Here is a 57,671-nt window from a genome sequence, read left to right on the forward strand (position 1 = left end):
AATGGACAGCAAGCCCATGCTAAGGCAAGCACTTTTCCTGCCCGCTTTTCCACATCCGACAACAACAGCAGTAAAATATCAAGAAAAAATTCTACTTTTGAAGTGTACTGAAAATGGGGAGCTTACATAATAACTAAAATAACGACATAAAAAAAAGACTAATATTGCTATTAGTCTTTGGGTTTTTATTTAATGAAAATTAATGATCAAAGCTTTTATCCATCACAAAATCTTCCATAAATTTTGTGGTGTAATTTCCGGCAAGATAATCTTCATTTTCCATCAATTGTCTGTGGAAAGGAATGGTCGTTTTCACACCTTCGATGTAAAATTCCTCCAAAGCACGTTTCATTTTGGCGATTGCTTCTTCACGAGTTTGTGCAGTAGTAATCAATTTTGCAATCATCGAATCGTAGTTGGACGGGATAGAATATCCTGAATAAACATGTGTATCAACACGAATCCCATGTCCTCCCGGAATGTTCAGACCTGTGATTTTCCCTGGTGATGGACGGAAATCGTTATATGGATCTTCCGCATTAATTCTACACTCAATTGAATGAAGTTTTGGATAGTAATTAATTCCTGAAATTGGGGTTCCGGAAGCCAAAAGAATCTGTTCTCTGATCAAATCATAATCTACAACTTGCTCAGTAATAGGATGTTCTACTTGAATTCTGGTATTCATTTCCATGAAATAGAAATTTCTGTCTTTATCTACCAAAAATTCGATAGTACCAACGCCTTCATAGCCGATATATTCAGCAGCTTTCACGGCAGCTTGTCCCATTTTTTCACGAAGTTCATCCGTCATGAAAGGCGAAGGAGTTTCTTCAGTAAGTTTTTGGTTTCTTCTTTGAACAGAGCAATCTCTTTCAGACAAGTGGCAAGCTTTTCCGTATTGGTCACCTGCAATTTGAATTTCGATATGGCGCGGTTCCACGATGAGTTTTTCCATATACATACCACCGTTTCCGAAAGCTGCGGTAGCTTCTTGTACGGCAGAATCCCAATGCTCTTGAAGATCTTCGGCTTTCCAAACAGCTCTCATTCCCTTTCCACCACCGCCTGCAGTTGCCTTAATCATTACCGGATATCCGATTTCTTCGGCAAGTTTTGCAGCAGTTTCATAACCATCGATCAAACCTTCAGAACCAGGAACACAAGGTACACCGGCTTCTTTCATCGTTGCCTTTGCATTGGCCTTATCACCCATTCTGTCAATCTGTTCCGGGGTTGCTCCAATGAACTTGATTCCGTTTTCCTGACAGATTCTGGAAAAATTAGAATTTTCTGATAAAAATCCATATCCGGGGTGAATTGCATCAGCATTGGTAATTTCCGCTGCTGCGATGATATTTGAGATTTTCAGATAAGAATCTTTGCTCATCGGCGGACCAATACACACGGCTTCATCAGCGAATCTTACGTGAAGACTGTCTTTATCGGCTGTGGAATAAACCGCCACCGTTTTGATTCCCATCTCTTTACAAGTACGCAGAATACGCATTGCGATTTCGCCTCGGTTGGCTATTAATATTTTTTTGAACATCTTTTTCTGTAATTTTAAATTTTAAATTCTGAATTTTAAATTATTTTAAATGAAAAATATTCATTTAAAACCAATAATCTATCATTTAAAATTCCTAAGATGGATCAACTAAGAACAAAGGTTGGTCATATTCAACCGGAGTAGCGTCATCCACTAAGATTTTCACGATTTTTCCGGAAATTTCAGACTCAATTTGGTTGAAAAGTTTCATTGCTTCGATTACGCATACTACTTTTCCGTTGGATACTTCGTCTCCTACATTGACGAAAACGTCTTTGTCCGGAGAAGGTTTTCTGTAGAAAGTACCGATCATTGGAGATTTAATGGTAACGAATTTGCTGTCGTCTGTCGCAGAAGATTCTGCAGAAACTGGAGCTGCTGGAGCTTGTGGTGCAGATGCTACCGGAGCTGGTTGAGGTGCAGAATGATACACTGCTGGTTGAGATACATAACTCATTTCGCTACCCGCGAGTGGAGTTTTGATGGTAATTTCAAAATCTTTTGTTTTGTATTTTACTTCAGAAACCTCTGCTTTAGACACAAATTTGATGAGATTTTGTATGTCTTTAATGTCCATTATATGTGGTATTTGTTATTATGCCAAAGATACTAAAAAACAACAAAAAACAACAAAAAACCACTCAAAATTGAAAAAATCGAGTGGTTTTGTTATAAAATTGAATGTTTTCTAAGATTATTTCTTAGTTTTCTTCTGTAGTTTCTACTGTTTTTTCCATTACTACTTTTCCTCTGTAGTAAAGTTTTCCTTCATGCCAATGCGCTCTGTGATAAAGGTGCATTTCACCTGAAGTTGCATCTTTTGCTAATTGAGGAACTACCGCTTTGTAGTGGGTTCTTCTCTTATCTCTTCTTGTTGACGATTGTCTTCTCTTTGGATGTGCCATTTCTTATAATTTTGTTTGATGAGCGATGAGGTTTGATTGCTCAATTCTCATCATTTAAACTATTTAATTTTTATCTTTTAATTTTTTCAATGCTTCCCATCTCGGGTCGATACTTGGTTCTTCTTCAACTTCTTCTTTCGGACTGAATTTTTCCAATATCAACAAATCTTCTTCCGAAACATTTGGTGAAATTTTCTTCATCGGTATCGACAGCATTACGATTTCATAAATCAGCTGTGCTACGTTAAAAGCGTGGTCTGTCATCGGAATAGTGATTACATCTTCTTCGCTGTCATCATATTCCGTCCCGAATTTTACCAAAATTTTAATCTCATTTTCAATATCGTGATCAAAATTTTCTGTGGTAATATCACAAACCAGATTTACAGTTCCTGAAATTTTAATTTCGAATTCTAAAAAAGTGCTATGTTTTATCATTAAAACATCTGCTACAATTTTAGGCTCTGTAAACTCTTGTTCAGTATCGAAAAGTTGAAAGAACGCTTTATCTATCTCAAATTGGAATTCGTGTTGACCGTTTTTTTGTCCCGAAAACACGATGTCGTAGTTTCTAAACTTGTCCATAAAATGAGTGTGCAAAAATATGCATTTTTTTTAATATTACAAATAATTTTTAAAACAAATCATCAAGAAATAATATTTTCTAATTTCGATGATTAATTTTCTACGGGTAGATCCTCATCAACACCATTGTTTACGGCATTTCTACGAGGTCTCATTCGGTTGGTCATTAAATCATTATATTCTTGCCGATTATTGAAAATTTTCACTGCCATAAACAATGCTTCGCTAAAACTTTGTTCATCGGCAAGATTTTTTCCTGCGATATCATAAGCAACTCCATGATCCGGCGATGTACGAATGAAAGGCAATCCAGCGGTGTAATTCACTCCTTCTTCGTAAGCAATGGTTTTGAAAGGAGCCAAACCTTGATCGTGATACATGGCTAAAACTGCATCGTAATTTTTATATTTATTCGGCTGGAAAAAGCTGTCCGCAGGAAATGGTCCAAAAGCTAAAACTCCATTGTCAAAAAGCTCTTTGATCGCCGGTTCGATGATTTCAATTTCTTCTTTACCGATCACTCCACCGTCGCCCGAATGCGGATTCAGTCCTAAAACTGCAATTTTCGGTCTTGGAATTTCGAAATCTTCTACCAAACATTGGTTCAGCATTTTGATTTGCTTCTTTATTTTTTCTTTTGAAATGCTTTCAGCAACCTGAGAAATGGGAATATGATGTGTAGAAACTGCCACTTTCAATCCATCTGTGACCAAAAACATCAATCCTTTTTTCTCGAATTTTTCTTCCAAATATCCCGTATGACCTGCGTGTGCAAAGCCATGTTTCATCATTTCATCTTTATTAATAGGTGCGGTTACCAAAACATCGATATCGCCTTTCATCAAAGCATTGGTTGCTGCTTCCAAAGAATCTATTGCCATTCGTGTCGATTCTTCTGTTGGTGTACCCAAATCCACATTTACATTTTCTTTGGTAAGGTTCAACATATTAATTTTATCTCCTTGCGCTTGTGTAGCGTCGGTGATATAATTAAAATTGAGTTGTTGTAGCTTAAAAATATTTTTCTGGTAGGTAAATAATTTTCCGGAGCCAAAAATAATTGGAGTAAAAAAATCGGTAATCGCTTTATCTTTTAGAGCTTTCATAATGATCTCTGGCCCGATACCATTGAAATCACCTATCGAAATTCCTACTCTTACTTTGTGCTGTTTAGAACTCATTTTTAATTATCTTTGAAGATTAATAGAATTTCACAAATTTAGGAAATTAGAAATAACTATTCGGAAATTATTTGAAACTTGACTTTTCCCCACAAATTTTACCCTATGTTTACAGGAATTATTGAAGCTACAGCCATCATCGAAAACATCGAAGGCAGTGGCGAAAACATTAATTTTACATTAAGTTGCCCTTTCACTCAGGAACTAAAAATTGACCAAAGTTTGGCGCACAACGGATGTTGCCTTACTGTAGTTGAAATTACTGACCAAAACTACCGAGTAACCGCAATCGCCGAAACTCTAGAAAAAACAAATCTTAGCCAATGGAAATTGGGAACTGAAGTGAATTTGGAACGGTGTTTGAAGTTTGACGGAAGACTGGATGGGCACATCGTTCAGGGACATGTCGATAAAACCGGCACCGTAAAAAGCATTGAAGATAAAGATGGAAGCTACTTCATCACCATTAATTATGACGAAACGGATGATTTTGTTACCGTTCCACAAGGCTCGATTACGGTGAATGGTATTAGTTTAACTGTCGCGGAAAGTGGTTTCGGACAATTTTCTGTGGCTATTATTCCTTACACATGGGAATTTACCAATATGAAAAACATCAAAACCGGTGACTTGGTCAATCTTGAATTCGACATTATAGGAAAATATGTAACGAAACTGATGAAAAAAAATGTCATTCATTAAATACAAAGGTTATAGTTTAAGAAATAAAGTTTTCTGGGGATTCCTATTAATCTGTTTGCTGAGCATTGTAAGCTCATCAATTCTTTCTTATTTTATATTAAGAAATAATGCAACAGAACAAAGCCGCACCGATTTGCAAAAAAAATCGGAGTCGCTAATCTCCGCGCTTGATTATGCGGTAAGTCATACCCAAGTGCAAACCGCTGATTTGCCCAAAGTTTTATCCAATGATATTTTCGAAATTGCTGACATCAACAATCAGGATATTATCATCTATGATCTAGCCGGCAATTATCTTATTTCCAATAAAGATATTAACCTCATTGCCGAAAAAAAAGTTCCCATTAATATTGTAAACAGTGTACTGAAAACCGATAAAAGAATCGACTTTCAAAAATATGATGACAAAACAGGTTCTAATCTCACCTCATCATATATGATTCTGAAAAACAACATGCTGGAGCCCATTGCTATAGTTTATTTCCCTTATTATCACAACGATGGAGCGTATTTTAGCGTTTTTAATAAATATGTAAATTACATCATCTTTGTTAATGTTTTCATCATCGCAATTGGAATTTGGCTGAGCTGGATCATTTCGAATAATCTTACCAAAGCAGTGACTAAATTTTCAAATTTAATCACCAAAATTACCTTATTGGATAATGATCCGCAGCCCATTAAGTATTATCAGAATGACGAACTCAACCAGCTTGTAAAAGCTTATAATAGGATGATTCTTCAAATTAAGGATCAAAAAGAACGACTCAGTTTTAAAGAAAAAGAAGTTGCATGGCGAGAAATGGCAAAACAAGTCGCACACGAAGTAAAAAACCCGCTCACTCCGATGAAACTCACAATTCAGAATTTTGAAAGAAAATTTGACCCTGCAGATCCCAACGTCCGCGATAAAGTGAAACATCTAAGCAAAACAATTGTGGATCAAATCGACCTGATTGCAACGGTTGCCAGTGCTTTTTCACAATTTGCTCAACTCCCAGAAAAACATAATGAAGTCTTCGATCTTAATGAAGAAATAAGAAATATCATCAATGTTTTCAGCGACGAAAGCATTTATTTCCATTCAAATAAAATTGTGATCATGATTGAAATGGATAAAATTTACCTTTCAAGAATCATCACCAATTTGGTGGCCAATGCCCGACAAGCCCGAAACACCGATAAAGAAAGTATCATCAATGTCAATGTGGAGCAACGCCACAAAAGAATCATCATTAATATAGAAGACAACGGCGTAGGAATTCCTGAAGAAATGTATGACCGGATTTTCGAACCCAATTTCACCTCAAAAACTAGCGGCACAGGTTTGGGACTCACCATGGTAAGAAAAATGGTAGAAGATTACAAAGGCGAAATTTCAGTGAAATCTGAATTGGACAAAGGATCTACTTTTACCATTTCTCTTCCTTCCAATCTTCCTTCATGAAGCCTTTTCAGTTTAAAGAATTTGAAATCCGTCAATCAAAAAACGTCTTTCGGGTAGGAACCGACGGTGTTTTGTTGGGTGCAATTTGTTCAGTTTCTGAAGCCAAAAAAGCATTGGAAATCGGAACCGGAACTGGATTGATTTCATTAATGATCGCGCAACGAAATCTAAACGCAACAATTTTAGCTATTGATATCGATCCGGAAGCGGTAAAATTAGCCAATGAAAATTTCGCCAACTCCCCTTTTCTGGAAAGAATCAACGCGATCAATCAGGATTTAAACTCATGGGAAACCAATGAGAAATTCGATTTTATATTCTCGAATCCTCCTTATTTTGAAGAAAATCCTTCACAAAAAGATATTTTGGCGAGGCAACAAACAGCTTTATCATTCCGGAATCTCATCGAAAAATCCAGCAAACTGCTAACTGAAAACGGTCTGCTTTCCGTCATTATTCCTTATGATTCTGTGAATGATTTCATGAAAATTTGTTTAGAAAACCAGCTTCATTTACACCGGAAAATCAATATTTCGGGGATTAAAAATGCTGCAGCAAAACGTTGCGTTCTGGAATTTGGTTTTAATGAAATAAATCCCGACGAATACGATTTTTATATCGAAAAATCACCAAGAAAATATTCTGATGAATATTTAGAACTCACCAAATATTTTCATGTTTTCCCAAAAAAAACTGACTGATTATTTCGGCGCATTCAGGGTTACGACAATATCTTTAGAAATATTTTTGTTTGAACTATATTTAGCATCGCATACCATGGTCGTTAAAGTATAATTTCCTTTATCGACTAAAATAAAATTTTGGTTTTTGGCAGGAACATCTAGATTATAAAATCTTTTACCACTGATTTTCACGATCAAATTGCATTTCGAACGGTTCACAATCTGTATATAAGCCGTTTTGCTGTTCGGATCGTTGCTGAAAAGATGCGTAAGCAAATCGGCGGTACGTTTGTGTTTATCGTTTACACCATCTTTTGCGACGTCTTTTTTAATTTCATTTTTCAATTTGGTGGTGCTTATTGGCTTTACAGTAGGTTTCGCAACCACCGCTTTTTGAGCCGCAGGCTTATTATTATTTATAACAGCCACCAATTTTCGTTTAAATTCCGGAGTTTTCGGATGGTTCGGATTGTATTTGATAAAATTGGCAATCACCTGCGGATCGGTACTATTTTCCACTTGTGCAACAGTGTACTGAGATTGCGCATAAGAAAAAGCCGAAGCCAACAAAAACAGAATGTAAAAATATTTTTTCATTAAAGTAATGATTTTTAAAGACTTAAATTTTAGTAATAACGAAGAAATCTTCTTTTTAGTTTGTGCGAAATTTATTATCTTTGCAACGCTTAATTTTAAGCTAAATAAACAAATTTTAATCATAAAAAAAAATTCTATGTATACACCGGTTGCTGCAGACGTAGCTAAATTAAGAAACACAACAGGAGCAGGAATGATGGACTGCAAAAAAGCATTGGTAGAAGCGGAAGGAGACTTCGAAAAAGCGATCGAAATCCTTAGAAAAAAAGGACAAAAAGTAGCTGCAAACAGAGCTGACAGAGAATCTACTGAAGGTGCTGTAATTGCTAAAGTAAACGAAGACAACACAATGGGAGCGATTATCGCTTTGAATTGCGAAACTGATTTCGTTGCGAAAAATGACGCTTTCGTTGAATTAGCTCACGAACTTGCTGAACAAGCAGTTTTCTATGCAAACAAAGAAGAATTCTTAGCATCTGACTTCCACGGAACTACTGTTGCTGAAAAATTGGTAGAACAAACAGGAGTAATTGGTGAGAAAATCGAGATCGGTTCTTTCGAAAGAATTGAAGGTCCTTTCTTAGGAGCTTACATCCACGCTGGAAACAAAATTGCTGCAATCACTTCTCTTTCTGCAAACGTAGAAGGTGCTTCTGAAGCTGCAAAAGCGGTTTCTATGCAAGTTGCTGCAATGAATCCACTAGCTCTTGATGAAACACAAGTTTCTCAAGAAACTATCGATAAAGAATTAGAAATTGAAAGAGATATCTTAACAAAAGAAGGTAAACCTGCAAACATTATCGATAACATCCTTAAAGGAAAAATGCAGCGTTTCTACAAAGACAACACTTTGGTACACCAAGCTTTCATCAAAGATGGTAGCCAATCTGTTGCTGATTATGTAAAATCTGTAAACGGAGATTTAAAAGTAGTAGGTTTTGTAAGAGTGAGTCTTGCTTAATCAGCTTTTCTAGACCATATTATCATCTCCTGCGAATTGTTTTCGCAGGAGATTTTTTTTACAAAAATTAGAAGTAATTTTGTTGGTCATTTTCATTAGAAAAATATGAATAGAATTTTCAACTAGTGCCTGATATTTCTTTTCAGTTCCGTGCTGTTTCCTAGGCAATATATAAGTATGGATACATCAACTCACAAATCACAGTTGATGAAAGATGCTTTATAGAGATATACAATACGGGGTTGTATTTCCCATTTTTGAATTAGATAGAGCCGGGTACGCAATTACCGGTTTCCTACAAGGGTTGGATTTTACTAAAAGACAGAAATTAATTCCTTGAAAATCTTATCTCGAAATCGAATCGAAATGCTGAAAACCATTAAGAAAAGCTTTCACATTCATCCTTTTTTTTCCTTCCAGTTGTAGTTCTTCAGGGAAATAAACACCATCTTTCGTGTAAATTTTGAATTGATTTTTGTCGATTTCTAAACTTCCTGGAGCTTTTTCATGAGCAGAAATTTCAAATTTTCCTTCAAAAATTTTCAAAGATTTTTCCTCTTTTCCGATTTTAATAGTCGTAAAAGCGCACGGATATGGCGACATTCCTCGGATGAAATTGTGAACATTTTCGGAATTCATTTCCCAATTAATTCTCGTGTCTTCCTTGAAAATTTTGAATGCGTTTTTTGGATTTTCCACAGCAAGTTGAGGCTTTTCCTGAATTGAATTTTCAGCCAATCCGTCTAAAGTTTTCACCACCAATTTTGCGCCCATTTCCATCAAACGATCGTGCAACATTCCTGCATTTTCGTCCGCAGAAATTTCGATTTCATCTTGTAAAAGAATATTTCCCTCGTCGATTTTTTCATTAATAAAAAAAGTCGTTGCACCGGTTTTCGTTTCCCCATTAATTACTGCGTAATTGATCGGCGCAGCTCCGCGGTAATCGGGCAACAGCGACGCATGAAGATTGAAAGTTCCTATTTCGGGCATTTCAAATAAAATTTTCGGCATCATTCTGAAAGCTACAACAACAAAAACATCGGCGTTTAAGCTTCTAATTTCATTCAAAAATTCAGGATTTCTCAATTTTTCCGGCTGAAAAACATGAAGATTATTTTCCACCGCATAAGTTTTCACAGGTGATTCGTGGATTTTTTGTCCGCGTCCGCTAGCTTTGTCGGCAACCGTCACCACTCCAACAACTTCGTGATGTGATTCGTGGATAGCTTTCAATGAGTTTTTAGCAAATTCTGGTGTTCCGAAGAATATAACTTTTAATGATTTCATTTAATAATATTTTTTTGAAGGAAAATCTGTGATTTTAATACTCATCTTTATAAGCATAGGTACGAAAATCGAGCATTTTCACTTCACCGGAATCTAAAAGATGAATCAAATTTTCCAAGATATTTTCCTTTTTGTAATAATTTAATTTAATAGCGATTTCTTCAACATTTGAAGGTTTCTGTTTCAAGATTTCGATAATTTCTCGAGAAATATTTCTTCCAAAAACGCTTTCTTTTTGACTTTCACAAACCGAACATTGTCCGCAGTTTTTCACATTTTTTTCTCCGAAATACGACAAAATCAATTTCATTTTACAATAATCGGAATCTTGAAGAAAAAACTTCATTTCTTCCCATTTTTTCAATTTATTCTTTTGAATTTGTTCAAAAAGATTCCAATATTTTCCGCTGATTGCCCGATCGTCACGATGTTTCAGGAATTTGATACTCGCCAAAGCTCCATCAATATATTCCAGATAATTTTTTTGATGAAGTTCTCTGATCCTTTCTTTGATTAAAGGAACTTCTACATCTATCTTCTGGCTCATCGTCATCTCACTGAACAAGATTTTGTGAGTGGTAAGTCCGGAATAATTTCTGAGCAAAAGTTCAATAAAATAAGCATCTTTTTTTGAAAGCAAATCGATTTCGTCAGGCGTAATTTTCAATTCCAAAGAAGAACGGGACTTATTATTGTTAAAAAAGACAATTTCCTGAACGTGTAAAAAATTGAGAACATTTTTAATTTTAGCCATCGAAGTCTTGGTAAAATTCTGAATTCGCTGAACGTGAAGCTGAAACACATTTTCTGGCAAATCGTTTTCGGCAATTTGAAAACTGGAATACAGATAAGAAACGATATCGTAAAATTCCTTTTTCGAAGGAATTTGGTTGCGAAGAATGCTATCGAAATCCAAAAGTTCTTGTTCATTCCAAAGGAGAAAAGCGTGCGATTCAAGCCCATCTCGACCAACTCTTCCGATTTCCTGATAATAATTTTCAATCGATTGCGAAGGCGAAAAATGAATTACAAAACGTACATTATCTTTGTCAATTCCCATCCCGAAAGCGTTGGTAGAAACCAAAACATGGTTGTTGCTATTGATCCAATACGCTTGTTTCTGGTTTTTCTCTTTAACAGGCAATCCTGCGTGAAAAAAATCGACATTGGAAATCAGATTTCTTTGTAAAAAACGAGTGAGTTCCTCTGCTTCTTTTCGGCTTCTTACATAGATGATTCCCGAAGAATTGTTGTATTTAAGCAGGTTTAAAACTCTTTGATATTTATCTGAAATTTTATCTGAAACAATTTTAATATTGGTTCTTCTAAAACTTTTTTGAAATAATACCGGATTATTGAGATTCAGTTTGGTTTGAATTTCTTTCAAAACTTGTGGCGTCGCAGTTGCGGTAAGTGCCAAACAAGGAATATTGTTGAAATTCTGTCGAAAAGCTTTGATATTCTGATAACTCGGACGAAAATCTTGTCCCCATTCGGAGATACAATGCGCTTCATCCACTGCAATAAATGAGATTTGAATTTCCTCAAGATTTTGCAGAAAAACCCGATTGGTAAGGCGTTCCGGAGAAACATATAAAATTTTGGTCAAACCATCTTTGCATCTATTGAAAATAACTTCCGCATCGAATTCTTCCAATTCAGACGATAAATATTCAGCTTCTATTCCACTATTTTTCAGTTGGTAAACCTGATCTTTCATCAACGCTAAAAGTGGCGAAATAACGAGACATGTTCCTTCCAACAAAAGTGCGGGCAACTGATAACATAAAGATTTTCCGCCACCGGTAGGCAAAAGCGCCAATGTGTCTTTTAGATTGATCACCGAATTTATGATTTCTTCCTGAGAATCTCTAAAATTATCATATCCCCAAAAATGTTTTAGGGTTTGAAATTTGAGTTGCTGAAAATCTTGGTGAGAAATCATGAGGTAAAAATACTGAATCTAAGTTCATAAAACAAAAAAAGCCGCGCAATGCGCAGCTTTAATTATAATAAGGGAAAAATTATTTTGCTTCGAAGTAAACTCTTCTGTTTGCTCTGTTTTTCCATTCAGGGCATTTAGTTGCTGGTTCACATTCTGGGTATTTAAGGTCTTTTTCACCTCTACCGATTGCGTTTAATTTACCTGATTCTACTCCGTTTTGGGTTAAATAATTCTTAACGGTGTTAGCTCTTCTTTCAGAAAGATTTTGATTATAAGCATCAGAAGCTCTCGTATCAGTAGCACCAATCACGTTAAAAGAACCATTTGAAGAATTAATGTAATTTACAGCACTGTTCAAAATTGGAGTGTTTGATGGAAGAATTTTATCAGAATTCAAGTCGAATTCAATCCCTTCTAAAGTTCTTGTATTATCAGAAACTGTAGAATTGGTAGGACAACCGTTATTTTCTACAGGTCCAGGAACAGTAACACATTTGTCATAAAGGTCGATAACTCCGTCTAAATCCGTGTCTAAAGCAACACCTGCTCCGTCAACTCTTGCACCTGCAGGAGTATCAAGTTGGCGATCCCAATCATCGCAAACACCGTCGTTATCAGCATCTCCTTTTTTGCAAACTTCAACATCTTGGTTTTTATCAGCCAAAACATCTAATTTGTAATAAATTTCCTGCAATGGATCGTGCCACATCAAGTGAGATTCGTGTTTTCCTAATTTTAAAGAAAGTCCTAATGTTGCGTTGAAGAAGTTATCAGAAGTATTATCTGATATTTTGTTGATATCACTGTATTGTGCACCACCACCATCAAATTGATCGTCACCGGTTACCACATACATTACTCTACCTTCCAAATCTATTCTTCTATTAACTTTATATTTTAATCCTGCACCAGCCTGACCAAACAATGAGTTAAGTTTAAATGGCTTCACCTCTGTCATTAGTCTTTGTCCAGAAGCACCTTCTGAATAAGCTCTATATGCCAAAGTTCCTATACCTGCATAACCATGCAAAGCCCATCTATAAGGAGAATTATTATCAACTCTTCTCAATAAATTAGAAAAGTTAATATCACCTAAAAGCGATATTGCATCATACTGAGTTCTTGCACCAACATTCCTAATACCAGCACCCGTTGCATTATCAGTTTTGGTATTAAATGCTCCCTGTCTGGTTTCTCCTCTGTCATACTGTAAGTTTAATCCAAACGCATGTGTAATTGCCTTATCAACACTTAGATAAGCTGAATAACCAAACACATTTTTTCCATTTCCCGATTTCAGTGAAGTTAAATCTGCGTGCTGTAGTAAAGGAACCCCTACACCAGCTGAAATAGCCCAATCATTGAATCTTTTCGATTGTTGGGTAAATGGGGATACGTTTGCTGATCCTGAAGAGAAAGTATTAGGATACTCTACAGTTGAAACAGCAACAGAGTCTTGTGCGAACATAGCAGTGGGAATAACCAATGCCAACGCGAAGCTTGCTAAATTTAGTTTCATAAGTTTAATGTTATAGTGATGTTTAATATTTACTATTTTAAAGATATAATACTTTCAATGCTTTCAAGTAATTTTCTTGAAAACTCGCGTTGATACAAATGCCGAATATGAGGAATTTGTAGCTTACTGCAATCAAAAATAAGTTGTCCGTATTGCACTATATCAATATCAATAATTCTATCTGTATAGTACTTAGTTACTGACGAATCTTCTATTCTTCCCATTTCATTCTCTATTCTTTTAATTATATTCAAGAGTTTAATGGGTGAAAATTGGGTATTAAGAATCAATGCAATATTACAAAAATTATTATTACTAACAAATTCCACTGGTTCTGAATGTATAATTTCACTCAAAGCTAAAACCGTGCCAATTTTTTCTTCAATAAGTTTTATTGCAACTTTTAGATTTATTTCAGAATCTCCGAGATTACTTCCGAGTAACAAAGTGACCTTATGTTGCGACATATTGTTAAATATTATTTTTTATGAGAAGTTTCTTTAAAAATGTCTTAGCAAATATAGTGGCAATTATGATTATTGTTGCAATTTTTTTCATGTTTTTAATCATTCTGGTTGCGGCGAGTGCTTTCAGTGACAGCGACAAAGCCACTGTAAAAGAAAATTCGGTCCTCACTTTAGATTTTAAAACCAATATCATCGATAGTCCTACCGAAGACAACAGCGAACTTTTTAATTTCAACGAGAAAGAAAAAAAGGTTCTTATTTACGATATGCTGGAAGCTATAAAAAAAGCAAAAACTGATGACAAAATCAAAGGAATCAGCATAGAAACCGACGGAATGATGGCTGGAATGACTCAACTTGACGATATCCGTAAAGCATTAGAGGATTTCAAAAAAAGTGGAAAATTTGTGTACGCTTATGGAAATTCGGTTTCGCAATCTGCTTATTATTTGGGTTCGGTTGCTGATCAATATTTCCTGAATCCTGCAGGCGGAATAGAACTTAAAGGTCTTACTACTGAAATTCTATACATGAAAAGCTTTGCTGAAAAATATGGAATTGGCATGGAAATCATCCGACACGGAAAATACAAATCTGCTGTGGAACCTTTCCTGAGAGACGATATGTCACCCGAAAACAAAGAACAAGTTTCTACCATGCTGAATGATTTATGGTCAGGGAACGCTTTGAAAATGGCATATTCCAGAAAAATTGATACAGCACTGTTTCGCACAGTAGTTGATAGTTTATACGGCATTATTCCGGATTTAAGTCTTCAGCACCGACTTGTGGATCGATTAATTCAGAAAACCGAATATGACGATTTAATTAAAGCAAAAATTAACCTAAAAAAAGATGACAAACTGAACAAAATCTCATTCAGCAAATACATCAGTTCATACAGCGAAGACAATCTTAAAAAAGACAATCAAGTTGCGGTCCTTTACGCTTCCGGAGCAATTTACAACGGAGAAGGAAATGATGCAATATATTCAGAAAAATTCGTAAAAGAAATCAAAAAGTTAGCGGACAACGACAAAGTAAAAGCGGTTGTTTTCAGAATTAATTCTCCAGGTGGAAGCGCCAATGCTTCAGATGAGATTCTATTTGAAATGCAACAACTGAAAAAGAAAAAACCCGTTATCGTTTCTTTTGGCGATTATGCAGCTTCCGGTGGTTACTACATCGCAATGGCGGCAGATAAAATTTATGCCGAACCCAACTCTATTACAGGCTCGATAGGTGTCTTTGGAATGATTCCATACTTTAAAGAAATTGCAAACAGAAATGGTCTGACCTCTCATGCAGTAAACACCAACGCCAACTCAAACATGTATTCACCTATCAACGGAATTACACCAGGCGGAATCACAATGATGACGAAAAGTGTAGAACAGACTTATAAAAGATTCGTGCATTTCGTAACGCAAAACAGAAAAAAAACTTTTGAACAAATAGACGCAGTAGGCGGCGGAAGAGTATGGAGTGGCACACGAGCAAAACAAATTGGACTGGTTGACGAATTAGGAAGTTTAAATGACGCAATTAATTATGCTGCAAAACAGGCAAAACTGAAAGATTATAATGTAGCTACTTACCCGAAAAAGGTCAGCAAATTCGAGCAACTTTTCAAAGATATGGAAGAAGATGAAATCTCTACAAGATTCATTAAAAACAAAATAGGCAAAGAAAATTATAAAATTTTCGAACAAATAACCAATCCAAAACTACAAAGCGAAGTAATGATGGAAATGCCTTATCAGGTGAAATTCAATTAATAAAAAATAAAACATAAAAAAATCCCGGATTGAATACTCAAACCGGGATTTTTTTAACTGATAATGCTTATCCTCTCTTGGTAGCCATACCATAAATCCAAAGGACAAGTAAAGCACCTACTACAGCGAGAAGCATACTTTTAATGTCGAAATCGTTTACAGTTCCCCAACCGAGCATACTACCGATCCATCCACCTACGAATGCACCAATAATACCTAAGATAATAGTCATCAGCCAACCCATTCCTTGGTTTCCTGGCATAATGAATTTAGCGATTGCACCTGCGATAAGACCAAAAATGATCCAAGTTAAAATTCCCATAGTTTTAAAATTTTAATGTTAATAATTTGTATTTGGTTTGATAAATTTAAACAAAAAAATTAAATAATATTATTTAATTCCGTTTTCTGAAAAATGAATCTACAAATTCCGTTCCATTAAATAATTGCAGGTCTGTCATTTTCTCACCAACGCCGATATATTTTACCGGAATTTGAAACTGATCAGAAATTCCAATCACCACACCGCCTTTCGCTGTACCATCTAATTTGGTTATTGCCAAAGCATTAACTTCAGTAGCTGCCGTAAATTGTTTTGCTTGTTCAAAAGCATTTTGACCTGTAGAACCATCCAAAACCAAAAGAATTTCATGTGGAGCATCTGGAATAATCTTTTGCATCACTCTTTTAATTTTAGTAAGTTCGTTCATTAAATTGATTTTGTTGTGAAGCCTTCCCGCGGTATCGATGATTACAACATCCGCATCATTGGCTACTGCACTTTGTACGGTATCAAAAGCAACTGAAGCAGGATCGGAACCCATTCCCTGTTTAACAATCGGAACGCCTACTCTTTCACTCCAAATCACCAACTGATCTACTGCCGCAGCACGAAATGTATCTGCTGCACCTAAAACCACTTTTTTTCCTTCAGATTTGAATTGATGTGCCAACTTACCAATGGTCGTCGTTTTACCTACACCATTTACACCAACCACCATAATGACATAAGGTTTCTTGGTTTCATCAATATTTCCAGTTCCCGAATGTGGATTTTCCAAAAGCAATCCGGATATTTCCTCACGAAGAATTGCATCGAGTTCATCAGTGCTCACAAATTTATCGCGAGCAACGCGATCTTCGATTCTTTGTATAATTTTTATCGTGGTAGAAGCACCTACATCAGAAGCGATGAGCACTTCTTCAAGATCATCCAGCACTTCATCATCCACTTTCGACTTCCCTACAACTGCTTTGGAAATTTTCTCGAAAAAGCCCTGATTCGATTTCTCGAGACCTTTGTCCAGTGTTTCCTTTTCTTCTTTTTTAAATATATTTTTAAACCAACTCATTATAGAAATTTATTTCTGACTCGCATCAGTGCTATTAAACCGGTAACAAAGATAAAAAAAAACTACCCAAAAAATTGGATAGTTTTATATCATTAAAGCTGTGTAGAATTATTTTTTCAAATAACCTTCTACATCATCAGCGTTCATTACTTTTTCTTCGAAAATGTAAGCTCCAGATTTAGGAGACTTTACCATTTTCACTACTTTGGTCATTTTTTTAGACCCTGCTCCACCCTGAAGTGTTGCTACTACTTTCTTTGCCATTTTTTATTATTTTAAAAAATTACTTGATTTCTTTGTGAAGGGTGTATTTCTTAAGAACAGGATTGAATTTTTTCAATTCCAATCTCTCAGTAGTGTTCTTTTTATTTTTAGTTGTAATGTATCTTGACATTCCTGCTACACCAGTTTCTTTGTGCTCGGTGCACTCAAGAATCACCTGTACTCTGTTACCTTTTTTAGCCATTACTTATCTTTTTTTATAAATCCGTTTCTAGTTGCTCTTTCCAATGCTTCCTCGATACCAATCTTGTTGATAACTCTCAATCCGTGTGCAGAAACTTTTAGGGTTACAGATTTTTCTTGCTCCGGAAGGTAAAATTTCTTCTCCAATAAGTTAATTTCAAAACGACGCTTCGTTTTGTTATTAGCGTGAGAAACATTGTTTCCAACCATGGCACGCTTTCCTGTTATTTGGCAAATTCTTGACATATCTCGATGTTCTTTATTACTACTTATAATTTGAGAGTGCAAAATAACGAAGAAAATTTTAGATAGACAAATATTTATGAATTAATTATTTATAATTTTCAAGAAAAATCATCTACTCAATTCTTTCGATCGTTTCTCAGCTTCCAAAATTCCAGTCTTCAGCGTTTCTTTCAGGTGGTTTTCTTCAAAAATTTTCAACGCAGCTTCGGTTGTTCCTCCTTTTGATGCAACATCTTGAATAAGTTGCTCTAGATTTTTATCGGAATTATTGATCAGATGATACGCGCCAAGCATCGTTTGTTTCACAAAAAGTTTCGCCAGATTTTCGTCAATTCCCATCTCAATTCCTGATTTAATCATCGCATCTACGATGTAATAGAAATACGCCGGCCCACTCCCTGAAAGCGCAGTAACGCTGTCCAAAAGATTTTCATCTTCCAAATAAACAGATCGTCCGGTGCAATTCAACAATCTTTCAACCTGCATTAACTCTTGAAAAGAAACACTATTTGCGGCGGTGTAGCCGGTAATTCCCATTCCCAAAACCGTGGGTGAATTCGGCATTGCGCGAACAACTTTTTGATGATTCAGTAATTGTTGAATTTTCTTAATCTTAATTCCTGCCATCACAGAAAGCAGCATCTAATTTTCATTAAATTGAAATGAAATATTTTCCGCCACAAACTGAAAATCCTGAGGTTTCACCGCAATAATCACCAAATCCGAATCAATACTGAATTCTTCATCAAATGCAGAAACTTGCGCTCCGGGAAATTCTTCTGCAATTTTTTCCAAATTAGATTTTGTTCTCGTAATCAGATGTAAATTTTCGGGCTTCGTAAGTTCATATTTCAAAAAAGATTTCGAAAAAGAAACACCCATGTTTCCGGCTCCAAGAACTGCTATTTTCATTTGTATTGTTTAAAAATGTGCTCTTTTTTTGATGTGTGAAAAATATTCAAATTGACTAATGATCTTATTTTCAAATTATATTCACTTCCCTTTCCAATTCAATTCCAAATTTCTCCTTCACAGAATCAATAATCATCGTTGAAAAATCGAAAATCTCCTTTCCTGTAGCATTTCCTGTTACATTTACGATAACCAATGCCTGTAATTTATGCGAAGCCACATTGCCGATTTGTTTCCCTTTCCAGCCACATTGTTCAATCAACCAACCAGCAGGAACTTTTACCAAATCACCATTCGGATAACCCGGAATGTTTTCAAATATTTGTTTTAAATTTTCAAATTGTTCCAAAGGAATGCTCGGATTTTTGAAAAAACTTCCGGCATTTCCAATCACTTTCGGATCGGGCAATTTGCTCTGTCTTATGGCGATTACAGCTTTCGAAACATCCTGAATTGTAGGATTATGAATTCCTAAATTTTCCAATTCTGTCGAAATCGCACCGTAATCTGTTTTGATCGTATGATTTTTGGTTGTTAATTGGAAAGTAACTTCCAAAATTACATATTTGCCCTTTCCTTCTCTTTTGAAAAACGATTCGCGGTAACCAAATTTACACTCTTCATTAGTGAAGTTTTCAATTTCGAACGTTTCCAAATTCAAAACTTTACAGCTTACAAAATGATCTTTAATTTCTACACCATAAGCTCCGATATTTTGCATCGGCGAAGTGCCCACATTTCCTGGAATCAACGAAAGGTTCTCTAATCCACCATAATTTTTTTCCAAACAATATTGCACAAATTGATGCCAGTTTTCACCAGATTTTGCAGTAACCAAAACTGTATTTTCACCGATAATTTCTTCCGAAATTCCTTTTAAATTTAATTGAATAACCAATCCTTCAAAATTTTTAGTCAACAAAATATTGCTTCCGCCACCCAGAAATAAGGGTTGATGATTGATGGTTGATGGTTGATGGTTTTTTAAAACATACAATAAATCTTCAACAGAATTTACTTCCGCAAAATATTTCGCCGAAACATCAACTCCGAACGTATTGTAATTTTTTAATGAGAAATTTTCTTGGATGGTCATATTTTTAAAATATTTCAACTCAAATAGTAATTTTCGGCTAAAGCCAATCCTTTTTATAAATTAGAAAACGGGCTAAAGCCCGTCTCTATCAACTAAAGATTAAACTCAATTTTATATTTTTGAAGCGCATCTTCCAGCAATTCTACACTTCTTCGCAAATCTGCTTCTTTAAGAACGTAAGCGATACGAACCTGTTTTTTTCCGAGTTCCGGATTGCTGTAAAATCCTCCTGCAGGCGCTACCATAATGGTTTCACCATTGTTTGAATAATGCTCAAGAAGCCATTGTGCAAACTTATCGGAATCATCCACCGGAAGTTCGGCCACACAATAAAAAGCACCTTTCGGTTTCGGACAAATCACTCCGGGAATCCCATTGAGCAAATCGACCAAAACATTTCTTCTATGAGTATATTCTTCGCGAACTTTCATGATGTAAGCACTATCGTTTTGGTGTGCAGCGGTTGCAGCAATTTGACCCAAAAGTACAGGGCTAAGTCTGGCTTGTGCAAAAAGCATCGCTGCATCATGTATTTTCTTTGAACGCGTAATCATACAACCAATTCGCGCTCCACACATCGAATAACGTTTCGATTCAGAATCGATGATGATACAATTTTCCGCTATTTCTGGGAAAGCCAACATCGAAATCTGTTTTTTTCCGTCGTACACGTATTCGCGATAAACCTCATCGGAAATAATGACGATATCATGTTTCAAAGCAATTTCCGCGAGTTGTTTCAATTCTTCTCTCGTGTAAAGATAGCCGGTAGGATTTCCTGGATTACAAATAATAATTGCGCGAGTTTTTGGCGTAATTTTCTTTTCAAATTCTTCCACCGGTGGCAAAGCAAATCCTGTATCAATGGTGGAAGGAACTGCCACAACCTGCACATTGAAAGTATTAGTAAAACCGTTATAATTAGCATAATAAGGCTCCGGAATAATCACTTCGTCACCATCATCGCAAAGGGTAGAAATTGCAAAATTCAATGCTTCTGAACCTCCATTGGTTACAATGAAATGATCCGTAGTAAGATCCGAAAAACCTAATGAATGATAATAATCTTTCAGTGCAGTTCTGTATTCGATATTTCCTTCCGATAAAGCGTACTCAAAAATTTTCAAATGATTATTCTTTACCGCATTCAAAGCTGTCTCAGGAGTTTCAATATCTGGTTGCCCGATATTGAGGTGATATACTTTCAGTCCCTTCTGTTTGGCTTTTATGGCAAATGGAACCAGTTTTCTTACTGGCGAAGCAGGCATATTTCCTGCTCTTTGAGAAATTTTCGGCATTATTTTGAATTTTGACAAAAATAAGGAATTTTTAGGAGCAATAAAATTCCTTTTCTTTAAAGTGATGAATCCGTGTTTTTCTCATTTTTAAATAACAAAAAACCGCCCAGAAAATCTGAACGGCTTTAGAAATCATTGATTAAAATTCATTTATTTGATAAATCCTTTATTTCTCAACAAAGGTTTAATATCTGGAGTTCTTCCGGCAAAATCTTTATATGCTTGGTTCAAATCTACCGAATTGCCCACGGAAAGGATATATTTTCGGAAACGATCTCCGTTTTCGCGCGTCATTCCGCCATGAGTAGTGATCCAATCCCACGCATCTGCGTTCAATAAATCGCTCCACATATAAGCATAATAACCCGCAGAATAACCTCCACCCCAAATGTGAGCGAAATACGGCGAATGATATCTTGGCGGAACTTGTTTCAAATTAAAACCATATTTAGCCAAAACGTCTTTCTCGAATTCCAAAGTTGGTTTCAGTTGAGATTCATCGGTGATGGAATGCCAATTCATATCCAAAGTCGCTGCAGAAACCAATTCTGTGGTCGAATATCCTTGGTTGAACGAAGCTGCTTTTTTGATTTTATCCACCAAAGCTTGTGGCATTGGTTGTTTCGTTTGGTAATGCAAAGCGTAATTTTTCAAAACTGAAGGTTCCAATGCGAAAAATTCATTGATTTGTGAAGGAAATTCCACGAAATCCCTCGGCGTGTTGGTTCCTGAAATCGAGATGTATTTTTGGTCCGCAAAAAGCCCATGCAAAGTGTGACCAAACTCATGGAACATCGTAGAAACATCATCATAAGAAACCAATGAAGGCTTTCCTGGCGCAGGTTTCTGGAAGTTGAAAACATTCACAATCACCGGTTTTTGACCTCGCAAATGAGATTGTTCCACAAAATTGCTCATCCAAGCGCCTCCGTTTTTGTTATCGCGGGTATAAAAATCGAGGTAATAAATAGCGAGTGATTTTCCGTCGCGATCGAAAACTTCGTAAGCCGTAACATCAGGATGGTAAACCGGAAGATCTTTTCTTTCTTTAAAGGTAATTCCGTAGAATTTTTCCGCAGCATAGAAAACTCCTTTTTCCAAAACGGTTCCTACTTCGAAATAAGGTTTTATGGCGTTTTCGTCGAGATCATATTTTGCTTTTCTCACTTGTTCTGCATAGAAATTCCAATCCCAAGGTTCTACGGTGAAACCACCTTTTTGTTGATCAATCAATGCTTGAATTTCATCGCTTTCTCTTTTTGCGGTTTCTACAGCAGGTTTTGCGAGCTGTGCTAAAAGATTCATTGCATTTTCAGGAGTTTTCGCCATTTGATCCTGAAGTTTCCATTCAGCGAAAGATTTTTTACCGGAAAGATGCGCTTTTTCCATTCTCAGTTTCGCTTGTCTTTCCAAAATATTTCGGGTATCATCGGCATTTCCTTTTTCAGCACGATACCAAGAAGCTTTATACAACTTCTCTCTTGTCGCTCTGTTTTTCAAGTTCTGAAGAAGCGGTTGCTGCGTGGTGTTGAGCAAAGTAAGCAAATATTTACCTTCTTGTCCTGCAGCTTTTGCATCAGCGGCAGCGGCAGCTAATTCGTCAGCGGAAAGTCCGTCGAGTTCTTTCACATCAGAAAATAAAACACCTCCGTTCTTTCTTGCATCCAATAATTTGTTGGAAAACTGAGTAGAAAGTGTTGCCAATTCTTCATTGATTTTCTTTACTTTTTCCTTGTTTTCTTCCGAAAGATTTGCTCCTGCAATTTCGAAATTGGTTTTATACAGTTCCAAAAGTCTCTTTTCTTCAGATCCTAAACCATCAGTTTTAATGGCTTTAATTCTTGAATAAAGTTTTTCATTAAGATAAATTTTATCGCTCAACCCTGAGAAAATCGGCGCATATTCTTCCTCCAATTTTTGCAAAGCCGGATTGGTATTGGATCCTGTTAAATTATAGAAAACGATTTGCGCTCTTTTCAGCACTTCACCGCTGTTTTCTAAGGCAAGAAGTGTATTTTCAAAGGTCGGAGTTTCGGTATTGTTCGCTATTTTTTCAATTTCGGCGAGCTGAACTTTCATTCCATAATCGAAAGCTGGTTTGAAATGTTCATCTTTAATTTTGTCGAATTCCGGAGCTTGATACTGCAAACTGCTTTTTTTCATGAAAGGATTTGTCGCCAAACTTGCGTCCGGAGCGGGAATCTCAGTGGATTGGGAATCGGTATTTTTCATTGTGGTACAGGCGGTATTCATCGCCAAAGAAGAAATTAATAATACGGATGTAATATTTTTCATTTTTAAACTGTTAATTGAAGTAAAGGTATTAAATTTAAACAAAAATAAAAACTCATTTTCATGAAATCACTATTAATCTCTGCATCGGTCGCATTTTTTTTAATGTCATGCAATACAAAATCCGACAACGGAGTTTCCTTTAATTTATCTCCAAAAGAAGGAAAAGGCATCATCAAAACTCAAGAATTCGTAAAAGATTTTGATGAAATTAAAGTGGCCCAATCGATTTCGGCAGAAGTAGTAAAATCCGATGTAGAAAAAGTGGTAATCAGCGCTCCAAGCGACATTATCGATGATGTTTTAGTTGAAAACAACAACGGAAAATTGTACATCCACTTCAAACCTAATATGAATATTTCGGCGAGAAATGTCGCGGCAAAAATTTTTGCTAAAGATTTTTCAAAAATTGAAGCGAGTTCTTCGGCGGACATTAAAATTAAAGACAAATTCACCCAAGACAAAACCGATGTTGAAGTTTCGAGTTCGGCAGAAATTTCCGGTGATTTGGAAGCCAATGATTTATCAATCGAGGTTTCAAGTTCCGGAATTTTTTCTGGTCAAATTTGGGCGGTGAACTTAAATTCTGAGGTAAATTCTTCCGGCGACATCAAAATTTCGGGCAAAACCAAAAATGCGGAATTGGACGCATCATCTTCCGGAACTTTGAATGCCCAAAATATGATCGCAGAAAATGCAGAAATCGAAGCTTCAAGCAGCGGAAGTGTGAGTGTTTCCGTGAGCCGACAACTGAACGCTTCGGCTAGTTCTTCGGGAGATATTTCGGTGGCTAGAAAAGGAAATTTGAACATCATAACCCAAAAAGAAAGCAGCGGCGGCAGTATTTCAATCCATTAAATTTTAATGAAATTTCGCTCAAATTCTTAAAAAGACAATTTTATGCTCACTCAGATTCACCCAAAAATACCGATGAGAAATAAGAAAATCACTCGTGAATTTTATATCGATTCTTTAGGTTTTGAGGAAATTGGAACTGTAGATTTTGCGGAATATTTAATGATTAAAAAAGACCAAATCGAGTTGCATTTTTTCTTATTTGAAACCATCAATCCGCTGGAAAATTACGGTCAAATCTACATTCGAACTGATGACATTGAAGCTGTGTACGAAGATTTCATCCGAAAACAAATCGAAATTCATCCGAACGGAAAATTACAGCAAAAACCTTGGGGACAAAAGGAATTTTCAATCCTCGATCCGGATGGAAATCTGCTCACTTTCGGGCAGTTTTCAAATTAATTCATAAAAAAATCAGTCATTTAGTGACTGATTTTTTTTATTTTTAATTGAAATATTACCATCCACCGGAAGCTCCACCTCCGCCGAAACTTCCGCCACCGCCGAAGCCGCCAAATCCTCCTCCGGAACCACCGCCAAAACCGCCACCTCCGAATCCGCCGCCGCCAAAGCTTCCTGGGAAAGGGAAAAATCCTCCCGGATAAGTTCTTCTTCCGCGTCGAGACAGAATTACGTCTTCATCGTCATCATTATTGTTTCTGCCGCCTCCACCTTTGTTTCCAAACAAAAAGCTAAGAATTAGGAATACAAAAAAGGCAATCAATAAAATTTGTAATGGACTGAGCCCTTCGTGATCAGAAGTATCTTTCACAATGGGTTTAAATTTCCCCTGAACCACTTCCATCAACGCAGTGGTACCTCGATTGATACCTTCGTACCAAAGTCCTTGTTTGAAATTAGGCGTTACGATATAATCTAAAATTTGACCAGCAACCGATGCAGTGAGATATCTTTCAACACCTCGACCTTGTTGGATCGCCATTTTATGGTCCTCTGTGGCAATCAAAAAAACGATTCCGTTATCTTGTTCTTTTTCGCCGATTCCCCATTTTTCCCCGTACATCGTAGCAAGATAATTCACATCTTCACCACCTGAATTTGGGATGATAATCACCACAATTTCGGTAGAAGTAGAATCTGCAAATTTGATCAGTTTTTGGTTGAGTTGCTCTTTTTCAGTCGCCGTCAAAAGATTGACCTGATCATAAATTGGATAAAGAACTGCGGGTTTTTTCGGCACCAATTGAGCAAAAGCAATCACGCTTAAGCCAAGAAATAAGAGAGCGAAAAAGTTTTTAAGAGAAAGTAATCTCATTCGGCAATTCATTGGGGTTTTTACCCGTAATCGGGAAATATTTTTTTAGTTCAAAACCGGTTTCGAGTACTGCATTTTTCAAGCCTTCGAAATAATTTCCTTTAGCAAATTCCTGGGTAATCTTATCGTGCATCCGATCCCAGAAACTCTGATGAACCTTTGCATGAATTCCTGCATCACCGATAATAGTGAGATAATGCTGCTCAAAATTCACATGGAAAAGCACCGCATTACGTTCAGCCGTTTGATCTTTACAGAGTTTTTTGAAAACTTCAAAAGCAATTTCTGCGTTGTTTCCTTCGGTGGTGGAATCAATATGAATCCTGATCTCTCCAGTGGAATGATCTTCAGCTGTTTGAATGGCTTCCACCAAGGAAGCCATTTGATAATCTGTTAGGAAATTACTCATTAATTAGTGAAAACTTCGGGTGCTTTTTCAGCTCCGGCAGCCGCTTTGAAATAAGGTTTTTCTTTAAAGTTGGTAAAGTTTGCCAAAATATTATTCGGGAAAGTTTTAATCGAAGTGTTATAATCCTGAGCCGCTTCGTTATAATAAACAGTTTCCGATCTGATGCTGTTTTCAATAGCAGTGTACTCTCTTTGGAAATTGATATATTGTTGATCCGCTTTCAAATTTGGGTAACTTTCAACTACCGCCATCAATCTGCTAAGTGCACCACTTAATTCGCCTTGTGCAGCTTGAAATTTCGCCATATCAGCTTCAGTCATATTCGTAGGATCGATAGTCATCGATGTAGCTTTTGAACGAGCTTCAACCACTTTAGTTAATGTTTCTTGCTCAAATTGCGAGTAAGACTTCACCGTTCTTTCAAGATTCGGAATGAGGTTCGCACGTTTTTGATAAACGGTTTCTACGTTCGACCATTTAGTGTTTACATTTTGTTCTTTGGTGGTAAAGGAGTTATAGCCATTTTTGCCCCAGAAAAATAATACCGCAGCAATTACTAGAAGAGCAATACCGATAGTTCCGGCGCTCATACAACCTCTGTTTCTCATAGTTTAATATTTTTAATGTTTGTTATTCGGTACCCAAATATACAAATTATGTACTAAATTTGTAAAAATTTAAAAAAAATGACAACAATTGTAGTAGCCATGGGCTTAAGCAATGAAATAGGCACTGATAATCAGTTACTTTGGCATCTTCCGAAAGATCTAAAACATTTTAAGGAAATCACAACCGGTCATCCGATCATCATGGGGCGAAAAACTTATGAAAGTATCGGGAAACCCCTTCCCAACCGCACCAATATTGTTGTCAGCAGAAAAAAAGACTGGTTCGAGGAAGGAATTCTAATCGTCGGAAGCATAAAAGAAGCCATAAAATTTGCCAAGAAAATGGATGAAAACATCTTCATCATCGGAGGTGGAAATATTTATGAGCAAACCATCGACCTTGCAGATCAATTGGAAGTAACGCAAGTGAAAGCCAACCTAAAAGCGGATGTTTTCTTCCCGAAAATCAATCCTAAAATTTGGAAAAAAACGCAGGAAATCTGCCATGAAAAAGACGAAAAAAACGAATATAAATTCTGTTTCCAAACATTTGTCAGAAAGTCTGAAAAGTAATATCTAATTTTTATCTTTGCACTTCAAAAAATTTAAGCAATGAACAAATACATAAAATTCGTAATCGCCGCATTGATGATCGCAGCAGGAATTTATCTGATGATGAACCGAAATATCGGTTGGGGAATCGTGGTGGTAATTCTATCCGCAATCCCAATCTTATTATTTTTTAAAAACGAATTCATCCTTGCCGCTTTTTGGTATTTAAGAAAACAAAATATGCCAAAAGCTGCTCAGTGGCTCGATAAAATTACCAATTTCGAAACTCAACTTCACAAATCTCAATATGGATATTTCCATTATCTACAAGGTTTAACTTTGGCTCAGGAAAATCCTTCGAAGGTGGAACCTTTCATGAAAAAAGCTTTGGAATATGGTTTAAACATGAAACACGACCGCGCAATGGCAACCCTAAACATAGCAGCCGGAGCTATGCAAAAAGGCAGAAGACAAGAAGCAATCAAATTATTGGAAGAAGCTAAAAGATTGGACACCGCGGGAATGATGACCGACCAAATCAAAATGATGAAAGATCAGCTGAAAATGCCTTCAATGCAGAAACACATGCACAACCCAAACATGAGACAAAGAGGAAAATTCTCTTAATATTTCCTGAATTTCAATAAAAAAAATCCTGAATTACTTCAGGATTTTTTTGTTTTAAAATGTATTTAAAAAGATTTTCGTTCCATTAATATTGAAACAAAGGTTTTGAGTTCATCAAATCATTTACTTTTTGTCTCACACCAGAAATTACCGATTCGTCTTTAAGGTTCATGACCACATCATTAATTAAACTAGCGATCACTTCCATATCATTTTCTTTCAATCCTCTTGTGGTAATCGCAGCAGTTCCTAAACGGATTCCCGAAGTGGTAAATGCCGATTTATCATCGAAAGGAACCATATTTTTGTTGCAAGTAATATCAGCTTTTACCAATGCTTTTTCGGTTTCTTTTCCGTTGACATTTTTATTCCGAAGATCAACCAACATCAAGTGATTATCGGTACCTCCACTTACGATATCAAAACCATTTGCAATCATTGCTTTTGCTAAAGCTTGAGCATTTGCAACAACTTGTTTCGCATAAACTTCGAATTTATCATCAATCGCTTCAGCAAAAGCCACTGCTTTTCCGGCAATTACATGTTCCAACGGACCACCTTGAATTCCTGGAAATACCGCACTGTCCAAAACTGCGCTCATCATTTTGGTTTCGCCTTTTGGAGTTTGGTGACCATAAGTATTTTCAAAGTCTTTGCCCATCATGATCAATCCACCTCTGGGTCCACGCAAAGTTTTGTGAGTTGTGGTTGTTACAACATGGCAATGTTCGAAAGGCGAACTCAGCAATCCTTTTGCGATTAAGCCTGCAGGATGCGCGATATCTGCCCAAAGCGTCGCTCCTACTTCATCAGCAACTTCACGAAATTTTTTAAAATCAATATCTCTAGAATAAGCAGAATAACCTGCGATAATCATTTTCGGTTTTACTTCCAATGCTTTTTGGCGCATTGCTTCGTAATCGATCAACCCGGATTCGCGATCAACTCCATAAAAATTGGCACCATACTGAATTCCGGAAAAATTAACGAAAGAACCATGAGTAAGGTGACCTCCCATCGATAAATCCAATCCTAAAATCTGATCTCCAGGTTTCAATACCGCTAAATAAATAGCTGCATTGGCTTGTGAACCTGAATGTGGCTGCACATTAGCATATTCCACCCCGAAAAGTTGTTTGGCTCTTTCGATAGCAAGGGTTTCAACCTCATCTACCACTTCGCAACCACCATAATATCTTCTTCCCGGATATCCTTCAGCATATTTATTGGTTAATACGCTGCCCATAGCTTTCATCACGTTTTCTGAAACGAAATTTTCAGATGCGATAAGTTCAATACCATGGGTTTGCCTTTGTCTTTCTTGTTCTATAAGGTCAAAAATTGGATCCATAATGATAATTAAATTTAATAATAAGGGGTTAAAATTTCTGCTGGTTTTCTTGAATTAATGGTTTCAAATTTAGTCATTTTTCGCGAAAAGACCCTAAAGATTTTCCACGAATTTGAAATCATTCTGCAGTAATAAAGCACTTTTTCGCTCTTTATGGAATTTAAACTCATAGAAACTAATCATTCGACTCCATTTGAAAAACTTTCGTTCGTGGATCTTAATTTGTATTTTTGCGACAAGAAAATTTCACCATGAAAATCGGCGATAAAGTAGCAGCCATCGATGAAGATTTGAAGGGAACCATCACTTCCGTGAAAGGTGAAATCGTGGTTTTCAAAGATGAGCACGGCTTTACTCATCAATTCAAAAAAAATAAATTGGTGCCTCAAAATCCCGAGATCTACGACCAAGTCAAAGCAATTCGAAAGGCTGAAATCCCAAAACCGGTCTCCAAAAAACACCACAAAAAACATTTGGTGCTCGATTTACACTTTGAAAATATGGTGAAAAATCCCGTGGATTATGATGCTTTTGAAAGAATTTTCATGCAGAAAGAAAAATTAGTAGAAACTTTGGATTTCTGCCGGAAAAACAACCTGAAAAAATTGGAAATCATCCACGGAATTGGCGATGGCGTTCTACAAAGAATGGTACACGATTACCTGATCGGACAAACCAATCTGGAATTTGATGACCATGATTTTTTCTACCATCAACGGGGAAGCGTTCTGGTAACTTTGAAATAAATTTTCTTCAAAAAAACTATTTCCCTTTTGGCAAGAGCTTAAATGAAGTTGCCACAAACTTGTCGCCTTTGATGGTTCCGGTTACTTCTGCCTTCCGAACGGCATTGCAAAAACCGTCATTCGAGTGTGCGTCGCCATGATCATCAATGTTAGTTCCTTCCACAAAATAAGATTTTCCGCCGATTCTCACTGCCAAATCGCAACCTTTTTTGCCTTTCATTTTAAACTGACATTGTCCGCAAGCAACTTCTACCACTTGCTTTTTTAGTGTAGACTGAGAAAAAACGCTAATTCCTGCAAAAAGTAAAATCAACAACAATACATTTTTCATTTTAAAAATATTTGTGGTAAAATTAGCACATTTATTCATTAAAAACAGCCGTTACAAAACACTAATTTCATCAATATCCGTCGGAACGGGACAGACTCCTATTTTTTTTATTAAATTTGCTCACGATAAAAAATTATGCAAAAGCTTTCTCTTCTTTTCACAAAAGATGGTTTACAGTACCAGATTTCCAAAAACAGAAATGTTTCGGAGGAACAATCTTTTTTTGTAACCGAGGAAACTCCGGAAAACGATATAGCCGATCAACTCTCGAAAGTTTTAGCCAATAAAAACATTCGGGAAATCGCGGTTTTTTCGGCTTTAAATCATTTCACACTCATGCCCGAAGGTTTTTCTGAACATGATTTGGGATATGATTTGATTGCTTACAACGCGCCTGTAGATCGAGAAAACGAAGAATTAATGCTTTCGGTGAACAAAAAATTTGGCGTTCAGTTTTATTATACTTTTCCGAAAAATTATTACCAACTGATCAAGGATTTGAAACTTCCGACGAATTTCAATTTCTCAGGTGAAAAATTTCTGAATACCATTAATGCAAAAAATCAGAAAGAAATTCACATCAATTTATATCATAATCAATGCGAATTTTTTGCATTAAACCAAAAGAAAGTCGTGCTTTACAACAATCTGGATGTGAATTCGGAAGTCGATTTTCTTTATTTCATCATGTTTACTTTAAGCAAAATCGGATTCGGCATCAATGAAACCCAGTTTTTGGTTTACGGCGAAACTACCGAAAACGAAACTTTTATATCGGAACTCAAAAAATTTGTGAAAAATCTGAAAATCGTTTACGACAATATTCCTAAGAAAAATTTCGTCCTCAACGCGCAATAACAGTTCCCAGCACCCAACAAACCTCAATTATGTACAGAATTATCAGCGGAAGATGGAAATCGAAAAGAATTTCTGCTCCCAAAAATTTCGAAGTAAGACCCACCACCGATTTTGCCAAAGAAGCCCTTTTCAGCATCATTGAAAACCGCTTCAATTTCGATCTCGGAAGCAGTGCTGTACTCGATCTTTTTGCAGGAATTGGCTCTATTTCTTTGGAATTTGCTTCCCGCGGTTGCCAAAATGTAACTTCCGTGGAAATGAATCAAAAACACGCTGCTTTCATTAATTCTACCGCTGCAGAACTCGACATGAGTTTACAGATTAATGTACAACGCGCTGATGTTTTCGATTATTTAAAGAAAAACCGAAACCGAAAATTGCATGAAATTATCGTTGCCGATCCACCTTTCGAAACCGATGAAAAAAAATACAAAGAATTGATTGCTTTGGTTTTAAACAATGTTTTTTTAAAGGAAAACGGAATTTTCATTTTGGAACATCAAAGCAGGATGAAACTGGAACATCCGAACTTGCTCGACACCAGAAAATACGGAAATGTGAGTTTCTCTTTCTTCAAACCAAACGAAACAGAAACTGCTGAAATTCAGGAAGATTAAAATATTTTCAATTCAAATTTTATAAAACTTTCAACTCCAAATCAATTGATTTTCCGAAGAATTTTTTGGAGATTTTTTCAAAGTTTTTAGTCAAATCCGACAGGTAAAATTGGTAAGATGGATTTGCATTTTTATCGTTGAGAAGGTGATGCTGTTCCAAAATCATTTTAAGCTGATTCGCAACAATATTCGGAGAATCGATGACCCGAACTCGGTTTCCGTAATATTGCTTGATTTCATCAATAAGCAAAGGATAATGCGTACAACCCAAAATAAGCGTTTCGATATTTTTTAATTTACTATTGCTCAAGTAATTGTAAATGATAGAATGCGTAATCGGATGATTTTTAAAACCTTCTTCAATCGCAGGAACCAAGAGCGGCGTTGCGAGCTCATCCACTTTGATAAATTTATTGTGTTTTCGAATGGATTTCTTGTACAAACCTGAATTTACCGTAGCTTTTGTAGCAATTACTCCAACATTATTATGAATTTCATAGGCCACTTTTTCGGCAACAGGATTAATAACATCAATCACCGGAACTTTCTCGGCAACCAGCTCCAGAACTTCTTTCAAAGCATTTGCAGTAGCGGAATTACAAGCAATCACAATGGCTTTGCAGTTTTTTTTGAGTAAAAAATTGGTGATTTTGGTGGAATAACCCACAATCGCTTCCCGTGATTTCTCGCCATACGGAAGATGCTTGGTGTCTCCGAAATAAATAAGATTTTCGTTAGGAAGCAATCTTTTGATTTCCTTTGCTACCGTTAAACCGCCAACTCCGGAATCGAAAATACCGATCGGTTGGTTGGCTGAAAGATGACTGAAATCCTGCTTTTTCTTTTTCAAGGGAAAAAATTTTTACAAAAATAAGGTTTTTGGACGGATGTTATACATTATGAAATCATGGTTTTTCATCAATAAGCATTTACATCTCCGCATTCTGTTCATTTCCATAGAATTTGGGCATTTGCCAATGATATTTCACCGCTAAAGTACGAATCGCTACAATAAGCAATATCGTCGAAATCTGAACAAAAGTATAAGAAAGCGAACTGTAACGAGCGAGAAGAAGAAAACAACTTCCTCCTAGAATACAAGCAGTTGCATAAATCTCTTTTCGGAAAATCAAAGGAATTCTGTTCAGCAAGATATCCCGAATAATCCCTCCAAAACATCCCGTAATCGTTCCTAAAGTAAGACAAATTAAAGGATGAAGATCAGCATTTAAACCTTTTTGAATCCCAACAATCGTAAAAAGTCCCAAACCGAAACTATCGAAAATAAACAAAGTAACACTGAATTTTTTTTCAATCGACTTAAAAACCATCGACAGAATACAAGTCACAAAAATCACCGAACACATCACCAAATCATGCATCCAGAAAACCGGAACATCGAGCAGTAAATCCCTCACCGTACCGCCTCCAACTGAAGTAACGAAAGCAATAATCAACACTCCGAATGGATCCAAACGCTTCTGCATCGCTGCAAAACTGCCCGACATTGCAAAAGAAATTGTTCCCAAAATCTCGATGATTAAATTGATGTTTTCGTGAAGCATATATTTCAACAAATTTTATCGATTCACACGAACGGTATCGGGGACCAAAAGCTCATAATTACCGCCAAATGTGATAATTTCCCTTACGATACTGCTGCTGATAAACGATTTACTAGCGGAAGTAAGCAAGAATATGGTTTCGATTTTATTTTGTTGTGTAAGTTCTCGGTTGGTTTGTGCAATGGCTTTTTCAAACTCGAAATCGGCGGGATTTCTCAAACCTCTCAAGATGAAATTGACATTTTTGCTGTGGCAATAATCAATCGTTAAACCTTCAAAATGATCGACTTCTACATTGGGGAATTTTTCGAAAGTTTTTTTGATGAATTCAATTCTTTCATCTAGCGAAAACATATATTTTTTCTGGGAATTCTGGCCGATGGCGATAATAATTTTATCGAAAAGCGGCGCAGCTCTTTCCACAATATCGTAGTGACCAAGCGTGATCGGATCGAATGACCCTGGAAATACAGCGACTCTCATAGTTAAGATTTATTTATTGGTAGGAAGTGTGTCTGAAAATAATTCAGACTTTCCTTATTTTTATTTTTTTAATGCCTTTTCCACTTCATTTCCGCACAAATCTTTAATGGAAATGCCGTAAATTTTTGCTTGTTGTGGCAATATGGAAGCCGGTGAAAATCCTGGATTGGTATTCATTTCGAGCATATACGGGGTGCCGTTCATGATGATAAATTCGCTTCGAGAAAAACCACTCATTCCTAAAGAATTATAAGCTTTTTTAGCAATATCTTCTACTTTTTGGCGGGTTTCTTCATCAATTCTTGCAGGAGTAATTTCTTCCGATGCGCCTTCATATTTGGCTTCGTAATCGAAAAATTCTTTGTGAGGAACAATTTCGGTGATTCCCAAAACGATGGTTTCTCCGTTGAAATCGACCACACCCACTGAAACTTCCATTCCATCGAGGAAACTTTCAATTAAAATCTCATCATCTTCAGCAAAGGCAAAATCCAAAGCCGTTTTCAGTTCTGAAGCTTCTTTTACTTTTGAAATTCCCAATGAAGAGCCACTTTGGTTAGGTTTCACAAACAGAGGAAGTCCCAATTCACTGATGATTTCACTTTCATTTACGGATTCGCCATTTCTTAAATAGATACTTTTTGCCGAAGGAATTCCATATTTTGAAAGGACAGCTAAAGTATCTTTTTTATTGAAAGTCAAAGCGCTTTGATAAAAACCGCAGCCGGTATATTTTTGTCCGATCGTGTCCCAATAAGCTTGTAACTCTCCATTTTCACCAGGTTTTCCGTGGATGATATTAAAACAAACATCAAAATTCACATCGAAACCACTTTCCAGATTTACCGAAAAATCGGCTTTATTAATGGGAACTTTTTGTTCACGGTCATCGAGGAAATACCATTCGTCTTTTAAAATGACCACTTTATATACGTTGTACAACTCTCGGTCGAGAGAATCGTAAATCAATTGGCCGCTTTTGAGAGAAACTTTGTATTCATCAGAATAACCTCCCATTACCACGGCGACATTTTTCTTGTTCATAGTTTTTATCTAAGTAAAGCAAATTTAAACAAATTGTTGAAAAACATCCGCCATTATCGAAATATATTGTTGTTTAGGGAAATAATTCTGTTCCTAATTTCGCCATCAAAATTTCCTAAAAACCATTATTTAGGTCTTTTCTTTCGTGGTAAAAAAATGTATTTTTGCAACCTATGAAAAGATGGTATCTCTACCCTTTTTCTCTGGTTTATCATTTGGTTACAAGTATTCGAAACTTAATGTATGACTGGGGAATCTCTAAATCGACCAGACTGAAAACGCCAATCATCAATGTTGGAAACCTCTCCGTAGGCGGAAGTGGCAAATCTCCCATGGTGATGTATCTAGCCGAATTGCTTTCAAAACATTACCGAACCGGGGTTCTTTCTCGCGGTTATGGCCGGTTGACTAAAGGCTACGGAATCACCAACTACGACAGCAACTACAAAACTGTTGGTGATGAAGCAATGCAGCTTTTTGAAAGGTTTAAAAACCGTTTCGTAATCGGAGTTTCGGAGCAACGAGTTCCAGGCGCAAAAAAAATGATCGCCGATATGGATTTGAATGTCCTTATTTTGGATGATGCATATCAACACAGAGCGATAAAACCGGGTTTCAACATCTTGATGACGGATTACAACGATCCTTATTTTAAAGATTTCCTGTTACCTGCAGGCGATTTACGCGAAAGTCGCAGCGGTGCAAAAAGAGCGCAAATCATCATGGTTTCCAAATGTCCCGATGATTTAACAGAAGAAAAAAAGCAATATTATATTTCGAGAATAAAACCTCAGCATGATCAAAAGGTCTTTTTCTCAAGCATTGGTTATGATGAAAACATCTACAGTAAAACACAAATGCTACCCGATAACAATTTGGGATACTATGATATTTTGCTCATTACCGGAATTGCCAATCCCAAACCTCTGCTAAATCATTTAGCCAAATTTTCGCAGCGTGTAAAACATTTGAAATTCAAAGATCATCATAATTTTACGGATCAGGATATTAAAAACATTATTGCTGAATACAAAAAACTAGGCGAATACAAAATTATTCTGACCACAGAAAAAGATTATGTAAGATTAAAAACTTTCGATTATCTTCGAGAGATTGTGTACTACTGGCCGATCAATGTGCATATCGACCGACAGGAAGAGTTCAACCAAACCATCCTTAATTATGTTAGCAAAAATTAAAGAATCTGCGGATTTCATCAGAAACATTATTCAAGAAACACCAGAATTTGCTATTGTTTTAGGTTCCGGTTTAGGTAAATTAAAAGAAGAAGTTGAGCCGATTCATGTTTTAGAATATGCCGATATTCCTAATTTCCCTCAAACAACAGTAGTTGGACACGGCGGAAGTTTAATCTACGGAATGCTTGAAGGCAAGAAAGTGTTGATGATGAGTGGCAGATTTCATTATTATGAAGGTCATGATATCCAAACGGTTGTTTTTCCTTTCAGAGTTTTTCACCTTTTAGGAATTAAAAATTTAATCGTTTCCAATGCTTCAGGCGGTGTAAATCCTAATTTTAATGTTGCTGATGTAATGATCATTAACGATCATATCAACATGATGCCCGAACATCCGCTTCGTGGAAAAAATCTAGAAGAATTCGGTCCGAGATTCGTAGATATGAGCGAACCTTATAACAAAAAAATGATCGAAGTAGCGGAAAATGTGGCTAAAGAATCCGGCATCAAAGTACATCAAGGTTGTTATGTTGCCTTGCAAGGCCCAACTTTTGAAACTCCTGCTGAATACGGAATGGTCAAGGCCATCGGTGGCGATGCCGTTGGAATGAGCACCGTGCCAGAAGTTATCGTCGCAAAACACCAAGGAATGAATTGCTTCGGAATTTCTATCATCACTGATGTTGGCGGACCTGATATTGCTTTCACTGTTTCTCACGAGGAAGTTTTACAAGCCGCAGATAAAGCAATGCCGAATGTGATTAAAATCGTGAAAAGTTTGGTGAAAAATTACAACGCTTGATCTTCATTTATTTAAAATAAAAAAACGCATCTTTTTATAAGGTGCGTTTTTATTTTCATGAAATGATCAACGAGACTATTTCACTTTCACATAAATATGCCGAATGTTTCCCACACCGGTTTCGCGTTCGTCGATCTGTATTTTCGCAATATTTTTAATTAAAGGCAACAACTTCGCAAAACCGAAATTTCGCGGATCGAAATCGGGTTTCTTTTTGATGATGAAACTTCCGAGATTTCCCAGAAAAGTCCAACCATCTTCATCTGCTAAAGCGTTGATACTTTCCGTAATCAACTTCACGGTTCGGGCATCAATTTTACTCAATGGCTCCGCTTTTTTCTTGGTTTTGGTAGCTTTTTTAGCGACGGCAGTTTCTGGTTCTTCAGCGCTTTCGCTTTCTTCGGTACTGTTGAGGATTTCCAGGTAAATAAACTTATCACAGGCTGAAATAAAAGGCTTTGGCGTTTTCTTTTCTCCAAATCCAATCACCATCATTCCTGCTTCACGAAGCCGGGTTGCCAATCTTGTAAAATCGCTATCGCTGGAAACAATACAAAATCCGGTCACTTTTTCCGAATACAAAATATCCATCGCATCGATGATTAAAGCGCTGTCGCTGGAATTTTTTCCGGTCGTGTAACTGTATTGTTGAATTGGCGTGATGGCATTTTCTAACAGCACATTTTTCCAGCCGGAAACGGTAGGTTTGGTCCAGTCGGCATAGATTCTTTTGATGGTTGGCGTTCCGTATTTCGAAATTTCTTCCAGCATTTCCTTCACATTTTTATAAGGAACATTATCTGCATCGATGAGTACGGCTAATTTATCGTCGGTCATATTGTTTATCTTTTTTAATAATTGTATTGGATACAATTTACCCAAATTTACATTAAATCTCTCAAACAAAGCCATGAAAGACGCGATAAATGAATTTAATATTAAAAAAAATTAAACCAAAGTCAGCTCATTCATCATCGATTTTCGGTTACAATTGCTAATTTTACCTCATGCAAAGCCACCGAAAAATCATTCATGTAGATATGGACGCATTTTATGCCTCTGTGGAGCAACATGACAATCCGGAACTTCGCGGGAAACCCGTTTGTGTAGGTGGCGGACAATATGGTGTGGTTGCAGCCGCAAGCTACGAAGCACGAAAATTTGGAGTTCGTTCGGCAATGCCCGGAAGAATGGCTTTGGAAAAATGCCCTCAATTAATTGTCGTGAAACCAAGATTTCAGCGTTACAAAGAAATTTCAATGCAAATTCGGGAGATTTTTCATGAATACACCGATCTTGTCGAGCCACTTTCCTTAGATGAAGCCTACTTAGATGTTACAGAAAACAAGAAAGGAATTGCTTCCGCCAACGATATCGCAAGAGAAATCCGTCGGAAAATTTATGAAAAAACTGGACTCACTGCTTCGGCAGGAATTTCGGTCAATAAATTTCTTGCTAAAGTGGCTTCAGATTATAACAAACCCAACGGACAGAAAACCATTCACCCAACTCAAATTCTCGGGTTTATGGAAGACTTGCCGATTGAAAAATTCTACGGAATCGGGAAAGTGACAGCCAATAAAATGCATGAATTACATATTTTCAAAGGTTCAGATTTAAAGAAAAAATCTTTGGAAGAACTGATTCGACTTTTCGGGAAATCTGGAAATTATTATTACAACGTCGTTCGCGGGATCCATCACGGCGAAGTAAAACCTCACAGAATCCAGAAAAGTGTTGCCGTGGAAGAAACGTTCTGGGATAATCTTTTGGATGAAGATGCCGTTTTTGCGCAATTAAAAATCATCAGCCAGGAACTCGAAAACCGACTTTCTAAAAAAGAAATTAAAGGCAAAACTTTAACCTTAAAAATTAAATACAAAGATTTCACCCAATATACCCGCAGCAAAACCCAAGAAATCTACTTCCAAAACTCAACCGAATTCTACGAAACAGCCAAGAAACTTTGGGAACTTCGGCCATTTGATAAACCCGTTCGTTTGTTGGGACTTTCGCTTTCGAACCTTAACACTTTAGAAAAAAAGCAAGTTTCAGTACAGTTGAAAATCCCTTTTGAGGAATTTATGATATAAATCACAATATTATTTGGTAATTATTAAAACTTTATTACCTTTATACTATAATTTATATCAGTAGCGCGATAACCTTACAAAATTGTGATTAATGAAGAAGTATAGAGATTGGGGCGTAAGTTACCTTAAAGATTTAGAAATTTGTGATGACACAGTCAGTTTTCCAAGTTTCTCAATTCTTTACACTGCTACTGACCATACCCACATATTAATTTTCGATAACGAAATCCATATAGAGCCTGAATCATTTTACTTCATTCCATCAAACAGCCCTATACAGGTTATTGGAAAACCGAAAAATGCTGTGATCGTATGGTTTACGATTGATTTTTTTGTGGATCATTTGGAGTTTTTGAAATATTTAAAAACTGAAATATTTTCCAAAAACCCTTTAGGTATTAAAATTAAGAATACCTTTTTGGAGCAACGTTACATAATTAGACATTATTATTTACCAACCCAAAAAGAAGGGATAAATAAACTTTTCTCAAGAAATATCCTCCGTAATCTTCTAGAATTTGTACTGATCAGAACTTTACTAGAACTAAATCCTAAAATGGAAGGCTACCGAAAAGATTCTTACGAAAAAGAAGTAGCAAATGATTTAGTATTTATCCTTGACGAAGAAGCAACATTCAAATTCAATGTTGAATATTATGCGGATAAACTCAATATCACTAAAAGAACATTAGACAATGCAATTAAAAGTATATATGGATGCACTACAAAACGTTTTATAAACGCAAAAGCAATACAGAGGGCAAAAAAACTTTTGCAAGGAACTGACGTCCCGATTAAAAACATCAGTATAGACATCGGTTTTTCTGAAGAAAGCAACTTTAGTAATTTTTTTAAAAAACACACCGGAACTTCTCCACGAAAGTATAGGGAACAATCGCTACTTCGAAATTCAGATTTAAAGACTACTAAAATAACAGAACCAATAAAATAACCACCATGAAGGCGAATACATTAATCTTGATAACAATGGTTAACCTATTGTTTTCTTTCAGCACAAAAGCTCAAAGTTCAGAACCTGTTACCTTAAATGTAAACCTTTATCCGGTACAGACTATTGAGTTGAACTCATCACAAAGCAATGTAAATTTAGATTACAAGACGAATGAAGACTATAAAAACGGTGTGCAAATCACTGAAGACAACCACCTGAAAGTATACAGCACAGGCGGATTTACAATCAAGGTTAAATCAATTGACCCTAATCTTACCAGTTCAACAAATACCGGAACAACTATCGCCGCTTCTGACATTACCGTGACAGCGACCAAAGGTTCCGTCGATGGAGTTGAATCATTCAGTGCTACACCAGTAACACTTTCAACTTCAGACAGCCCTTTAATTTTCAGCAACACAGGTGCCAACAACAAAACTTTTACCATCAATTACAGCGCAAAGGGCGGGGATAAATACATGAATAAATATATCAAAAGTCAGTCTCCAACAGTATATACTACCCAAGTTTATTATAGCATTGAACCTAGCTAAATAATTCCATCAAATTAAACAATCCAATAACAACGAATCCGTCTCTAATTATAAGAGACGGATTTTTTTTGATGATACTACACACTTTGAAACAACAAGGAAACACTGAATCAAGTTCTACATAGACATCTTAAGAGATAACATAATAGGCAATGTTAACGATTTATTACATTAAATTTTCCTTTGTAAAATATAAAAACACGAGTAACTATTAAAATTTTTCAGATTTCGTAAAAAAATATAAAAAAATAACTCACCATTTATTATAATATTCTCAACAATAAATGGTATTTATTTCATTATTATCAAATAAAAGCGAAGTTAATTATCGTTCACATTTGGATAACTTTTTTGTTTATTTTCATAATTGTTGTTGAATATTAGCAACTTAAATTTGCACCACTCAAATAGCACTCCTCTATCAGCATAGAGTTGTAAAACAAAAACCATTTAGAAATATTATGAAAAAATCAATTTTTATTTTCAGCGTAATTGCAACATTATTTTCTTTAACTGTTAATGCACAAGCTACATCAGTAGCTACACTTAATGTTAATCTTTATCCAATTCAAACTATCGTGGTTAATCCAACACAGACTACTGTTAACTTAGACTATAAAACAACTAGTGATTATGCTAATGGGGTAAATTTAGACCAAAAAGATCATCTAGAAGTTTACAGTACCGGAGCTTTTGCCGTATCAGTAAAATCTTCAAGCACTCAATTAACCAATAGTACTTTTTCTGCGGATAACATCAATAGTTCAGACATCACCATTACTCCTAAACCTGGTACAACAAATCCTTTAACTGGAGCTACACTAACACCTAAACAATTAAGCACTAGTACCACAGTAGGACAAGAAATCATTTCTAGTGACCTTGGTGCGAACAACGCAACATTTAACATTAACTATGCTGCTAAAGGTGATAGTGATAACTATATCAATAAATATCACAATGCACAAAACCCAACAGTATATACAACCACTGTTACCTACACGATTGCAGCTAAATAATATATAACTGAACTCATTTATAGGACAATTTAAGAGCAATCTCTTAAATTGTCTTTTTATTTCATACTATGCACGATTCATTTAGATTCCTTATCATATCATTGTTATTTCTTTCTGGTACTTTTTTCAAAGCACAAACCTCTCTTGAAGTAACTCCACCGCGAAATTATTTCAGTTCTGCAGCAGGCGAAAGCACAACAAAAAAAATAATTGTAACCAATTCTAGTAAAAAGAATGCTTTAACGTTGACCATTTCCTTCAACGATTGGAAGTATGATGAACACGGGAGCAATATTATGGCAGAACCAGAATCGTTTCCTAATTCATGTTCTAATTGGATTTCTGTTCAGCCTCAATCGTATTTTAGTTTAGAACCTGGAGAATCTAAGGAAGTTGAAGTAACAGTAACACCTCCTGCAACAAGAACGGACACACTGAATGTGCATACTGCAATGCTATTCATTACCCAAACCAATCCTATTGACTCTTATAATGAGAACGGTGCATTGATTAAAGTAAGTTTACGAAACGGAATTAAAATTTATCACAACTACAACACTCCAACCCATTCCGATGTTGAGTTTACTAATTTTATATTTGATAAAAAATTCAATAAATTAGAACTTGCCATTGAAAACAAAGGCAATATTTGGACAGATGGTCCAATTGCAACAGAACTGATCAACCAAAGTGATGGTAAAAAGTACCAATTAGAAGATCAAATCATCTACACCATGCCGGGAGATCAGAGAAGCGTTTTGATACCGCTTCCGAAAGATTTAAAACCTGGGAAATACATTGCAACCTCAACGTTTTCCTATGGTGATGATACGATTAAAATGGCCGAATTAACCTTCATTCATGAATAAGTCCATTCTTTTTATCAGTTTATTTTATGCAACTTGGGGCTTTTCTCAAGCTATAAAACTTGTTCCAAATAATGCCGGATATTTACCGGTAAGAAGTTATGCAGGTGCTACAACTCCTAATCTAATTTATATTCCCATACAGCTATATGATTCTAATGGTAGCAAGCTAAACAACTGGAGCTTGAGTTTTAGAGTGGATGGATTAATATCTAATGGCACACAAAACTTCCCACCGGAAAAGTTGAAATTCATCTATAACAGTTTGGAAGCCACTATACCAGCTCCCAAGAATATTACTCCAACAACACAAAATGTGGGAGTACTTACGACACCCATTATTTTTTCAATTGGTAGTTCTAACCTTGTTCCAAACTCTTCTTATAGTTTAGAAACCAATGGTTATTTTGCATTAACCTTAAAATATGATGTGCAGGCTGAGGGTGGAGCTTATCTCACCCAGTATTCATCATGGAATAACTACAAGGTAAATCTTATCATAGAAATCAGAAACCGAAGAGGAGACCTAATGGATTCTAAACCTGTATATTTCGACATGCAGGTGCATCCGGATGACCTCCCTCCAACCACCCCTTCCTATGGAATACAATTTGACCCAAATGCCAATAACATTCTGCTAGAATTCAAAACCGCTGGAGATTATGCGAATGGCGTGTCTAAAAGTTTCACAAAAGCATTTGCGACTACATCCAATACCCCTTATGTAGTACAGGTTAATGCATTAAATAATAATCTGTCAAGTATTAACAACAAGCTTTTACCGATCAGTAGCATTAAACTAAGAGTAAAAGATAACCAAACACAAATGGTGATGAATACGATCAGCTTATCCAACACACAGCAGACCATCCTTTCCAGCACCGCTCATAGTGGTTCTAAATTTTTTGATACCACATATTTCACACAGGCTGGTGATACCAACTTTTTCAACAAAGCATACGAACAATATTCAGGCACCTTAATATTCAGTATCATTCCTCAATAGATTTTGGAAACACTAAAAAAAACATTAGTTTTATTTCTTTTTCTCGGTACAATATTTAGTTTTGCTCAATCAGATTCCATTGTATTGGAAACCGATAAATCCATCATTGCCGTCAATGAAAAAATGCTTTCATTGCAAGTAAAAATTCAAAATAACACAAACTCCACACAAAATTTAGAACTTAGCTACGCTACTGATGAAGGAATCCGAATCTTAAGCAGCAATAGCACCCTGAAATTGTCTCCGAACGAAAGAGTTTTCCTCCCATTCAAAGCATTCGTTGGAAAAAACCAACCCGCCGGTATTTCCCTAGTCAATTTTTTTCTAAAAAATATTGATCATAAAATTATAGCGGCCACCAAAACTCAATTGGTTATCGAACCGAAAAGACAATTGAGAATTATTGCTAATCAGCCTCAGGTTTTAATGGAAAAAATCGGTGACTCATTAAAAATTTCCACACAAGTATATAACGGAGGTAACCAAACCGAACAGGTAGAAATTTTCGCTACTTTCCCTCAAAATTATAGAGGAGAAAACAATTTAAAAAAGACAATTGAACTAAAGCCGTTCACGAACCAAGAGGTTGTTTTTTCACAAATCATCAATAAAGAATTACTGAAATTGGAGATTTTCACGGTCAATATTGCAGGAACTGACAGCAATAAAGAATACTTCGGGAATACAATGGTGATGGTACAGAATGCACTTGGTAGCAGAAAGTATGTGGACCCGATCAACGGCTATCAAAATTTGAATCCAAATTCTTCAAATCATATTTCTTGGAGCGCAACCAATCCTTTTTCTGAGCTTTCAGGTTCCCAAAACATTGATCTCCACTCGGAAATTAATATCGGAAATACCAAAACAAGCGTCAATATGAACGGAATATATTGGCCTCGCTCTGGTACAGATTTACAGTTTCAAAATACTTGGTTGAAAATAGAGCATCGTCTTTTAGGATTACAATTAGGAAACCTAAATGTTAGCGACTTGGACATTAACGTCAACGGAAGAGGTGCTGAATTCTCCTATACGGGTATATCAGAGAACAAATTCAACATTAATGCGGGGATTATAGAGAAAACCTATAATCTTTTTGACCCTTTTCACTTGAATTATTCTCTCAGAGGATATTCTACATTCGCAACTGCCGCGATCGCCTTTAATGAAAAGATAACAACCAACCATCAATTTGTTTATGATACCGATTCTTCCCAAAGAAGCTTTATCATTAAAAACGGATATACCTATAATAACAGAAAAAACACTTTTTATAATTTTGATTTTGGATACGGTTATACCCTATCTGAAATTGATCACCAATCTACAGTCCCTTCTGCTGCTTTGGGATTTAATTATCGTAAAAATTGGAAACAATATATTCTCAGTTCAAACAATTATTATAGTACGGGTTACTATCCTGGTATTAAAAAAGGAAATACAGTTTTTGAAGAACGAATCTCCAGATCTTTTGAAAAATTTTCTCTTTATGTCGGATATAATCTAAATATTTATAATCCTAAAAGCATTGATCCTCTGTATCAATACAACTCCTATTCCCGTAGAAACAAAATGGAAATGGGTAGCAGCTTTTCATTGGCTAAAGGTTTAACTGCCAATATCAGTTCGCAATGGATGAATGAACATTCTGACTTTTTTACCTCTAATTTATTACAATCACAACCCGTTGATTTCCGATCGGTCTTCTTATATTCTACTTTTAATTATAACACCCCTAATAACAAAGACAAATTTAATCTTACTCAATCACAGGGGGTTTCCTATTATCTCAATCTAACCAAACCACAATACGTTTATCAAGTTCAAGGCAATTGGTACCATGGCAATCTGGTATTCAGTACAAGCTACCAACGTGGAAACTTTATGCTTTACGAAGGCAATTCGAACGGTTCAGTCGTGAATGACACAGAAAAAATATCCGCGATGGCCAATTACAGGCTTGCTCTTTTCAATCAAAAAATGAATATCAATGTAAGTGCGATTGGCAATTACGATAATCGCTATGGCAAAAATATTTCGTTTAATACCAATTTCGATTACAGAGCATTCCGCAAGACAAAAATCTTTGCTAATTTCAATTATAATAAATATATTAATAATGATTTTAACAATAAAAACACCTACTTCCAGATCGGAATCAATCAAGATTTACCCACTTTTGGTGAGGAAACTACAAAATTCAAAAGCAGTAATCTGAAGGTTTTCACCTTTTATGATCTAAACAACAACAACGTTTTTGATCCTTTGGTAGATAGTCCGGCTTCTAATATAAAAGTAAAAATAAACAATACTATTTTTATTTCTGATGAGAAAGGCAACATTAGCTATCGTAAAATTCCTTATAATGATTATCTTATCAAATCTCTTGAAAACCTTTGGTACACTGACGAACAAAAAATAAAAGTAGATCAGAAAGAAGTTTTCATTACAATGTCTCTCGAAAAGACAAGCATCATCAAAGGAAGAGTAGAATATATGAAAACAAATAAAAATCATTATGAAGTGCCTCAAATTCTAGCCGGAATTCCTATTATATTCAAAAACAAACTGAATAAAACTTTTAAATTTTACACGAACGCAACTGGAGAATATACTGCATATTTACCTTTAGGAAACTATGAAATCTTCATCAACAATTCCATACTTCCACAATATGTCTATATAGATGATAATTTACAACGTACAACCGCCGAAGAAGGGGTGGCAAAAGTTTTAAACCCTTTCATCCTTAAAATAAAAGAGAAAAAAGTTCAAGTTAAAAAATTTGGAATCTCAGAATAATTCAGAACATCCTTCCAACCTTAGAGAGGATACTTTTTTACAAGATGTTTCATTCTCTCTTCTTTATCTCAATTCCTAATCGCAATGTTTCACTCGAATTTCATGCCGATGATACAAAAGTTTCATGCTAGGACACAAAAGTTTCATTCCGATGAAACTAGCGAACTATAGTAACGTTTTATAAATCCTTTCGCTTGACCATTGTTTTTAATTCCAGAAACTCTATCCCAACATCTTTCATCGTTTTGCTTTAACCAAAGATGATGAATGAATAAGTTGGATTCAGCAGAATGCGAAAAGGAGTGGAACTCATTTTCAAATTCAACATCTAAAGCCTATTTTTCTCCCAGTCAAAGCCTAGGCAAAGCCCAGTCCTAGCCCACCATAAAGGCACTAACCTCCTATCGGCAAAAAGTGCCCTTTTCGGCAAAAACAACCTTTTTCGGCAAATTCGGCAAAAACAGTCATTTCCGGCAAAAACGGCAGAAATAAATCTCCATATTGAGTTAAAATAATAGATTTCAAATAAAAAAACCAATAATATTAAAATCAATATCAACAAATCAACAATAGCCGATACTCTCCTTCCCTTTCTTTAGGTGCGCGGTGAATACATGGCAAAACCTGCTGCCCAGGATGCTCTACAGCCAATTTCCAAAGAGAACCTTGACCTAAATTTATCGGCTTCGAACCCGGCTTTTCTTGGTAATGAAGATCAAAATAATGGTCTTTCAAAAAACTTTCAAATTCCTCGTCTGAACCTTCATGCAATTCCCTAAGTCGCTCTCGAATTTCCGGAATTGCAATTTTCTGCTCAGCTTGATCATTGGGCAAAATATCACTTGACGCACCATAATAGGTACATAAAAAAGTCTGCGTTCCAACAGGTGACCGATCAACATGCCAAGAATAAACATCTGTTGATATAAAATCAAACTCCTCATCTCGTTCATAACATTTCAGCAAATTGAGCGAAGGGGAAGCGCCAAAATCAGTAAGCAATTGCAAATCATTTAAAATCACGGCCCTTGCTTTTTTCGCATCTTCAGAGAGCAGAAGAGCTAAAAGATCTTGAGTATTTATTTCAGTAATATTCTCCTGTAAACGGAGCTTCGAAACGATTTCTTCAAAATTTCCTTCTAATTTCCTATTCCATTCTATGGCATTGATCACTCCTTCAAACGCTGTTTCTACCAAATCTGAAAAAGCAGATACGACTTTAATATTTGGAGCATCAGAAAAATGGATATTCATTTTTGAAGGTTAAAATTAGGGGTTGTCATAAAAATGCGTGAATTTTTTCAGGAAGAATTAAAACCAATTCCTACTTTTTCAAGTAATAGGTGTACACATTATAAGGAAATATCTTTTGGGCCAAATATCTCGATACAACACTGCAAATTAAAATAGGAAAAAAGAGTACAAACCCATTCGGAACCAGATTACAAACCAAAAACAAAGCCGTGAAAGGTGCATAAATAGAGGCCGAAAGTGTAGCTGCAGCTCCTACCAATGCAAAATTGATCAAAGAAAGCCCAGTTCCTAAATAAGTATTACAACAAAATGCAAAACAAAATCCGAGAAAAGCACCCGCAACAATACTTGGAGCAAAAACACCTCCGTCACCACCTGCTCCCAAAGTTAATGCAGAAGCTAATGGCTTAAGAAAAATAAGCAGAATCAAAAAAATTACAGAATAAGTAGCAGATCCGCTAAGAAGCTCTGTTAGTGAATGATAACTGTCGCCATACAGAAAAGGAAAACTGTAAATAAGGATTCCAACCAGCAATGCTCCTAAATTCACCTTAATAAACTCACTGTTGATGCCTGAGAAAAAATCTTTCACCCAAATCACAAGTACCGTGAAATACACAGAAAGAAAAGCGCCCAACACACTGAGTATAAAAAAATAGGGAACTGCTCCCCATTTCCAGTCGGCAAGTGCATAAGGAAGCAAATAGTCTGCTTTGAAATAACTCATAAATAACCACGAAACCAATGCTGAAACGCCACAACTGATAAAAAGTGTTCTACTGAATTTTCTGGCGATCACCTCCAATGCAAACAACAATCCCACCAACGGGTTGCCGAAAAGCACCGACACTCCAGCTGCAACTCCGGCACAAACGAGTTCCATTTTATAGACATTCGCAGAGAAATTTTTCTCGTAAGCTGCATTCCCAACCGTTGCGGTAGCCACCACCGTAGAAACTTCAACTCCTGTTGAACCTCCAAAAATAACCGTAAGAAAACCATTGAAATAATGGGAAGGAATCTTAAAAAGCGGCAAATGGTCTTTCCGCTGATCCATAGTTTTATAAATCTCCGTAATCCCTTTGTTTTTACGATTTTTGAATAGATATTTTCTTAGAAAATAGATGGTAGTAATTCCCACAGTAGGAAGCAAAATGAAAAGCAGCGCCTGCTTATTTTTAACAGTATTGAAAATAAGTTCCTGAAAATACTCGGTAAATACTTTCAGTGAATAGGCCAGAAAACAACTACCAATAGCGATTAAAATAGAAATCCCAATAAGCCGAAATTCATGATGTCTTTGTATTTTTTTACGCTCCATTTTTTTTACTGCATTTAATTTTTATAATATGCTTCATCCCAAGGTTGGACAATGCAAAAACCTGAATACTGAATAAGTAATGACAACATCTGCCTCAATCTTATTTCAAATGTAAAAAGGTTCCGAAACTCAGAAAACAAGTTTAGGCCAAACAGATTAGTTGGTCTTTTTGCAATATTAAGGATTTCAAGAAAAAAAAGGCATTTAAAAAAGATTTATCTTGAATTTTTCACAAAAAACAACCTTTTCCAACTATTTCGGGACAGTTTTTGCTAACTTCACCATTCAAAATTCATCAATAATGAACGCAACAATGATTCAGTTTTTCCATTGGTATTCCGATGGAAACGCCCAACTTTATAACCAAGCAAAAGATTCCACTGCATATTTAAAAGAACTCGGCATTTCGGCGGTGTGGTTTCCACCTGCTTACAAAGCCAACGGTGGCGGTTATTCCGTAGGATACGACCCTTACGATTTGTTTGATTTAGGTGAATTCGATCAGAAAGGAACGATTCCTACCAAGTACGGATCGAAAGAGCAATACATGAACGCTTGCAAAACTTTACAGGAAAATGGCATCTCCGTAATTGCCGATATCGTCCTCAACCACAAGGCCGGCGGTGATGAAAAAGAAAAATTTCACGCAGTAAAAGTAGATCCCCAAAATCGACAGCAAAATATTTCAGATCCTTTTGAAATTGAAAGTTATACCAAATTCACTTTCCCGAACCGACAAAAAAAATATTCCGATTTCGAATGGAATTTCACCTGCTTTTCTGGTGTAGATTATGCGGAAGGTCAGGAAGAAGGAATTTTCCAAATCATCCATGATTTCGGTGATGGTTGGGAAGAAATGATCGATGACGAAAAAGGAAATTATGATTATCTGATGTACAATGATATCGACCACCGAAACCCTTTCGTACGTGAAGAACTCGACAAATGGGGAAAATGGTATCATGATCAAATTCACTTTGATGGGGTTCGTCTGGACGCCGTAAAACATCAGTCTCCTGTATTTTACAAAGAATGGCTCTATAAACTTCGCGGAAATACCGGCAAAAATATTTTTGCAGTGGGCGAATATTGGGCGCCTGGAGAGCTGCCTCTTTTACAAAATTATATTGAAGCTACCGAAGGTTGCATGAGCTTGTTCGATTCTTCTCTTCAGCAAAATTTCCATCTCGCTTCAAAACAAGGCGCTGACTATGATTTACGGAAAATATTTGATGAAACTTTAACTTTAGAAAACCCAGCATTTTCCGTTACTGTTGTTGATAATCACGACACTCAGCCTCTTCAAGATTTGGAAGCTCCTGTAGAAAAATGGTTCAAACCGTTGGCTTATGCCCTAATTCTTCTGAGAGAAAATGGCTATCCTTGTATTTTTTATCCGGATTTATTTGGAGCTCATTATACCGATAAAGACAAAGAAGGCAACGATCAGGAAATATTCCTCGATAAAGTAGAAAAAATTGAAGAACTCCTGAAAGCCAGACAACAATTTGCTTATGGAACACAAAGAGATTATTTCGAAGACGCCAATTGCCTCGGTTGGACTCGCGAAGGTAACGATGAACATGCCGGTTGCGCAGTAGTTTTAAGCAACAAAGACGCTTACGAAAAACCCATGGAAATGGGGGAAAAATATGCCGGAAAACAATTCTATGATTTCATGGGATGGTTCCCCGATACAGTGACGATCGATGATAACGGTTGGGGAAATTTCCCGGTTCCCGCAGGCAATGTTTCGGTTTGGGTTCCTCAATAACAGCAATTGAAAAAATTAGGGTAATGAAGAAAATCATTATTGAAGGCAAAAACATCACTGATATTGAAACTTTTTACAAGGAGATCAACCGAGTATTTATGCAAAATGAAAGCTGGAAAATTGCCCAAAGTTTAGATGCGTTCAATGATTTACTATATGGAGGTTTCGGTGAAACAAATGGAAAAGAAAACATCCAATTGGTCTGGAAAAATAGCGAAGAAAATAAAAAATCGCTTGGTCTTCAACCGACCTTAGCATTCTATCAAAACAAACTAAAATCACCGGAAATTTTCAATACCAACTTTATCATCAACAAAATAGATGAGCTGGAAAAAGGCACTGGACTTACATTCTTCGATATTGTCATTGAAATTATCGCAGACCATCCGAATATTATTCTTTTGAAAGAATAAAAAAGACAGAAGGGAAAATTAAAATTGATAGAAAACATTTGCGTTTTTTGCATTAATTTTACTCAAAATATTACAAGATGCTGCAGAACCTAGCGTTTTATCTTTCCCTCGTCATCGTGATTGTTTTGCTCATTATGCTTGCGCAAAAAATCAAAGTGGCCTATCCTGTTTTATTGGTTTTAGCCGGCTTGGGAATTAGTTTTATCCCCGGAACTCCAATTGTCAACATCGAACCGGAACTCATTTTCTTCATTTTTCTGCCGCCTTTGCTGTATGAAGCAGCGTGGAATTCTTCATGGAAAGAACTTTGGCGATGGCGACGAATTGTCTTTAGCTTTGCTTTTGTAGTAGTATTTTTCACCGCAATTGTCGTGGCTTTTGCTGCGAACTATCTTATTCCCGGATTTTCTTTGGTCTTAGGTTTTCTCTTGGGTGGAATCGTCTCGCCGCCGGATGCGGTAAGCGCCGGAGCAATTCTGAAATTCGTGAAAATACCAAAAAGATTTCAGTCAATTCTGGAAGGTGAAAGTTTACTGAATGATGCTTCATCGCTCATTATTTTCCGTTTTGCATTAATTGCTGTAGCCACCGGACAATTTGTTTGGCATCAGGCGGTTCTTGATTTCCTTTGGATGTGTATCGGCGGTGTAGGAATCGGAATTTTAATCGCTTTTCTCTTTATGAAAATGCACAAATTACTTCCTACCGATACCAATATGGACACTATTTTCACCCTCGTTGCTCCTTTTATCATGTATCTCGCTGCCGAAGAATTTCATGCGTCCGGAGTTTTATCAGTGGTAAGTGGTGGTTTGTTTTTATCCATTCGAAGGCATCGCTTTCTATCCGGATCGTCGCGGCTTCAGGGCGTCAATGTTTGGCAAAGTTTCAGTTTCCTTTTAAATGGAATTGTCTTTATGTTGATTGGCCTCGATTTACCACAAATTGTTTCGGGATTGGGCGATACAAGTATTTTTCAAGCATTGGGTTATGGAGTTTTAATTACCGTTATTCTTATTCTCATTAGGATTGTCGCGAGTTATGGCGCTGTGATTTTCACTTTAATAATGAGAAATTTCATTAATGTTGCAGATTCTGAACCACCCGGATGGAAGGTACCATTAGTTTTAGGCTGGACAGGAATGCGCGGAGTGGTTTCTTTGGCTGCTGCTCTTTCAATTCCCGTTACATTGGCCGACGGAACTCCTTTCCCACAGCGAAACCTCATCCTTTTCATCACTTTTATCGTGATTTTGCTTACCCTCGTTGTGCAAGGTTTGACACTGCCCATTTTGTTAAAAAAAATGAAATTACGAGATCGGGATTTCACCAAATCTGAAAAAGAAATCGATTATGAAATTCGAAACGAATTGGCAAAAATAGCCGTCAATAAAATCAAAACCAATTATCCGGAAAAATTGGAAAAATTTCCCGCCTTGAAAGAACAATTTCAAATTTGGGAAAACAGAGTCAACAGTTCCGAAATCATCATTAATTATCCTGAATACCAACAAATTTTTGCAGATATTTTAGATCATCAAAGAAATTGGCTTATCAATAAAAACAGAGAAGAACTCTTGCTCGACGAAGAAATTGTTAGAAAACATTTGAGGCTTTTGGATCTTCAGGAAGAAAGACTGAGCCTCGGTAAATAAAAGGGTTCTATCGAATGATTTTTCCTATAAAATTTAAACTTTAAGAAAAAATTAAGACAAGACCATTTTTCTATTTTATAAATTTGAGGCCTTAAAAAAATTATATGAGTACAACAACTGTAAAAGCCTTCGGAGCCGAAGCAAAAGATAAAGATTTGCAATTGATGCAAATCGAAAGAAGAGAAGTAATGCCGACTGATATTGAAATCGATATTTTATATTGCGGAGTTTGCCACAGCGACCTTCACACTGCAAGAAACGATTGGGGCGGAACCAAATATCCGTCTGTTCCGGGACACGAAATCATCGGGAGAATTACCAAAGTGGGTTCTGCCGTTACCAAATTCAAAGTTGGCGATTTGGCCGGCGTTGGTTGTTTAGTGGATTCTTGCCGAGAATGTGAGAGCTGCAAACAAAATCTAGAGCAATATTGTTTGAATGGTTCTACAGGAACATACAACGGGAAAGATCCGTTTTTGGGCGGTCACACTTTTGGAGGCTACTCAGAAAAAGTTGTGGTAGATGAAGCATTTGGTTTACATATACCTGAAAACCTTGATTTGAAAGCCGTTGCACCGCTTCTTTGCGCTGGTGTTACTACCTGGTCTCCTTTGAAACACTGGAACGTGAAAGAAGGAAGCAAAGTTGCTGTAGTCGGTTTAGGTGGATTAGGTCACATGGCGATTAAACTTGCCAAAGGTTTAGGCGCTGATGTTACTTTATTTTCCAGAAGCCCTGATAAAATCCAAGACGCATTGGATTTAGGAGCCGATGCTGTAGTTATTTCAACCTATGAAAATGAAATGAATTCCGTAAAAGGAAAATTTGATTTAATCATTGATACCGTTCCTTACGACCACGATATCAATCCTTACATCAACACTTTAAATATCAGCGGAACTTTGGTTTTGGTTGGATATATCGGAAAAATGGACGAAGCTCTTTTCACTCCACCGATGATTATGGGAAGAAGATCAGTTGCCGGATCGGTAATCGGAGGAATCAAAGAAACTCAGGAAATGCTCGATTTCTGCGGGGAGAAAAATATCCTTCCGGAAATTGAAATGATCAATATGCAAAACATCAACGAAGCGTACGAAAGAATGCTGAAAAGCGATGTTCGTTACCGTTTTGTAATCGATATGCAGTCTTTGAAAAACTAATTTTTCAGCAATAAAAATGAAATATCCGGTTGATTGATCAGCCGGATATTTTTATTTAAAACTTATTTCAAAACCTTTTTTGCAGTTTTCAGTGAACCGTCGATGGGTTGAGTGACTTTTAATCCTAAAATTTCCGCAACCATCGGATAAAGATCCACATTCCGGAACTCTTCAATCGTTTTTCCTTGTTGAAAAGCCGAACCTGAAGCGACGAAAGTTGCCTTCATTTCCGAGACTTTGAAAGGATTGTAACCATGTTTTCCGGGTGTTTTTTTAGATCCAGATTCCAGAAAAACTTTGGGAACATTTGGAACTAAAAGAATCTGTCCAATTCTTCCGAAACGGTCATCAGAAGTACGATAATGCAATTTTTTAGGAAATTTATCGGTGAGATAAACTTTATAATCTCGCGTTCTATTTTTCTTTAATTCCCGATAAACGGATTTCACTTCCGCTTCATTTTTCACCATCACACGGAGCAAAGTTTGCGCGTTGATGTAAGTAAAACGATTTTTATCTAACAAAATTCCTGGAATTTCGAGCGGCTTTTCTAAATCTACATCCTTCATCCCGTGATCCGAAACGAAGATGAAATTCACATTCGGAAGATTCAGTTCATTGACTTTCTGAATTAATTTCCCAACAGTTTCATCTACAAAACCAACTGCATCACAAACTTCGCGCGATTCTGTGCCATAAAGATGGCCGTTTTTATCCACTTCTGGGAAATAAAAAGTAATCAAATGTGGCCGTTTTTCTTCGGGAAGTTTCAACCAATTCAATACGATATTGATCTTTTGATCAGCAGGAAATTTATCATGATATTGGTAATAATAGGTTGGCCGAGTTCCTCCCGCATCGCTGTTGGAAGCTACCCAAAACAACGAAGCAGCAAGTGTTCCCTGTTGTTCTGCAAGACTCCAAAGTGGAATTCCACCAAGCCAAGATCCGTCGGAAATTTTGCTTTGAACGCTCATTCCAAAAAAATCATTACGCTTCTGATCATAAAAATAATTATCAACAAAACCGGTATGCGAAGGGAAAAGTCCGGTGATCATCGTGTAATGATTCGGTCCTGTAATCGAAGGATAAGAAGGAATCATAGCTTTCGCTGAAACACCGTTTTCTGCCAGTTTCAGGATATTCTTTGCATTGAATTTTTTCGCATAATCATACCTAAAACCATCCGCAGAGATTAAAATTACATAAGGTTTTGCCAAAGATTCAGCGGCATTCTTCCGGTTCGGAACCACAACTTGCGCAGTATAGGCTTGAGAAAAACTCCATCCGAAAATCAAAATATAAACTAGTGAAAATAAATTTTTCATGAAGAATAATTGTGATGCAAATTTAAACTGAAAAACTGAATCCGAAATATTAAGAAATCTTTATTCTAAGGATTCTTGTAAGGATTTATCTAAAAAAACTACACATTCTCGGAAACTTCTTTCAGTTCAATCATCATTTTTTCAGTGGCAGATTTCAATTCATCAATTCCTTCATTATTAAAAATAACAAAATCGGCGCGCTTGATTTTATCTTTTTCGGGCATTTGTTTATCGATAACCGCCTCGATTCCTCTGTAGGTTTTTTGGTCGCGATCCATCACACGCTTGATGCGGATATTGTCATCAGCAGTTACCAAAACCGATTTGTAACAACTTTCATTGAGTTTTAATTCAAATAAAAGTGCCGTTTCTTTAAAAACAAATTCAGAATTTTGAATTTTAACCCAGTTTTCAAAGTCGATTTTTACAGCGGGATGAATGAGCGTATTGAGTTGAAGCCGCTTTTCATCATCATTAAAAATAATTCCAGAAACATATTTTCTGTTGTAAAAACCGTTTTCGTCGTAAGCATCCTCGCCTAGAAGTTCTTTGATTTTCTTTTTTAAATCTTCATCATTTACAATTTCCTTCGCCCGATCGTCCGAATAATACACCGGAAAACCCATTTCTTCAATAAATTTAGCCACGGTAGATTTTCCGCTACCAATTCCTCCGGTGAGACCGATGATTTTTTTCGACCTTGTTAAACTCTCTTCTTCCATGCTCTAACTTCCTTCAAATTAGTATCCAAAAACTTCGTTCATACTGAAGGTTTCATCTAAACGAACGCCTTTTTCGGTCATTTTCAAACTGGCCAATTCATTATGCGCATCATGTTCGAAGAAAAGAAGATATTCATTATCCACGCATTGTTTCAGGAATTTTCCCTTTTCTTCCATGGTTAGAAGCGGTCGTGTATCGTAACCCATCACATAAACTTGCGGAATATGCCCAACGGTTGGGATGAGATCTGCCGCAAAAACAATGGTTTTTTCCTGATATTGGATCACGGGAAGCATTTGTTTATCGGTATGTCCGTCCACAAAAATCACATCCATTTTCAGATCTGGTGCAAAACCGTAGTTCCCGCTATTCGGTGTAGGCAGAAAATTGAGTTGTCCGCTTTCCTGCATTGGCAAAATATTTTCTTTTAAGAAACTTGCTTTCTCGCGCGGATTGGGTTCTGTAGCCCATTTCCAATGATCTTCGTTGGTCCAGAAATGTGCATTTTTGAAAGCAGGTCGATAACCGGTTTTGTCGTCGTTCCATTCAATCGCACCGCCACAATGGTCGAAATGAAGGTGCGTAAGGAAAACATCGGTAATATCTTCTTTCACAAAACCATATTTTTTAAGATTTTTATCCAAAGAATCATCGCCCCAAAGTGAGTAATGGCCAAAGAATTTCTCATCTTGTTTGTTGCCGAGACCGCAATCAATTAAGATTAATTTTTTTCCATCTTCCACCAAAAGCGAACGGGTTCCAAGCTCGATTAAATTTCTTTCGTCTGCTGGATTGGTCTTTTCCCAAAGCGTTTTCGGAACAACGCCAAACATCGCACCGCCGTCTAACTTAAATTTTCCGCACTGTATAGGATATAGTTTCATATTTAATTTTTTACTAAAATAAGGATTTTTTGAGATACTGATTTTGATGTTTGCAAAGATTTAATTGACTTTTCGTTTAAAGATTTCTCATTTTCTCCGCAATCTTCCTCGAATTTTCATCCGAAGTTTTCTCTAGTTCTTTAATGATATTTCTAAAATCACTTTCTTTTCTGTTTTGGCTCAATTTATTGACAATAAAAATTTCAGTCGGGAAAATATGAATTCCAAAAGCGCCTTTCATTTCCTTTCTCACATATTCATCTCCCATATTTTCCACGAACATCGGGCATTTCTGGGGTTTTTCATATTTAAAAGTCAGCTTTCGGAGATGTTCATAAAGTTCGTCATCATTCATCAGTTTCACTTTTCCCCGGATTTGAACCGCTTCATAATTCCAAGTTGAAACATTTTTATGGTCATACCACGAAGACGAAATATAAGAATGTGCTCCCAGAAAATCACACAGCACTTCGTCACCATCTTTCAGAACTTTTGCCTGAAAATTGGCTTTTGAAATATGAGTTTCGAGGTAAAATCCCGCCTCCGTTTCAGTCATAAGAAACATGGAATGCGTTGCAGCAAGTTTTTCCTGATTGGAGATGAGAAGCGCAAAACCGTTTTCACTGATGAGTTCTTTCATCAGCTCCATGTCTTGGCTTTTATAGATTTTTGGGATGTACATATTGGGCAGTAACTTTTATGAATCGTTATTTACAGATCGCATCAGATATTTTCAGCAGTTCTTCGTCAGTACTTCCGAAAAAAATTGCTCTTTTGAAATCTTCGCAAGCACTTTTCAGATCGCCTTTACCTAAAGCAATATTTCCTCTGGCAAAATATCCGTTGGGATCCTGTGTCACCTCAACATATTTGTTTAAGTCCAGCATAGCCATATCAGGCTTTTTCAATGACAGCAGCAGCATTGCCCTGTTATAATAATTTCCTGCGTATGAATCAGGATCCATTTCAATGGCTTTATCCAGATCTTGGAGGGCAAGATCATTTTTTTCGGTCATATTGTACGCAAAAGATCGTAATGTATAGAGTTTTGCATCCGTGTAGCCCAATTTTTCTGCCTGGTTAAAGTCAGACACAGCACTTTCAAAATCCTTCAACAAATTGTAACTCAGTCCCCTCGCAAAGAACGGTTCGCCGTTGGCAGGATTTTTTTCTATCGATTTAGTAAATAATTTTGCGGCTTCATCAAAATGCTGATTCGCCATTTCTGCCTTTCCTAACTGCAAATACTGAGTATCCTTTTT

Annotated in this window: 62 protein-coding genes (1 of these 62 running past the window's edge); 25 read left to right on the forward strand and 37 right to left on the reverse strand. The window is 36.4% G+C overall.

Annotation, left to right across the window (positions count from 1 at the left end; genetic code table 11):
• Positions 1–199 precede the first annotated feature (199 nt).
• The 5 genes from accC to pdxA all read right to left on the reverse strand — a co-directional run bounded on the left by accC (position 200) and on the right by pdxA (position 4,223).
• On the reverse strand, positions 200–1,552 hold the full coding sequence (gene accC, locus NOV28_RS09810; protein WP_255930410.1) for an acetyl-CoA carboxylase biotin carboxylase subunit: 1,353 nt from the start codon (positions 1,550–1,552) through the stop codon (positions 200–202).
• 94 nt (positions 1,553–1,646) lie between these two features.
• A complete protein-coding gene (gene accB, locus NOV28_RS09815; RefSeq protein ID WP_255930412.1) occupies positions 1,647–2,129 on the reverse strand; it encodes an acetyl-CoA carboxylase biotin carboxyl carrier protein in 483 nt (160 codons plus the stop codon).
• 124 nt (positions 2,130–2,253) lie between these two features.
• Positions 2,254–2,457 carry a 50S ribosomal protein L32 gene (gene rpmF / locus NOV28_RS09820; protein ID WP_055041611.1) on the reverse strand — a complete coding sequence of 68 codons (204 nt, stop codon included), beginning with the start codon at positions 2,455–2,457 and terminating at the stop codon, positions 2,254–2,256.
• A gap of 63 nt (positions 2,458–2,520) precedes the next feature.
• Positions 2,521–3,042: a YceD family protein gene (locus tag NOV28_RS09825; RefSeq protein WP_255930417.1), complete on the reverse strand. Its 522-nt coding sequence runs from the start codon at positions 3,040–3,042 to the stop codon at positions 2,521–2,523.
• Between the two features lie 92 nt (positions 3,043–3,134).
• The gene (gene pdxA, locus NOV28_RS09830; RefSeq protein WP_255930419.1) at positions 3,135–4,223 is read right to left on the reverse strand and encodes a 4-hydroxythreonine-4-phosphate dehydrogenase PdxA; all 1,089 of its coding nucleotides are present in this window, start codon (positions 4,221–4,223) and stop codon (positions 3,135–3,137) included.
• A gap of 105 nt (positions 4,224–4,328) precedes the next feature.
• Here pdxA and NOV28_RS09835 point away from each other — a divergent pair, with 105 nt between their 5' ends.
• The 3 genes from NOV28_RS09835 to NOV28_RS09845 are packed head-to-tail and all read left to right on the forward strand — an operon-like array spanning position 4,329 to position 7,073.
• Complete coding sequence (locus NOV28_RS09835) at positions 4,329–4,925, forward strand: riboflavin synthase (RefSeq protein ID WP_255930421.1); 597 nt, start codon at positions 4,329–4,331, stop codon at positions 4,923–4,925.
• Entirely contained in the window at positions 4,912–6,372 is a 1,461-nt protein-coding gene (locus NOV28_RS09840) for a sensor histidine kinase (protein WP_255930423.1), read from the forward strand. Before NOV28_RS09835 ends, NOV28_RS09840 begins: the two co-directional genes overlap by 14 nt.
• Positions 6,369–7,073 carry a tRNA1(Val) (adenine(37)-N6)-methyltransferase gene (locus NOV28_RS09845; RefSeq protein WP_255930425.1) on the forward strand — a complete coding sequence of 235 codons (705 nt, stop codon included), beginning with the start codon at positions 6,369–6,371 and terminating at the stop codon, positions 7,071–7,073. The genes NOV28_RS09840 and NOV28_RS09845 overlap by 4 nt, the downstream gene beginning before the upstream one ends.
• Here the strand turns inward: NOV28_RS09845 and NOV28_RS09850 are convergent, their stop codons facing one another.
• Positions 7,074–7,652, reverse strand: a complete 579-nt coding sequence (locus tag NOV28_RS09850; RefSeq protein ID WP_255930427.1) for a DUF6759 domain-containing protein — start codon at positions 7,650–7,652, stop codon at positions 7,074–7,076.
• A 136-nt stretch (positions 7,653–7,788) separates the two neighbouring features.
• On the opposite strand from NOV28_RS09850, the gene tsf reads away from it, so the two are divergent.
• Entirely contained in the window at positions 7,789–8,613 is an 825-nt protein-coding gene (gene tsf / locus NOV28_RS09855; RefSeq protein WP_255930429.1) for a translation elongation factor Ts, read from the forward strand.
• A 345-nt stretch (positions 8,614–8,958) separates the two neighbouring features.
• On the opposite strand, the gene fmt is transcribed toward tsf, so the two are convergent.
• The 4 genes from fmt to folK form a co-directional block, all read right to left on the reverse strand.
• The gene (gene fmt, locus NOV28_RS09860) at positions 8,959–9,903 is read right to left on the reverse strand and encodes a methionyl-tRNA formyltransferase (protein WP_255930431.1); all 945 of its coding nucleotides are present in this window, start codon (positions 9,901–9,903) and stop codon (positions 8,959–8,961) included.
• Between the two features lie 34 nt (positions 9,904–9,937).
• Positions 9,938–11,848 carry a RecQ family ATP-dependent DNA helicase gene (locus NOV28_RS09865; protein ID WP_255930433.1) on the reverse strand — a complete coding sequence of 637 codons (1,911 nt, stop codon included), beginning with the start codon at positions 11,846–11,848 and terminating at the stop codon, positions 9,938–9,940.
• A 79-nt stretch (positions 11,849–11,927) separates the two neighbouring features.
• Positions 11,928–13,367 (reverse strand): OmpA family protein, encoded by a 1,440-nt coding sequence (locus NOV28_RS09870; RefSeq protein WP_255930435.1) that lies wholly within the window; start codon positions 13,365–13,367, stop codon positions 11,928–11,930.
• Between the two features lie 32 nt (positions 13,368–13,399).
• Positions 13,400–13,834: a 2-amino-4-hydroxy-6-hydroxymethyldihydropteridine diphosphokinase gene (gene folK / locus NOV28_RS09875; RefSeq protein WP_255930437.1), complete on the reverse strand. Its 435-nt coding sequence runs from the start codon at positions 13,832–13,834 to the stop codon at positions 13,400–13,402.
• 20 nt (positions 13,835–13,854) lie between these two features.
• Between folK and sppA the strand changes: the two genes are divergently transcribed.
• Positions 13,855–15,612, forward strand: a complete 1,758-nt coding sequence (gene sppA / locus NOV28_RS09880; RefSeq protein ID WP_255930439.1) for a signal peptide peptidase SppA — start codon at positions 13,855–13,857, stop codon at positions 15,610–15,612.
• Positions 15,613–15,679: 67 nt separating this feature from the next.
• Here the strand turns inward: sppA and NOV28_RS09885 are convergent, their stop codons facing one another.
• From NOV28_RS09885 to NOV28_RS09930, 10 genes are all read right to left on the reverse strand, one after another.
• Positions 15,680–15,934 (reverse strand): GlsB/YeaQ/YmgE family stress response membrane protein, encoded by a 255-nt coding sequence (locus NOV28_RS09885; protein ID WP_255930441.1) that lies wholly within the window; start codon positions 15,932–15,934, stop codon positions 15,680–15,682.
• 73 nt (positions 15,935–16,007) lie between these two features.
• Entirely contained in the window at positions 16,008–16,964 is a 957-nt protein-coding gene (ftsY, locus tag NOV28_RS09890; RefSeq protein ID WP_255930453.1) for a signal recognition particle-docking protein FtsY, read from the reverse strand.
• 108 nt (positions 16,965–17,072) lie between these two features.
• Positions 17,073–17,228, reverse strand: coding sequence for a DUF4295 domain-containing protein (locus NOV28_RS09895; RefSeq protein WP_255930455.1), 156 nt, complete (start codon positions 17,226–17,228; stop codon positions 17,073–17,075).
• Positions 17,229–17,247: 19 nt separating this feature from the next.
• A complete protein-coding gene (rpmG, locus tag NOV28_RS09900; RefSeq protein WP_015806891.1) occupies positions 17,248–17,430 on the reverse strand; it encodes a 50S ribosomal protein L33 in 183 nt (60 codons plus the stop codon).
• Complete coding sequence (gene rpmB / locus NOV28_RS09905; protein ID WP_031501460.1) at positions 17,430–17,675, reverse strand: 50S ribosomal protein L28; 246 nt, start codon at positions 17,673–17,675, stop codon at positions 17,430–17,432. The genes rpmG and rpmB overlap by 1 nt, the downstream gene beginning before the upstream one ends.
• A 108-nt stretch (positions 17,676–17,783) precedes the next feature.
• Positions 17,784–18,302 carry a pyrroline-5-carboxylate reductase family protein gene (locus tag NOV28_RS09910; protein ID WP_255930467.1) on the reverse strand — a complete coding sequence of 173 codons (519 nt, stop codon included), beginning with the start codon at positions 18,300–18,302 and terminating at the stop codon, positions 17,784–17,786.
• Positions 18,303–18,317: 15 nt separating this feature from the next.
• Positions 18,318–18,587: a pyrroline-5-carboxylate reductase family protein gene (locus tag NOV28_RS09915; protein ID WP_255930469.1), complete on the reverse strand. Its 270-nt coding sequence runs from the start codon at positions 18,585–18,587 to the stop codon at positions 18,318–18,320.
• Between the two features lie 70 nt (positions 18,588–18,657).
• Positions 18,658–19,683, reverse strand: a complete 1,026-nt coding sequence (gene murB / locus NOV28_RS09920) for a UDP-N-acetylmuramate dehydrogenase (RefSeq protein WP_255930479.1) — start codon at positions 19,681–19,683, stop codon at positions 18,658–18,660.
• Between the two features lie 92 nt (positions 19,684–19,775).
• Complete coding sequence (locus NOV28_RS09925) at positions 19,776–20,981, reverse strand: pyridoxal phosphate-dependent aminotransferase (protein WP_255930481.1); 1,206 nt, start codon at positions 20,979–20,981, stop codon at positions 19,776–19,778.
• A gap of 150 nt (positions 20,982–21,131) precedes the next feature.
• Positions 21,132–23,276, reverse strand: coding sequence for a M3 family metallopeptidase (locus NOV28_RS09930; protein ID WP_255930483.1), 2,145 nt, complete (start codon positions 23,274–23,276; stop codon positions 21,132–21,134).
• 60 nt (positions 23,277–23,336) lie between these two features.
• On the opposite strand from NOV28_RS09930, the gene NOV28_RS09935 reads away from it, so the two are divergent.
• Positions 23,337–24,131, forward strand: a complete 795-nt coding sequence (locus NOV28_RS09935; protein WP_255930485.1) for a head GIN domain-containing protein — start codon at positions 23,337–23,339, stop codon at positions 24,129–24,131.
• A gap of 42 nt (positions 24,132–24,173) precedes the next feature.
• Entirely contained in the window at positions 24,174–24,533 is a 360-nt protein-coding gene (locus tag NOV28_RS09940) for a bleomycin resistance protein (RefSeq protein WP_255930487.1), read from the forward strand.
• 55 nt (positions 24,534–24,588) lie between these two features.
• On the opposite strand, the gene NOV28_RS09945 is transcribed toward NOV28_RS09940, so the two are convergent.
• The 3 genes from NOV28_RS09945 to NOV28_RS09955 are packed head-to-tail and all read right to left on the reverse strand — an operon-like array spanning position 24,589 to position 26,424.
• Entirely contained in the window at positions 24,589–25,407 is an 819-nt protein-coding gene (locus tag NOV28_RS09945) for a TPM domain-containing protein (protein ID WP_255930489.1), read from the reverse strand.
• Positions 25,388–25,816, reverse strand: coding sequence for a TPM domain-containing protein (locus NOV28_RS09950; protein WP_255930491.1), 429 nt, complete (start codon positions 25,814–25,816; stop codon positions 25,388–25,390). Before NOV28_RS09950 ends, NOV28_RS09945 begins: the two co-directional genes overlap by 20 nt.
• Positions 25,816–26,424 carry a LemA family protein gene (locus NOV28_RS09955; RefSeq protein WP_255930493.1) on the reverse strand — a complete coding sequence of 203 codons (609 nt, stop codon included), beginning with the start codon at positions 26,422–26,424 and terminating at the stop codon, positions 25,816–25,818. The genes NOV28_RS09950 and NOV28_RS09955 overlap by 1 nt, the downstream gene beginning before the upstream one ends.
• A gap of 78 nt (positions 26,425–26,502) precedes the next feature.
• Here NOV28_RS09955 and NOV28_RS09960 point away from each other — a divergent pair, with 78 nt between their 5' ends.
• Complete coding sequence (locus NOV28_RS09960; RefSeq protein WP_255930495.1) at positions 26,503–26,997, forward strand: dihydrofolate reductase; 495 nt, start codon at positions 26,503–26,505, stop codon at positions 26,995–26,997.
• 39 nt (positions 26,998–27,036) lie between these two features.
• Positions 27,037–27,603, forward strand: a complete 567-nt coding sequence (locus NOV28_RS09965) for a DUF2892 domain-containing protein (RefSeq protein WP_255930497.1) — start codon at positions 27,037–27,039, stop codon at positions 27,601–27,603.
• 85 nt (positions 27,604–27,688) lie between these two features.
• Here NOV28_RS09965 and glyA read toward each other — a convergent pair whose 3' ends face one another.
• On the reverse strand, positions 27,689–28,957 hold the full coding sequence (gene glyA, locus NOV28_RS09970) for a serine hydroxymethyltransferase (RefSeq protein ID WP_369413227.1): 1,269 nt from the start codon (positions 28,955–28,957) through the stop codon (positions 27,689–27,691).
• A gap of 248 nt (positions 28,958–29,205) precedes the next feature.
• Here glyA and NOV28_RS09975 point away from each other — a divergent pair, with 248 nt between their 5' ends.
• Complete coding sequence (locus NOV28_RS09975; RefSeq protein ID WP_255930501.1) at positions 29,206–29,700, forward strand: DUF8465 domain-containing protein; 495 nt, start codon at positions 29,206–29,208, stop codon at positions 29,698–29,700.
• A gap of 16 nt (positions 29,701–29,716) precedes the next feature.
• On the opposite strand, the gene NOV28_RS09980 is transcribed toward NOV28_RS09975, so the two are convergent.
• Positions 29,717–30,031: a DUF6370 family protein gene (locus NOV28_RS09980; RefSeq protein WP_255930503.1), complete on the reverse strand. Its 315-nt coding sequence runs from the start codon at positions 30,029–30,031 to the stop codon at positions 29,717–29,719.
• A gap of 135 nt (positions 30,032–30,166) precedes the next feature.
• On the opposite strand from NOV28_RS09980, the gene NOV28_RS09985 reads away from it, so the two are divergent.
• On the forward strand, positions 30,167–30,889 hold the full coding sequence (locus NOV28_RS09985) for a DUF3822 family protein (RefSeq protein WP_255930505.1): 723 nt from the start codon (positions 30,167–30,169) through the stop codon (positions 30,887–30,889).
• Between the two features lie 26 nt (positions 30,890–30,915).
• The gene (gene rsmD, locus NOV28_RS09990) at positions 30,916–31,506 is read left to right on the forward strand and encodes a 16S rRNA (guanine(966)-N(2))-methyltransferase RsmD (RefSeq protein ID WP_255930899.1); all 591 of its coding nucleotides are present in this window, start codon (positions 30,916–30,918) and stop codon (positions 31,504–31,506) included.
• Positions 31,507–31,525: 19 nt separating this feature from the next.
• Here rsmD and murI read toward each other — a convergent pair whose 3' ends face one another.
• From murI to NOV28_RS10010, 4 genes are all read right to left on the reverse strand, one after another.
• Positions 31,526–32,356: a glutamate racemase gene (murI, locus tag NOV28_RS09995; RefSeq protein WP_255930507.1), complete on the reverse strand. Its 831-nt coding sequence runs from the start codon at positions 32,354–32,356 to the stop codon at positions 31,526–31,528.
• 79 nt (positions 32,357–32,435) lie between these two features.
• Positions 32,436–33,071, reverse strand: coding sequence for a trimeric intracellular cation channel family protein (locus tag NOV28_RS10000; RefSeq protein WP_255930509.1), 636 nt, complete (start codon positions 33,069–33,071; stop codon positions 32,436–32,438).
• A gap of 15 nt (positions 33,072–33,086) precedes the next feature.
• A complete protein-coding gene (coaD, locus tag NOV28_RS10005; RefSeq protein WP_255930511.1) occupies positions 33,087–33,554 on the reverse strand; it encodes a pantetheine-phosphate adenylyltransferase in 468 nt (155 codons plus the stop codon).
• A gap of 60 nt (positions 33,555–33,614) precedes the next feature.
• Positions 33,615–34,598 (reverse strand): D-alanine--D-alanine ligase, encoded by a 984-nt coding sequence (locus NOV28_RS10010; protein ID WP_255930513.1) that lies wholly within the window; start codon positions 34,596–34,598, stop codon positions 33,615–33,617.
• 173 nt (positions 34,599–34,771) lie between these two features.
• Between NOV28_RS10010 and lpxK the strand changes: the two genes are divergently transcribed.
• Entirely contained in the window at positions 34,772–35,797 is a 1,026-nt protein-coding gene (gene lpxK, locus NOV28_RS10015) for a tetraacyldisaccharide 4'-kinase (RefSeq protein WP_255930515.1), read from the forward strand.
• Positions 35,781–36,599 (forward strand): purine-nucleoside phosphorylase, encoded by an 819-nt coding sequence (locus tag NOV28_RS10020; protein ID WP_255930517.1) that lies wholly within the window; start codon positions 35,781–35,783, stop codon positions 36,597–36,599. The genes lpxK and NOV28_RS10020 overlap by 17 nt, the downstream gene beginning before the upstream one ends.
• Before the next feature lie 75 nt (positions 36,600–36,674).
• On the opposite strand, the gene NOV28_RS10025 is transcribed toward NOV28_RS10020, so the two are convergent.
• Positions 36,675–37,436 (reverse strand): NYN domain-containing protein, encoded by a 762-nt coding sequence (locus tag NOV28_RS10025; RefSeq protein ID WP_255930519.1) that lies wholly within the window; start codon positions 37,434–37,436, stop codon positions 36,675–36,677.
• Between the two features lie 170 nt (positions 37,437–37,606).
• Here NOV28_RS10025 and dinB point away from each other — a divergent pair, with 170 nt between their 5' ends.
• The 7 genes from dinB (at position 37,607) to NOV28_RS10060 (ending at position 45,894) form a co-directional block, all read left to right on the forward strand.
• Positions 37,607–38,692 carry a DNA polymerase IV gene (dinB, locus tag NOV28_RS10030; RefSeq protein ID WP_255930528.1) on the forward strand — a complete coding sequence of 362 codons (1,086 nt, stop codon included), beginning with the start codon at positions 37,607–37,609 and terminating at the stop codon, positions 38,690–38,692.
• 91 nt (positions 38,693–38,783) lie between these two features.
• Positions 38,784–39,644: a helix-turn-helix domain-containing protein gene (locus NOV28_RS10035; protein WP_255930530.1), complete on the forward strand. Its 861-nt coding sequence runs from the start codon at positions 38,784–38,786 to the stop codon at positions 39,642–39,644.
• A 5-nt stretch (positions 39,645–39,649) separates the two neighbouring features.
• Positions 39,650–40,198, forward strand: a complete 549-nt coding sequence (locus tag NOV28_RS10040) for a hypothetical protein (RefSeq protein ID WP_255930532.1) — start codon at positions 39,650–39,652, stop codon at positions 40,196–40,198.
• A gap of 461 nt (positions 40,199–40,659) precedes the next feature.
• Positions 40,660–41,217, forward strand: coding sequence for a hypothetical protein (locus tag NOV28_RS10045; RefSeq protein ID WP_255930534.1), 558 nt, complete (start codon positions 40,660–40,662; stop codon positions 41,215–41,217).
• Positions 41,218–41,285: 68 nt separating this feature from the next.
• Entirely contained in the window at positions 41,286–42,086 is an 801-nt protein-coding gene (locus NOV28_RS10050; protein ID WP_255930536.1) for a fimbrial biogenesis chaperone, read from the forward strand.
• A complete protein-coding gene (locus NOV28_RS10055; RefSeq protein ID WP_255930537.1) occupies positions 42,079–43,089 on the forward strand; it encodes a hypothetical protein in 1,011 nt (336 codons plus the stop codon). The genes NOV28_RS10050 and NOV28_RS10055 overlap by 8 nt, the downstream gene beginning before the upstream one ends.
• 3 nt (positions 43,090–43,092) lie before the next feature.
• The gene (locus tag NOV28_RS10060) at positions 43,093–45,894 is read left to right on the forward strand and encodes a COG1470 family protein (RefSeq protein ID WP_255930539.1); all 2,802 of its coding nucleotides are present in this window, start codon (positions 43,093–43,095) and stop codon (positions 45,892–45,894) included.
• A 555-nt stretch (positions 45,895–46,449) separates the two neighbouring features.
• On the opposite strand, the gene NOV28_RS10065 is transcribed toward NOV28_RS10060, so the two are convergent.
• Together NOV28_RS10065 and NOV28_RS10070 are read right to left on the reverse strand one after the other, a co-directional pair.
• Positions 46,450–47,148 carry a DUF1826 domain-containing protein gene (locus NOV28_RS10065; protein WP_255930541.1) on the reverse strand — a complete coding sequence of 233 codons (699 nt, stop codon included), beginning with the start codon at positions 47,146–47,148 and terminating at the stop codon, positions 46,450–46,452.
• A 70-nt stretch (positions 47,149–47,218) separates the two neighbouring features.
• A complete protein-coding gene (locus NOV28_RS10070; protein ID WP_255930543.1) occupies positions 47,219–48,469 on the reverse strand; it encodes a chloride channel protein in 1,251 nt (416 codons plus the stop codon).
• A 220-nt stretch (positions 48,470–48,689) separates the two neighbouring features.
• Here NOV28_RS10070 and NOV28_RS10075 point away from each other — a divergent pair, with 220 nt between their 5' ends.
• The 4 genes from NOV28_RS10075 (at position 48,690) to NOV28_RS10090 (ending at position 53,474) form a co-directional block, all read left to right on the forward strand.
• On the forward strand, positions 48,690–50,243 hold the full coding sequence (locus NOV28_RS10075) for an alpha-amylase (protein ID WP_255930545.1): 1,554 nt from the start codon (positions 48,690–48,692) through the stop codon (positions 50,241–50,243).
• Between the two features lie 23 nt (positions 50,244–50,266).
• On the forward strand, positions 50,267–50,656 hold the full coding sequence (locus NOV28_RS10080) for a barstar family protein (protein ID WP_255930547.1): 390 nt from the start codon (positions 50,267–50,269) through the stop codon (positions 50,654–50,656).
• Between the two features lie 77 nt (positions 50,657–50,733).
• Positions 50,734–52,311 (forward strand): Na+/H+ antiporter, encoded by a 1,578-nt coding sequence (locus tag NOV28_RS10085; RefSeq protein WP_255930549.1) that lies wholly within the window; start codon positions 50,734–50,736, stop codon positions 52,309–52,311.
• A 104-nt stretch (positions 52,312–52,415) separates the two neighbouring features.
• Complete coding sequence (locus NOV28_RS10090; protein WP_255930551.1) at positions 52,416–53,474, forward strand: NAD(P)-dependent alcohol dehydrogenase; 1,059 nt, start codon at positions 52,416–52,418, stop codon at positions 53,472–53,474.
• A gap of 62 nt (positions 53,475–53,536) precedes the next feature.
• Here the strand turns inward: NOV28_RS10090 and NOV28_RS10095 are convergent, their stop codons facing one another.
• From NOV28_RS10095 to NOV28_RS10115, 5 genes are all read right to left on the reverse strand, one after another.
• On the reverse strand, positions 53,537–54,802 hold the full coding sequence (locus NOV28_RS10095; protein WP_255930553.1) for an alkaline phosphatase family protein: 1,266 nt from the start codon (positions 54,800–54,802) through the stop codon (positions 53,537–53,539).
• Positions 54,803–54,900: 98 nt separating this feature from the next.
• Positions 54,901–55,524: a dephospho-CoA kinase gene (coaE, locus tag NOV28_RS10100; protein ID WP_255930555.1), complete on the reverse strand. Its 624-nt coding sequence runs from the start codon at positions 55,522–55,524 to the stop codon at positions 54,901–54,903.
• Between the two features lie 18 nt (positions 55,525–55,542).
• Positions 55,543–56,409: an MBL fold metallo-hydrolase gene (locus NOV28_RS10105; protein WP_255930557.1), complete on the reverse strand. Its 867-nt coding sequence runs from the start codon at positions 56,407–56,409 to the stop codon at positions 55,543–55,545.
• A gap of 76 nt (positions 56,410–56,485) precedes the next feature.
• Positions 56,486–57,091, reverse strand: coding sequence for an FMN-binding negative transcriptional regulator (locus NOV28_RS10110; protein ID WP_255930559.1), 606 nt, complete (start codon positions 57,089–57,091; stop codon positions 56,486–56,488).
• A 25-nt stretch (positions 57,092–57,116) separates the two neighbouring features.
• Positions 57,117–57,671, reverse strand: the 3' portion of a protein-coding gene (locus NOV28_RS10115; RefSeq protein WP_255930561.1) for a tetratricopeptide repeat protein. 54 nt of this gene lie beyond the right edge of the window; 555 of the gene's 609 nt are visible here — the last part of the coding sequence; the start codon falls outside the window, past its right edge; it ends in the stop codon at positions 57,117–57,119.

Source organism: Kaistella montana (assembly GCF_024436175.1).
In the GTDB taxonomy this organism is placed as follows: Bacteria; Bacteroidota; Bacteroidia; order Flavobacteriales; family Weeksellaceae; genus Kaistella; species Kaistella montana.

Coding starts and splice junctions, on each gene's coding strand:
- accC (WP_255930410.1), bottom strand. CDS start 1,552: ATGTTCAAAAAAATATTAATAGCCAACCGAGGCGAAATCGCAATGCGT.
- accB (WP_255930412.1), bottom strand. CDS start 2,129: ATGGACATTAAAGACATACAAAATCTCATCAAATTTGTGTCTAAAGCA.
- rpmF (WP_055041611.1), bottom strand. CDS start 2,457: ATGGCACATCCAAAGAGAAGACAATCGTCAACAAGAAGAGATAAGAGA.
- NOV28_RS09825 (WP_255930417.1), bottom strand. CDS start 3,042: ATGGACAAGTTTAGAAACTACGACATCGTGTTTTCGGGACAAAAAAAC.
- pdxA (WP_255930419.1), bottom strand. CDS start 4,223: ATGAGTTCTAAACAGCACAAAGTAAGAGTAGGAATTTCGATAGGTGAT.
- NOV28_RS09835 (WP_255930421.1), top strand. CDS start 4,329: ATGTTTACAGGAATTATTGAAGCTACAGCCATCATCGAAAACATCGAA.
- NOV28_RS09840 (WP_255930423.1), top strand. CDS start 4,912: ATGTCATTCATTAAATACAAAGGTTATAGTTTAAGAAATAAAGTTTTC.
- NOV28_RS09845 (WP_255930425.1), top strand. CDS start 6,369: ATGAAGCCTTTTCAGTTTAAAGAATTTGAAATCCGTCAATCAAAAAAC.
- NOV28_RS09850 (WP_255930427.1), bottom strand. CDS start 7,652: ATGAAAAAATATTTTTACATTCTGTTTTTGTTGGCTTCGGCTTTTTCT.
- tsf (WP_255930429.1), top strand. CDS start 7,789: ATGTATACACCGGTTGCTGCAGACGTAGCTAAATTAAGAAACACAACA.
- fmt (WP_255930431.1), bottom strand. CDS start 9,903: ATGAAATCATTAAAAGTTATATTCTTCGGAACACCAGAATTTGCTAAA.
- NOV28_RS09865 (WP_255930433.1), bottom strand. CDS start 11,848: ATGATTTCTCACCAAGATTTTCAGCAACTCAAATTTCAAACCCTAAAA.
- NOV28_RS09870 (WP_255930435.1), bottom strand. CDS start 13,367: ATGAAACTAAATTTAGCAAGCTTCGCGTTGGCATTGGTTATTCCCACT.
- folK (WP_255930437.1), bottom strand. CDS start 13,834: ATGTCGCAACATAAGGTCACTTTGTTACTCGGAAGTAATCTCGGAGAT.
- sppA (WP_255930439.1), top strand. CDS start 13,855: ATGAGAAGTTTCTTTAAAAATGTCTTAGCAAATATAGTGGCAATTATG.
- NOV28_RS09885 (WP_255930441.1), bottom strand. CDS start 15,934: ATGGGAATTTTAACTTGGATCATTTTTGGTCTTATCGCAGGTGCAATC.
- ftsY (WP_255930453.1), bottom strand. CDS start 16,964: ATGAGTTGGTTTAAAAATATATTTAAAAAAGAAGAAAAGGAAACACTG.
- NOV28_RS09895 (WP_255930455.1), bottom strand. CDS start 17,228: ATGGCAAAGAAAGTAGTAGCAACACTTCAGGGTGGAGCAGGGTCTAAA.
- rpmG (WP_015806891.1), bottom strand. CDS start 17,430: ATGGCTAAAAAAGGTAACAGAGTACAGGTGATTCTTGAGTGCACCGAG.
- rpmB (WP_031501460.1), bottom strand. CDS start 17,675: ATGTCAAGAATTTGCCAAATAACAGGAAAGCGTGCCATGGTTGGAAAC.
- NOV28_RS09910 (WP_255930467.1), bottom strand. CDS start 18,302: ATGGCAGGAATTAAGATTAAGAAAATTCAACAATTACTGAATCATCAA.
- NOV28_RS09915 (WP_255930469.1), bottom strand. CDS start 18,587: ATGAAAATAGCAGTTCTTGGAGCCGGAAACATGGGTGTTTCTTTTTCG.
- murB (WP_255930479.1), bottom strand. CDS start 19,683: ATGACCATCCAAGAAAATTTCTCATTAAAAAATTACAATACGTTCGGA.
- NOV28_RS09925 (WP_255930481.1), bottom strand. CDS start 20,981: ATGCCGAAAATTTCTCAAAGAGCAGGAAATATGCCTGCTTCGCCAGTA.
- NOV28_RS09930 (WP_255930483.1), bottom strand. CDS start 23,276: ATGAAAAATATTACATCCGTATTATTAATTTCTTCTTTGGCGATGAAT.
- NOV28_RS09935 (WP_255930485.1), top strand. CDS start 23,337: ATGAAATCACTATTAATCTCTGCATCGGTCGCATTTTTTTTAATGTCA.
- NOV28_RS09940 (WP_255930487.1), top strand. CDS start 24,174: ATGCTCACTCAGATTCACCCAAAAATACCGATGAGAAATAAGAAAATC.
- NOV28_RS09945 (WP_255930489.1), bottom strand. CDS start 25,407: ATGAGATTACTTTCTCTTAAAAACTTTTTCGCTCTCTTATTTCTTGGC.
- NOV28_RS09950 (WP_255930491.1), bottom strand. CDS start 25,816: ATGAGTAATTTCCTAACAGATTATCAAATGGCTTCCTTGGTGGAAGCC.
- NOV28_RS09955 (WP_255930493.1), bottom strand. CDS start 26,424: ATGAGAAACAGAGGTTGTATGAGCGCCGGAACTATCGGTATTGCTCTT.
- NOV28_RS09960 (WP_255930495.1), top strand. CDS start 26,503: ATGACAACAATTGTAGTAGCCATGGGCTTAAGCAATGAAATAGGCACT.
- NOV28_RS09965 (WP_255930497.1), top strand. CDS start 27,037: ATGAACAAATACATAAAATTCGTAATCGCCGCATTGATGATCGCAGCA.
- NOV28_RS09975 (WP_255930501.1), top strand. CDS start 29,206: ATGAAAATCGGCGATAAAGTAGCAGCCATCGATGAAGATTTGAAGGGA.
- NOV28_RS09980 (WP_255930503.1), bottom strand. CDS start 30,031: ATGAAAAATGTATTGTTGTTGATTTTACTTTTTGCAGGAATTAGCGTT.
- NOV28_RS09985 (WP_255930505.1), top strand. CDS start 30,167: ATGCAAAAGCTTTCTCTTCTTTTCACAAAAGATGGTTTACAGTACCAG.
- NOV28_RS10000 (WP_255930509.1), bottom strand. CDS start 33,071: ATGCTTCACGAAAACATCAATTTAATCATCGAGATTTTGGGAACAATT.
- coaD (WP_255930511.1), bottom strand. CDS start 33,554: ATGAGAGTCGCTGTATTTCCAGGGTCATTCGATCCGATCACGCTTGGT.
- NOV28_RS10010 (WP_255930513.1), bottom strand. CDS start 34,598: ATGAACAAGAAAAATGTCGCCGTGGTAATGGGAGGTTATTCTGATGAA.
- lpxK (WP_255930515.1), top strand. CDS start 34,772: ATGAAAAGATGGTATCTCTACCCTTTTTCTCTGGTTTATCATTTGGTT.
- NOV28_RS10020 (WP_255930517.1), top strand. CDS start 35,781: ATGTTAGCAAAAATTAAAGAATCTGCGGATTTCATCAGAAACATTATT.
- NOV28_RS10025 (WP_255930519.1), bottom strand. CDS start 37,436: ATGACCGACGATAAATTAGCCGTACTCATCGATGCAGATAATGTTCCT.
- dinB (WP_255930528.1), top strand. CDS start 37,607: ATGCAAAGCCACCGAAAAATCATTCATGTAGATATGGACGCATTTTAT.
- NOV28_RS10035 (WP_255930530.1), top strand. CDS start 38,784: ATGAAGAAGTATAGAGATTGGGGCGTAAGTTACCTTAAAGATTTAGAA.
- NOV28_RS10040 (WP_255930532.1), top strand. CDS start 39,650: ATGAAGGCGAATACATTAATCTTGATAACAATGGTTAACCTATTGTTT.
- NOV28_RS10045 (WP_255930534.1), top strand. CDS start 40,660: ATGAAAAAATCAATTTTTATTTTCAGCGTAATTGCAACATTATTTTCT.
- NOV28_RS10050 (WP_255930536.1), top strand. CDS start 41,286: ATGCACGATTCATTTAGATTCCTTATCATATCATTGTTATTTCTTTCT.
- NOV28_RS10055 (WP_255930537.1), top strand. CDS start 42,079: ATGAATAAGTCCATTCTTTTTATCAGTTTATTTTATGCAACTTGGGGC.
- NOV28_RS10065 (WP_255930541.1), bottom strand. CDS start 47,148: ATGAATATCCATTTTTCTGATGCTCCAAATATTAAAGTCGTATCTGCT.
- NOV28_RS10070 (WP_255930543.1), bottom strand. CDS start 48,469: ATGGAGCGTAAAAAAATACAAAGACATCATGAATTTCGGCTTATTGGG.
- NOV28_RS10080 (WP_255930547.1), top strand. CDS start 50,267: ATGAAGAAAATCATTATTGAAGGCAAAAACATCACTGATATTGAAACT.
- NOV28_RS10085 (WP_255930549.1), top strand. CDS start 50,734: ATGCTGCAGAACCTAGCGTTTTATCTTTCCCTCGTCATCGTGATTGTT.
- NOV28_RS10090 (WP_255930551.1), top strand. CDS start 52,416: ATGAGTACAACAACTGTAAAAGCCTTCGGAGCCGAAGCAAAAGATAAA.
- NOV28_RS10095 (WP_255930553.1), bottom strand. CDS start 54,802: ATGAAAAATTTATTTTCACTAGTTTATATTTTGATTTTCGGATGGAGT.
- coaE (WP_255930555.1), bottom strand. CDS start 55,524: ATGGAAGAAGAGAGTTTAACAAGGTCGAAAAAAATCATCGGTCTCACC.
- NOV28_RS10105 (WP_255930557.1), bottom strand. CDS start 56,409: ATGAAACTATATCCTATACAGTGCGGAAAATTTAAGTTAGACGGCGGT.
- NOV28_RS10110 (WP_255930559.1), bottom strand. CDS start 57,091: ATGTACATCCCAAAAATCTATAAAAGCCAAGACATGGAGCTGATGAAA.